General features: G+C 58.2%; 51 protein-coding genes (1 of these 51 running past the window's edge). 23 read left to right on the forward strand and 28 right to left on the reverse strand.

Annotated elements, in window-relative coordinates:
• Positions 1 to 107: 107 nt before the first annotated feature.
• The 3 genes from AC07R0_RS06485 to AC07R0_RS06495 are packed head-to-tail and all read right to left on the reverse strand — an operon-like array spanning position 108 to position 2,141.
• Positions 108 to 611 carry a 3-hydroxyacyl-ACP dehydratase FabZ family protein gene (locus AC07R0_RS06485; RefSeq protein ID WP_495104252.1) on the reverse strand — a complete coding sequence of 168 codons (504 nt, stop codon included), beginning with the start codon at positions 609 to 611 and terminating at the stop codon, positions 108 to 110.
• The gene (locus AC07R0_RS06490) at positions 608 to 1,870 is read right to left on the reverse strand and encodes a beta-ketoacyl-[acyl-carrier-protein] synthase family protein (RefSeq protein WP_495104253.1); all 1,263 of its coding nucleotides are present in this window, start codon (positions 1,868 to 1,870) and stop codon (positions 608 to 610) included. The genes AC07R0_RS06485 and AC07R0_RS06490 overlap by 4 nt, the downstream gene beginning before the upstream one ends.
• 10 nt (positions 1,871 to 1,880) lie before the next feature.
• A complete protein-coding gene (locus tag AC07R0_RS06495; protein WP_495098695.1) occupies positions 1,881 to 2,141 on the reverse strand; it encodes an acyl carrier protein in 261 nt (86 codons plus the stop codon).
• A gap of 263 nt (positions 2,142 to 2,404) precedes the next feature.
• On the opposite strand from AC07R0_RS06495, the gene AC07R0_RS06500 reads away from it, so the two are divergent.
• The 4 genes from AC07R0_RS06500 to AC07R0_RS06515 all read left to right on the forward strand — a co-directional run bounded on the left by AC07R0_RS06500 (position 2,405) and on the right by AC07R0_RS06515 (position 6,107).
• The gene (locus tag AC07R0_RS06500; protein WP_495104254.1) at positions 2,405 to 3,658 is read left to right on the forward strand and encodes a beta-ketoacyl-[acyl-carrier-protein] synthase family protein; all 1,254 of its coding nucleotides are present in this window, start codon (positions 2,405 to 2,407) and stop codon (positions 3,656 to 3,658) included.
• Between the two features lie 16 nt (positions 3,659 to 3,674).
• Positions 3,675 to 4,439: a lysophospholipid acyltransferase family protein gene (locus AC07R0_RS06505; RefSeq protein WP_495104255.1), complete on the forward strand. Its 765-nt coding sequence runs from the start codon at positions 3,675 to 3,677 to the stop codon at positions 4,437 to 4,439.
• Positions 4,440 to 4,442: 3 nt separating this feature from the next.
• The gene (locus tag AC07R0_RS06510; RefSeq protein ID WP_495104256.1) at positions 4,443 to 5,213 is read left to right on the forward strand and encodes a glycosyltransferase family 2 protein; all 771 of its coding nucleotides are present in this window, start codon (positions 4,443 to 4,445) and stop codon (positions 5,211 to 5,213) included.
• Between the two features lie 87 nt (positions 5,214 to 5,300).
• A complete protein-coding gene (locus AC07R0_RS06515) occupies positions 5,301 to 6,107 on the forward strand; it encodes a class I SAM-dependent methyltransferase (RefSeq protein WP_495104257.1) in 807 nt (268 codons plus the stop codon).
• Here the strand turns inward: AC07R0_RS06515 and AC07R0_RS06520 are convergent.
• The 14 genes from AC07R0_RS06520 to AC07R0_RS06585 all read right to left on the reverse strand — a co-directional run bounded on the left by AC07R0_RS06520 (position 6,080) and on the right by AC07R0_RS06585 (position 18,791).
• Complete coding sequence (locus tag AC07R0_RS06520; RefSeq protein WP_495104258.1) at positions 6,080 to 7,255, reverse strand: 1-acyl-sn-glycerol-3-phosphate acyltransferase; 1,176 nt, start codon at positions 7,253 to 7,255, stop codon at positions 6,080 to 6,082. The genes AC07R0_RS06515 and AC07R0_RS06520 overlap by 28 nt on opposite strands.
• 13 nt (positions 7,256 to 7,268) lie before the next feature.
• On the reverse strand, positions 7,269 to 7,988 hold the full coding sequence (fabG, locus tag AC07R0_RS06525; protein WP_495104259.1) for a 3-oxoacyl-ACP reductase FabG: 720 nt from the start codon (positions 7,986 to 7,988) through the stop codon (positions 7,269 to 7,271).
• The gene (locus AC07R0_RS06530) at positions 7,985 to 8,809 is read right to left on the reverse strand and encodes a beta-ketoacyl synthase chain length factor (protein ID WP_495104260.1); all 825 of its coding nucleotides are present in this window, start codon (positions 8,807 to 8,809) and stop codon (positions 7,985 to 7,987) included. Before AC07R0_RS06530 ends, fabG begins: the two co-directional genes overlap by 4 nt.
• Before the next feature lie 109 nt (positions 8,810 to 8,918).
• Entirely contained in the window at positions 8,919 to 11,276 is a 2,358-nt protein-coding gene (locus AC07R0_RS06535) for an MMPL family transporter (RefSeq protein ID WP_495104261.1), read from the reverse strand.
• The gene (locus AC07R0_RS06540) at positions 11,273 to 12,205 is read right to left on the reverse strand and encodes a lysophospholipid acyltransferase family protein (protein ID WP_495104262.1); all 933 of its coding nucleotides are present in this window, start codon (positions 12,203 to 12,205) and stop codon (positions 11,273 to 11,275) included. The genes AC07R0_RS06535 and AC07R0_RS06540 overlap by 4 nt, the downstream gene beginning before the upstream one ends.
• Positions 12,202 to 12,501, reverse strand: coding sequence for a 3-hydroxyacyl-ACP dehydratase FabZ family protein (locus AC07R0_RS06545; RefSeq protein WP_495104263.1), 300 nt, complete (start codon positions 12,499 to 12,501; stop codon positions 12,202 to 12,204). Before AC07R0_RS06545 ends, AC07R0_RS06540 begins: the two co-directional genes overlap by 4 nt.
• Position 12,502: 1 nt before the next feature.
• On the reverse strand, positions 12,503 to 13,861 hold the full coding sequence (locus AC07R0_RS06550; RefSeq protein WP_495104264.1) for an AMP-binding protein: 1,359 nt from the start codon (positions 13,859 to 13,861) through the stop codon (positions 12,503 to 12,505).
• Positions 13,858 to 14,322: a hotdog family protein gene (locus AC07R0_RS06555; protein ID WP_495104265.1), complete on the reverse strand. Its 465-nt coding sequence runs from the start codon at positions 14,320 to 14,322 to the stop codon at positions 13,858 to 13,860. The genes AC07R0_RS06550 and AC07R0_RS06555 overlap by 4 nt, the downstream gene beginning before the upstream one ends.
• Positions 14,319 to 15,113, reverse strand: a complete 795-nt coding sequence (locus AC07R0_RS06560) for a beta-ketoacyl synthase chain length factor (protein WP_495104266.1) — start codon at positions 15,111 to 15,113, stop codon at positions 14,319 to 14,321. Before AC07R0_RS06560 ends, AC07R0_RS06555 begins: the two co-directional genes overlap by 4 nt.
• On the reverse strand, positions 15,110 to 16,303 hold the full coding sequence (locus tag AC07R0_RS06565; protein WP_495104267.1) for a beta-ketoacyl-[acyl-carrier-protein] synthase family protein: 1,194 nt from the start codon (positions 16,301 to 16,303) through the stop codon (positions 15,110 to 15,112). Before AC07R0_RS06565 ends, AC07R0_RS06560 begins: the two co-directional genes overlap by 4 nt.
• 120 nt (positions 16,304 to 16,423) lie before the next feature.
• A complete protein-coding gene (locus AC07R0_RS06570) occupies positions 16,424 to 17,098 on the reverse strand; it encodes a polysaccharide deacetylase family protein (protein WP_495104268.1) in 675 nt (224 codons plus the stop codon).
• Positions 17,099 to 17,273: 175 nt separating this feature from the next.
• Positions 17,274 to 17,861, reverse strand: a complete 588-nt coding sequence (locus tag AC07R0_RS06575; RefSeq protein WP_495104269.1) for a LolA-related protein — start codon at positions 17,859 to 17,861, stop codon at positions 17,274 to 17,276.
• Between the two features lies 1 nt (position 17,862).
• Entirely contained in the window at positions 17,863 to 18,507 is a 645-nt protein-coding gene (locus tag AC07R0_RS06580; RefSeq protein WP_495098712.1) for a COG4648 family protein, read from the reverse strand.
• Positions 18,504 to 18,791, reverse strand: a complete 288-nt coding sequence (locus AC07R0_RS06585; protein WP_495098713.1) for a phosphopantetheine-binding protein — start codon at positions 18,789 to 18,791, stop codon at positions 18,504 to 18,506. The genes AC07R0_RS06580 and AC07R0_RS06585 overlap by 4 nt, the downstream gene beginning before the upstream one ends.
• Positions 18,792 to 18,953: 162 nt before the next feature.
• On the opposite strand from AC07R0_RS06585, the gene AC07R0_RS06590 reads away from it, so the two are divergent.
• The 10 genes from AC07R0_RS06590 (at position 18,954) to AC07R0_RS06635 (ending at position 27,420) form a co-directional block, all read left to right on the forward strand.
• Complete coding sequence (locus tag AC07R0_RS06590) at positions 18,954 to 19,649, forward strand: phosphatase PAP2 family protein (RefSeq protein ID WP_495104270.1); 696 nt, start codon at positions 18,954 to 18,956, stop codon at positions 19,647 to 19,649.
• A 104-nt stretch (positions 19,650 to 19,753) separates the two neighbouring features.
• Positions 19,754 to 20,026 (forward strand): acyl carrier protein, encoded by a 273-nt coding sequence (locus tag AC07R0_RS06595; RefSeq protein WP_495098715.1) that lies wholly within the window; start codon positions 19,754 to 19,756, stop codon positions 20,024 to 20,026.
• Positions 20,023 to 21,090 (forward strand): beta-ketoacyl synthase N-terminal-like domain-containing protein, encoded by a 1,068-nt coding sequence (locus AC07R0_RS06600; RefSeq protein ID WP_495104271.1) that lies wholly within the window; start codon positions 20,023 to 20,025, stop codon positions 21,088 to 21,090. Before AC07R0_RS06595 ends, AC07R0_RS06600 begins: the two co-directional genes overlap by 4 nt.
• Positions 21,087 to 21,656 carry a hypothetical protein gene (locus AC07R0_RS06605; protein ID WP_495104272.1) on the forward strand — a complete coding sequence of 190 codons (570 nt, stop codon included), beginning with the start codon at positions 21,087 to 21,089 and terminating at the stop codon, positions 21,654 to 21,656. Before AC07R0_RS06600 ends, AC07R0_RS06605 begins: the two co-directional genes overlap by 4 nt.
• 94 nt (positions 21,657 to 21,750) lie before the next feature.
• Positions 21,751 to 22,740, forward strand: a complete 990-nt coding sequence (locus AC07R0_RS06610; protein WP_495104273.1) for a dialkylresorcinol condensing enzyme — start codon at positions 21,751 to 21,753, stop codon at positions 22,738 to 22,740.
• On the forward strand, positions 22,730 to 23,863 hold the full coding sequence (locus tag AC07R0_RS06615; RefSeq protein WP_495104274.1) for a beta-ketoacyl-ACP synthase III: 1,134 nt from the start codon (positions 22,730 to 22,732) through the stop codon (positions 23,861 to 23,863). The genes AC07R0_RS06610 and AC07R0_RS06615 overlap by 11 nt, the downstream gene beginning before the upstream one ends.
• The gene (locus tag AC07R0_RS06620) at positions 23,863 to 24,258 is read left to right on the forward strand and encodes a DarG family dialkylresorcinol biosynthesis protein (protein WP_495104275.1); all 396 of its coding nucleotides are present in this window, start codon (positions 23,863 to 23,865) and stop codon (positions 24,256 to 24,258) included. Before AC07R0_RS06615 ends, AC07R0_RS06620 begins: the two co-directional genes overlap by 1 nt.
• Positions 24,255 to 25,256: a BtrH-related acyltransferase DarH gene (darH, locus tag AC07R0_RS06625; RefSeq protein WP_495104276.1), complete on the forward strand. Its 1,002-nt coding sequence runs from the start codon at positions 24,255 to 24,257 to the stop codon at positions 25,254 to 25,256. The genes AC07R0_RS06620 and darH overlap by 4 nt, the downstream gene beginning before the upstream one ends.
• The gene (locus tag AC07R0_RS06630; protein WP_495104277.1) at positions 25,256 to 26,176 is read left to right on the forward strand and encodes an ABC transporter ATP-binding protein; all 921 of its coding nucleotides are present in this window, start codon (positions 25,256 to 25,258) and stop codon (positions 26,174 to 26,176) included. Before darH ends, AC07R0_RS06630 begins: the two co-directional genes overlap by 1 nt.
• 86 nt (positions 26,177 to 26,262) lie before the next feature.
• Entirely contained in the window at positions 26,263 to 27,420 is a 1,158-nt protein-coding gene (locus AC07R0_RS06635) for an ABC transporter permease (RefSeq protein WP_495104278.1), read from the forward strand.
• 135 nt (positions 27,421 to 27,555) lie between these two features.
• Here AC07R0_RS06635 and AC07R0_RS06640 read toward each other — a convergent pair whose 3' ends face one another.
• The 4 genes from AC07R0_RS06640 to AC07R0_RS06655 are packed head-to-tail and all read right to left on the reverse strand — an operon-like array spanning position 27,556 to position 32,079.
• A complete protein-coding gene (locus AC07R0_RS06640) occupies positions 27,556 to 28,485 on the reverse strand; it encodes an ABC transporter permease (protein WP_495098724.1) in 930 nt (309 codons plus the stop codon).
• 56 nt (positions 28,486 to 28,541) lie between these two features.
• Positions 28,542 to 30,041 carry a sugar ABC transporter ATP-binding protein gene (locus AC07R0_RS06645; protein WP_495104279.1) on the reverse strand — a complete coding sequence of 500 codons (1,500 nt, stop codon included), beginning with the start codon at positions 30,039 to 30,041 and terminating at the stop codon, positions 28,542 to 28,544.
• Between the two features lie 8 nt (positions 30,042 to 30,049).
• The gene (locus AC07R0_RS06650) at positions 30,050 to 31,033 is read right to left on the reverse strand and encodes an ABC transporter permease (RefSeq protein ID WP_495104280.1); all 984 of its coding nucleotides are present in this window, start codon (positions 31,031 to 31,033) and stop codon (positions 30,050 to 30,052) included.
• Positions 31,003 to 32,079: a sugar ABC transporter substrate-binding protein gene (locus AC07R0_RS06655; RefSeq protein WP_495104281.1), complete on the reverse strand. Its 1,077-nt coding sequence runs from the start codon at positions 32,077 to 32,079 to the stop codon at positions 31,003 to 31,005. Before AC07R0_RS06655 ends, AC07R0_RS06650 begins: the two co-directional genes overlap by 31 nt.
• A gap of 208 nt (positions 32,080 to 32,287) precedes the next feature.
• Here AC07R0_RS06655 and AC07R0_RS06660 point away from each other — a divergent pair, with 208 nt between their 5' ends.
• The 7 genes from AC07R0_RS06660 (at position 32,288) to tlpB (ending at position 47,557) form a co-directional block, all read left to right on the forward strand.
• Positions 32,288 to 38,554: an AAA family ATPase gene (locus tag AC07R0_RS06660; protein ID WP_495104282.1), complete on the forward strand. Its 6,267-nt coding sequence runs from the start codon at positions 32,288 to 32,290 to the stop codon at positions 38,552 to 38,554.
• The gene (locus AC07R0_RS06665; protein ID WP_495104283.1) at positions 38,551 to 39,300 is read left to right on the forward strand and encodes a substrate-binding periplasmic protein; all 750 of its coding nucleotides are present in this window, start codon (positions 38,551 to 38,553) and stop codon (positions 39,298 to 39,300) included. The genes AC07R0_RS06660 and AC07R0_RS06665 overlap by 4 nt, the downstream gene beginning before the upstream one ends.
• A gap of 6 nt (positions 39,301 to 39,306) precedes the next feature.
• Positions 39,307 to 41,865, forward strand: a complete 2,559-nt coding sequence (locus tag AC07R0_RS06670; protein WP_495104284.1) for a PAS domain-containing hybrid sensor histidine kinase/response regulator — start codon at positions 39,307 to 39,309, stop codon at positions 41,863 to 41,865.
• A gap of 73 nt (positions 41,866 to 41,938) precedes the next feature.
• Positions 41,939 to 43,138, forward strand: coding sequence for an ATP-binding protein (locus AC07R0_RS06675; protein ID WP_495104285.1), 1,200 nt, complete (start codon positions 41,939 to 41,941; stop codon positions 43,136 to 43,138).
• Complete coding sequence (locus AC07R0_RS06680; RefSeq protein ID WP_495098732.1) at positions 43,135 to 43,581, forward strand: response regulator; 447 nt, start codon at positions 43,135 to 43,137, stop codon at positions 43,579 to 43,581. The genes AC07R0_RS06675 and AC07R0_RS06680 overlap by 4 nt, the downstream gene beginning before the upstream one ends.
• Before the next feature lie 4 nt (positions 43,582 to 43,585).
• Positions 43,586 to 45,394: a two-component system response regulator gene (locus tag AC07R0_RS06685; protein ID WP_495104286.1), complete on the forward strand. Its 1,809-nt coding sequence runs from the start codon at positions 43,586 to 43,588 to the stop codon at positions 45,392 to 45,394.
• A 186-nt stretch (positions 45,395 to 45,580) separates the two neighbouring features.
• Positions 45,581 to 47,557 carry a transporter-like protein TlpB gene (gene tlpB / locus AC07R0_RS06690; protein ID WP_495104287.1) on the forward strand — a complete coding sequence of 659 codons (1,977 nt, stop codon included), beginning with the start codon at positions 45,581 to 45,583 and terminating at the stop codon, positions 47,555 to 47,557.
• Positions 47,558 to 47,606: 49 nt separating this feature from the next.
• On the opposite strand, the gene rsmI is transcribed toward tlpB, so the two are convergent.
• Positions 47,607 to 48,521, reverse strand: a complete 915-nt coding sequence (rsmI, locus tag AC07R0_RS06695; RefSeq protein WP_495104288.1) for a 16S rRNA (cytidine(1402)-2'-O)-methyltransferase — start codon at positions 48,519 to 48,521, stop codon at positions 47,607 to 47,609.
• Between rsmI and AC07R0_RS06700 the strand changes: the two genes are divergently transcribed.
• A complete protein-coding gene (locus AC07R0_RS06700; RefSeq protein ID WP_495098736.1) occupies positions 48,521 to 48,922 on the forward strand; it encodes a YraN family protein in 402 nt (133 codons plus the stop codon). The two genes, rsmI and AC07R0_RS06700, sit on opposite strands and share 1 nt — an antisense overlap.
• 395 nt (positions 48,923 to 49,317) lie before the next feature.
• On the opposite strand, the gene AC07R0_RS06705 is transcribed toward AC07R0_RS06700, so the two are convergent.
• From AC07R0_RS06705 to AC07R0_RS06730, 6 genes are all read right to left on the reverse strand, one after another.
• On the reverse strand, positions 49,318 to 50,319 hold the full coding sequence (locus tag AC07R0_RS06705) for a GSU2403 family nucleotidyltransferase fold protein (protein WP_495098737.1): 1,002 nt from the start codon (positions 50,317 to 50,319) through the stop codon (positions 49,318 to 49,320).
• A 283-nt stretch (positions 50,320 to 50,602) separates the two neighbouring features.
• Positions 50,603 to 51,883 (reverse strand): TniQ family protein, encoded by a 1,281-nt coding sequence (locus AC07R0_RS06710; protein WP_495098738.1) that lies wholly within the window; start codon positions 51,881 to 51,883, stop codon positions 50,603 to 50,605.
• A 10-nt stretch (positions 51,884 to 51,893) separates the two neighbouring features.
• Positions 51,894 to 52,889, reverse strand: a complete 996-nt coding sequence (locus AC07R0_RS06715; RefSeq protein ID WP_495104289.1) for an ATP-binding protein — start codon at positions 52,887 to 52,889, stop codon at positions 51,894 to 51,896.
• A 245-nt stretch (positions 52,890 to 53,134) separates the two neighbouring features.
• Complete coding sequence (locus AC07R0_RS06720; RefSeq protein ID WP_495098740.1) at positions 53,135 to 55,375, reverse strand: TnsB C-terminal domain-containing protein; 2,241 nt, start codon at positions 55,373 to 55,375, stop codon at positions 53,135 to 53,137.
• Positions 55,368 to 56,267, reverse strand: a complete 900-nt coding sequence (locus tag AC07R0_RS06725; RefSeq protein ID WP_495098741.1) for a PDDEXK family nuclease — start codon at positions 56,265 to 56,267, stop codon at positions 55,368 to 55,370. Before AC07R0_RS06725 ends, AC07R0_RS06720 begins: the two co-directional genes overlap by 8 nt.
• Positions 56,268 to 56,553: 286 nt before the next feature.
• Positions 56,554 to 56,901 carry a hypothetical protein gene (locus tag AC07R0_RS06730; protein WP_495098742.1) on the reverse strand — a complete coding sequence of 116 codons (348 nt, stop codon included), beginning with the start codon at positions 56,899 to 56,901 and terminating at the stop codon, positions 56,554 to 56,556.
• Between the two features lie 624 nt (positions 56,902 to 57,525).
• Between AC07R0_RS06730 and AC07R0_RS06735 the strand changes: the two genes are divergently transcribed.
• Positions 57,526 to 57,671: the beginning of a winged helix DNA-binding protein gene (locus tag AC07R0_RS06735; RefSeq protein WP_495098743.1), read on the forward strand. The gene runs 382 nt beyond the window's last position; the window shows 146 of its 528 coding nt (coding positions 1-146); its start codon is at positions 57,526 to 57,528; its stop codon lies off the right edge, out of view.

Here is a 57,671-nt window from a genome sequence, read left to right on the forward strand (position 1 = left end):
GCTTGACGGCTCGAATTCGCTCTTCGTATGAATACATGAACTACCTCCAAGTAGTCCAAGTTATTGTCCGCACCCCCAGCTGGTCAAGATTGGATCGACTCTAACACTCAGGTAGACCAGCCTATGGAGGCCGAGAGCTGCGTCTTGTCGGCGTAGACCATCAGGGTTTCCAGTTGAGCCACTTCGATACCCTGGACCAAGGCCTGAGCCACGATCTGCACTGCATCAGCACCGATCTGGCGGCAGGTGATCTCGAAGGTGACATCCTGTTCTGGCAGCACCGGACGTTTGAAGGCACAGCGCCGCACCGATGCCAACACGCCGATGCGTTCGCTGGGCAATGACTGCACGTAAGGATCGGCGCTCAGCAATCCAGCACCCGCAAGTTGGGTCACGGATTCAATCAGCATGACTCCGGGTACCAGAGGATAGCCGGGGAAATGTCCCCGGATCATCGCGTTGTCCAGTGACCAGTTGGCGATTGCCGTGTAGACGCGTGGGCCCCGTGCGATCAACTGCTTGCATGCGAATATGGGGCCGCGATGGGGAAGCAGTTTTTCAATCGCCGTATGGTCCAGGGTGAATGGAAACTCGGGAATGGGTTGCGTCATGGTGCGGTAAACCGACGTGCCACCAGGGACACATTGCTGCCGCCGAAGGCAAAGGAATTGGACATCACCGCTTCGACGTGACAGTCGTGGCGGGCCCGAAGCGGGATGTAGTCCAGATCACATTGCGGATCGGGGTTGTCGAGGTACGCAGTGGGTGGCAGGGAGCCACTGTTCAGTGCCTCGATGCTCAGCGCCAGCTCCAGGGCACCGGCCGCGCCGATAAGATGCCCGTGCATGGATTTGGTCGAACTTACTGCCACCTGCCGAGCGGCACTGCCAAAGGCTTTGTGGATGGATTGGGTTTCAATGACGTCACCGGCGACGGTTGCGGTGCCATGGGCATTGACATACTGAATTTGTTCTGGGGCTAGGCCGGCTTCCTGCAGTGCTTGCTGCATGGCATGGACTTGGCCGTCGATGCTGGGCGCTGTCAGGTGCTGTGCGTCGCTGCTGCAGCCGTAGCCGGCCAACTCTGCGAGTACTTGGGCTCCGCGCTCGGTACTGCGGGAGGCGCTTTCGAGGACCAGGGCTGCAGCGCCTTCGCCAATGGCAAAGCCGTTTCGATCCTTGGCAAACGGGCGGCAGCTGCGAGAGGGGTCGTTGGCGTCAGGCCTGGCCATGACGCGCAACGCGTTCCAGCCCAGCATGGCGCCAGGATTGAGCATGGCTTCGGTGCCGACCACCACCGCTGCGTCCAGATAGCCATGGCGAATGGCCCGATAGGCCTCGCCGATGGCTATAGCCGAGGATGCGCAGGCTACCGAATAGGTGTTGCTGGGGCCGTGCAGTCCGTAACGCATGGAAATGGCTGCAGCGGCGGCATTGGCCATGATCCGTGGCACCGTGAGCGGATGCATGACGGTGGGGTCTTTGTGTTTCAGGCTGGGGTCGGACAGCGTCTTGTAAAAACGTGCATACAGGCTGTCACTGGTTTGCGAACCGCCAAAGCCGATGCCGACGAAGACGCCAATGCGTCGTGAATCGGTCGGCGGATAGGCAAACCCGGCCTCTCTGATGGCCTGTGCGGTGGCTACGAGTGCAAATTGGGTGGCACGGTCGAGTCCCTGGTCAGCTTGTTCCAGCAGGGTTTCCGGGGAGACGCTGGCCTGCGCCACAACGATGTGGGGGAGCCTGGCGGCGATATCTACGGGGCAGGCTCCAATGCCGCTACGTGCATCCAATGCGGCGGCAAATGCACTGGCCTTGTCGGCACCTAGAGGGCAAATGATGCCGGAGCCAGTGACAACTACTTTATTCACTGCGCGTTGATTAGTTTTTGGTAGCCTGGAGCTTGCTGTGTTCCTGGACCATGGTGTTGATGGCCGCAACCATTTCGGCAAAGGTCATGGGCAGAAAGACCATGGGGTCCGGAATCTGGAAACCGTATTTGTCTTCGACTTCAAACAGCATTTCGACCAAACCCAGGGAGTCCAGTTCGAGATCGGCAACTTTCAATATCGGATCTTCAAATTTCTTGGGATCAACACCCGCCGTCTCCACTAAATAATTCTTGATTTGATCAAATAACATGCTGGCTACTAGTGTGACATTGTGGTGATGAATTGTATCGGAGCCGGGCTCAGCGAAGGGAGGCCTGAAAACCGGGCCGCTGCATCGATCCGCTCGCGCGCCCAGCCGTCGTCGGATGATTTTCCTGGATTATTCCGACGGTTTCAGGAATTTCACGTGCTTTAGAATCAAACGCTTCTGCACACCGCTGTGTGCGGCCCAGGTGATTTGTTGAGGAGGATCACACTGGAAACAATAACCAACTGATTTCACTCGCAGCATTCATGAGCAAGGGGCCTGGTCGTAGAGTTGCTGTCACAGGCGTCGGAATGGTGAGTCCCTTTGGTGGAGACACCGATGACTTCTTCGCCAGTATGTTGCGCGGCGATTCCGCTATCCGTCTTTACGAGCATCCCACCTCGCCATCCCGGTTGGTGCAGCCTGCGGTGACCTGCGCCCAGTTTGACGCTAAAGCGTCGATTGGCCATTTGATTGCCCATGTGGCTGATCGCTATAGCCAGTTGGGTGTGGCGGCGGCGTTTTCTGCCTGGGATGACGCCGGTTTGGCGCGCGAAGGGGCAGGCTCTGACGAATACGGTGTGTCTTGGGGCACAGGCACAGGTGGCATGCTGACGTACGAGAAGGGCTACGGAGACATGTACCTGCGTGGCAAGCAGCGGGTCTCCCCCTTGTCTGTGCCCATGGCGATGAACAATGCGGCCGCCTCTCATATCGCCATGGCTTTGGGCTTGGGCGGTGCCTGCCTCACCTATTCAGTGGCCTGCGCTTCTTCAACCGTTTCCATTGGCGAGGCGTTTCGGCGCATTCAACGCGGTGAATCATCCCTGGTCGTCGCCGGTGGCTCCGAGTCGCCGCTGGCCTTTACTATCATGCGCGCCTGGGAGGCCATGCGCGTGGTGGCAACAGGTGATGAACAAACCGCGTACCGTGCCTGCCGCCCCTTTCAAAAAGGGCGCAAGGGCCTGGTGCTGGGCGAGGGGGCTGCCGCGCTGGTGCTCGAAGACTGGGAGCATGCGCAGCAGCGTGGCGCCCGCATCTACTGCGAGCTGGCCGGGTTTGGGCAAAGTTGTGACCATACACACCTGGTGCGCCCCGATGCCCAGGGGCAAGCCAGGGCCATCGGGGCGGCGCTGCGTGAAGCTGAACTCATACCGTCACAAGTCGGCTATGTGAATGCCCATGGCACGGCCACCGTGGAAGGCGATCCGGTTGAAATCAATGCACTCCGGCTGGTCTTCGGTGCCCATGCAGAGCAGTTGGCGGTGAGTGCCACCAAGTCGATGCATGGACACTCGCTGGGTGCGGTCGGTGCGATCGAAGCGCTGATCACCGTGCTGGCATTGGCCCGGCAGGCGATCCCGCCCACCGCGCATCTGGAGCAGGTTGCCGAGGACTGCCAGGGGGTTCGCCATGTGATGGGCGGCGCCCTGCTGGATGTACCGCTGCAGGCGGCCATCAGCAACGCCTTTGCATTTGGGGGCAGCAACGCCGTCCTGGCATTTCGTGCGGTCGGTTGATGATGTTTAACGCTTGTTGGATACTGCTTTTTTGATGCTGTTTTTTCGCTATCTGTATGCTGCTGCTCGCCTGCGTTTCGCACTTGCGATACTGGGTGTGGGGTGTTTGACCTGGACCGCTCTGGCTTTGCCCTTGAGCCTGGTCTTGCCAAGCCGTTGGGGCATGTGGGCGGGGCGCCGCATGGCCACACTTGGGTTTCGGGCCTACCTTTGGCTGTTGGAAGTCATTGATCTAGCGCATTTCGATATTGTTGCGCTGGACGCCCTACGCGGCGCCGGTCCTTTGATCCTGGCTGTCAATCACCCGGGCCTGCTGGATGCGCTGATGGTGTTGTCCCGGCTGCCGAATGTGACCTGTATTCTCAAGGCCTCGCTGATGCGCAATCCCTTGTGGGGGGCTGGTGCCCGTCTGGCGGGATACATTCGCAACGATCTGTTTCTCGGCTCGGTCAATCTGGCGGTGGACGAATTGCACCACGGCAGTCAATTGCTGTTGTTTCCCGAAGGGACGCGCAGCGATCCAATGCCGCTGGGAGAGTTTCATATCGGTGCGGCCTATGTGTCCTATCGCTCCGGTATTCCGATTCAGACCATCATCATCGAGCAGGACAGCCGGTTTTTGGGCAAGGGCTGGCCATGGTTGAAGCGACCCGACATGCCGATGCACTTTCGCATCCGTCTGGGCCGGCGCTTTGATCCACCAAGCAATCCCAAGGCATTCACGGTGACCCTGCATGATTATTTTCGCAGTGAAATCACGCCTCTCTCCGGAGGAGCCTGATCGATGCACACCGAGCGCATATTGCCGTCCACCAGCCACCTGGTGCTGATCCCCAGCTACAACTCCGGCGTCCGAGTCTACGAGACTGTGGCGCAGGCCCGCGCGCACTGGAATCCGGTGTGGGTGGTGGTCGACGGCAGTACCGATGGCACCGCCGTCGTCCTGCTGGAAATGGCCGACCTGGACGACGGCCTGCGGGTCTTTGTGCTGCCGCAAAACCAGGGCAAAGGGGCGGCTGTGTTGCATGGACTGGAACAGGCCGCGCAACAGGGTTTCACCCATGCCTTATGCATGGACTCCGACGGGCAGCACCCGGCGAATCTCATCGAAGCCTTCATGCATTGCTCCCAGGCGACACCCGCGGCCATGGTGTTAGGTGTGCCGGTATTCGATGCTAGCGCGCCGGCGTTGCGCGTCCAGGGGCGCAAGATATCCAACTGGTGGGCAAATTTGGAAACCTTGTGGGCGGGAATTGGCGACTCGTTGTACGGCTTTCGTGTTTATCCGGTGGATCCGTTGCGCGCCGTGATGCGGGGCCAGCGTTGGATGCGCCGTTTTGATTTTGATCCCGAGGCCGCCGTGCGCTTGTGCTGGCGCGGTGTGGTGCCGGTCAATCTGCCCGCGCCGGTGAAGTATTTGCAGGCGCATGAGGGTGGGGTTTCCCATTTCAACTACCGTCGCGACAACCTGCTGCTGACCTGGATGCATATCCGTTTGATGATCGGGTTCGCGCTGCGCCTGCCGGCGCTGATCATCAGAAAACTGAGTGCTTGAATCGGCCAGAATCTGCAGAGGCATATGTCCATAACAGTCTTGGCCCATCTTCTTCGCGAACGAATTTCCTGGCGTAAGCCGCCCAGGGTGCCGGAACCTGACCTGGTCATGGAAAGTGTGGCGCAGACCTCGTCTTTTGCCCAGGCCGGCGAACAAGACGGGGCATTGGCGTTTCTCTATTTGTACAACGCCTTGCAGATTAGCGCGGTCCTGCAGCCGGGCGATCGGGTGTTGGATCTGGCGTGCGGCCCGGCCCAGCAGCTGATGCAGATTGCGCGCCTGAATCCTGGCGCGCGTTTTGTCGGCCTGGACGCGTCGCCCACCATGCTGCAGTGTGCGCAGGGCGCGCTGGCGAATGCGGGTGTCAGCAATGTCGAACTGGTGCACGGCGACATGATCCGCCTGACCAAGCTGGAAGATGCCAGCATGGACTGCGTGATTTGCACCATGTCCCTGCACCATTTGCCAGACCAGGCGGCGCTGCACGCCACGGTGCTTGAGATTCGCCGCGTGTTGAAGCCGCAAGGGCGCTTCTACTTGACGGACTTCGGGCGACTCAAGCTGATCCGCACCCAGCGCTTCTTTGCCGATGACCTGCGGCAGTCGGTGCAATTCACCGAGGACTACTTCAACTCCCTACGGGCCGCATTCAGTGTGGAAGAGTTGTCGGCTGCCGTGGCACCGTTGGGTTTGGACATGAAACGCCATGTGACGGTGCTGGCGCCGTTCATGGTGGTGTTCAAAAGCGCATTCCAACGCCCGATAGATGCGCAGACGCTGCAACGTGCCAAGGAGACGTTTGCCAAGCTGTCGGCTGCGCAGCAGGACAATTTTCGTAGCCTGGTCACATGGTTCCAGCGCAGCGGCTACGCCTTACCCTGCGACCTTGAATAGGAGTGGGAGGCAGCGGCGCCTAGCGCGTTGAACACCGGTTGGGCATACAGCTGCAAGAGCGCTTCGCGTGCTGCAGTGCTCGGCAATCCCATGTTGGTCAACTCCGCCACCTGGCTGGCAATCAGGTCCATGAATGTTTGCGCGTAGGGGGTGTCCAGGTCCCAGTTGCCCCGGGTCAGCAGGGAATGGGCGATCTGGTTGCTGTCCCAGACGCGATAAATGTTCCAGATTTGTGCATCGATCCGGTCCGTGACTTCCTGTACTACGTCGGCGCCAGGGGCGTCGTCCAGGCGGATTTCTTCGCCAAACGCCAGGTGGACGTGGCCCTTGTCTGCGACCAGGCTGTCACGGATTTGCGCAACGTCTTCGCCTGCGGACTTGTTGTACTCACCGCATGTGCGTCGCAGCAGTGTTTCGCGCACCTTCTGGATGGCACACGGCTCGAATTCGTAGGAGGCGGCAACCGGCACGATGTGTAGTTTTTCGAAATCCGTGTAGGTCCGTGCACCGGCTAGACCCAGCATCTTGATGATGGCAGGGTCGGTGTGGTCGTTGCCGTCCTTGGTGCGTCCGGGGCTTTGCGACAACCAGATCGAATAACGCTGTTCATCGATTTGCCGAGCCAGGTAGGCCGCCACCTGCCGGGCGTTGGCATAAACATCACGGCGTGCGCCATTGCGCTTGATGACCACACCATTGAGCAGCAGCATCAGCTCGGAAACACCGGGTGTGGTCATCAGATTGTCGCCAACACAGACCTTGCAGGTGCCACGTCCGCTGGCCAATAGGTTCAGCGAGACCAGCGCGGCATCCATGACGATACAGCGGTGGTTGGAGATGAACAGAAACTTGCGATCGATCGGGAGCCGGTCCAACCCAGAAATACTCAGGCCTTGCGAGGTTTCGCGCAGGATGCGCTGCAGCATCGGATTGACATAGGCGAACTGGAAGTCCTCTGTGCCGCGGAAGGCATTGGTCTGCTCGATGACGGCCTGTCGGGAAAGACCAGGAAAACACCAGCGCAAGATGGTGTTGGCAAGCGGGCTTGCAAAAAAACGTTCTCGGCTGTCCGCAAATTCGACGGGACTGTCCACTGTGCGCTGGGTTGTTGCGTTCAGGTTTGCAGCGTTCAGGTGACGGGCTTGCATCCTGTGGGGTAGGTTAAACCATACCGCCGTTGACCGAGATGATCTGGCCGGTGATGTAGGCCGCACTGTCCGAGGCAAGAAACCGCACCAGCGCCGCAACTTCTTCCGGTTTGCCCGCACGCTTCATCGGCACCAGGTTGGCAATGGCGGTGCTGTCAAAGACGTCTTTGGTCATGTCCGAGCTGATGATGCCGGGGGCGACGGCATTGACCGTGATGCCGCGTGTGGCCAACTCCAGCGCGAGTGACTTGCTCGCTGCGTGCAGCGCGCCTTTGGCGGCGGCGTAGTTGGTCTGGCCACGGTTTCCGGTAATGCCGGCAATCGAAGAAACACTGATGATGCGGCCCCAGCGGCTGCGGATCATGGGCATCGACAGCGGTTGCGTGACGTTGAAGAAGCCATGCAGCGAAACGTCGATCACGCTGTGCCACTGCTGGCGCTGCATGCCGGGAAATACCGCATCGTCGTGGATGCCCGCGTTGTTCACCAGTACCTGGATCGGTCCGTCCTCCAGCAGGGCTTCCAGTGCGGCCTGGGTGGCGCTGCCATCGGTCACGTCAAACTGAACGGCCTGCGCCGAGCCGCCGCTGCTTTTCAGTTCGTCGCACAGGCTTTGGGCGCTGGCGAGGTTGCGGTTGGCATGGACGATCACATGCAGGCCATCGGCTGCGAGGCTGCGGCAGATCGCCGCTCCGATGGCGCCACTGCCACCGGTGACCAGGGCGCACTTCATGGATGTTGACTCCGCGTAGTGGGGTTGATGTCGCAGACCTCTACGCCGAGTCGCAGCGTGTCCAGGTATTCCAGCGTCACCGATCCGCTGCGAGCCTGCGCCAGCAGGGCCAGCAAGGGCAGGCTGCGTGCCACCGGAATGCGCAGGCGCAGCTGCTCTAGGTCGTCTTCGGGCATGCGCGTCGCGGTGGTATCGCCAAATGTCAGCTTCAGTAGTGCGCGGGCGGTCGGCGTCTGGCGGGGGTTGAGAACCAGGGCCACACCCATGGCAGCGGGGATCGGCCGCAGACGCTGCAGGGGCTCGGGATATGCCGTGTCATAGGCCAGCAGCAGGCAAGGTTTGCCACTGCTGATGGCTTGGGTGGCGGCTTCCAGCAGGCCGGCGGCGAAGGTGGCATCAAAGGCGCTCAGGCTGGTGCTGGGCTCCATGCTGCCGGTGGCGATGCCCCAGTAGCCGGACGCTGCGTTGTGCACCGAATTGTGGAAGCGGGTCGGGGACAGGGCGCGGTCGGGGGAGGCCAGGGTTTCCAGGATGGCATGGGCGTTGTCGCAGTCGGCTTCCGTCGAGGAAAACACCGTGGCCAGTTGGGCCAGATCAGCTCCGGCATGGTTTGCCGCCGCCAATCCGATGGCCATGGACAGCTTGACGGGCGTGCCGACCCGCCGGCGTTCGGCGGGAGGCAGCTTTTCTACCGCGGGCAATGCCGTAGGCGCCGCGACATAGGCTTGTCGTCCGGTCAACACGTCGCAGGCTTGTTCCCAGCTCGTCAGGCCAGGCCCGAGAAGTCCTACACCGTCGAGGTAGATGTTGTGCGTGGTCATCTGTGATCAATCGCGCTTTGCATCTGTGGTCTTCTCTCCGTCTACCGTGGTTAGCCAATGATTGTAGGTGCTGGCACCTGCAATCAATCCGAGAAGGAGGCGTGTGGTCTCAGGGTGTGTGCTGCGCATCTACGCGTTCCCGCGTCAGAATGGCGGCAAAGACCAGGGCCAGAAAAGCGCCCGGCGCCACGGTGCTGCCGATGGCTGCGAGTACCGGTACCTTGGACAGGCCCAGCAAACCAAAACTACCCACCGACGTCAGGTTGGCGACGAGCAGGGCGACTTGTGTTTGCTGCCGATAGGAGGCGCTGCCGGTCTGTGCGCCGCGGTCGAAGAACAGGGCGTAATTGGAGCCGACGGCAACCACCAGCAGCAAGCCAACCAGATGCAGGATGGTCAACTGGGTGCCTTGTAGCAGCAGGACCGCGGTGACGCACACCACGGCACAAGCCAGCGGAGCGGCCACCCGCAGTGTGCGAACCCAGGAGCGCAGCGAAGCCATCAGCAGCGCGAGGACGAAGAGGCAGCCCAGGCCCGCCAGCCACAGGGCCTCGTGGCGATAGCCATCAAACAGGCTGCTGGACTCTTCCAGCATGTCGATTACGACGGCGTCGTTCAACCCCTTGGCGCGCAGCGCAGCATGCACCTGGTCCAGCGGGATGTTGTCCGCCAATGGGCCTTCGTCCATGGGTCGCACGGGCATCAAGACCAGGTAGTCCGACGCGCGCGGCACCAGCATCGAGTCCACCATCAGTGCCGCCGAGGTGCCATCCAGATCCACGCGCTGCAAGGGCGGGTGTTGCTTTGCGGTTTGCAGGTCGACCAGGAACGCGCCCAGACGCTCGGCCCGCACCGGCAAGCCTTGCAGCGCTTGCTGCAACCGGGCCTGTGCCTGTGCCTCGTCGGGTAGTGCAGTTTGCCTGGCACGCTGCATGGCCAGGCTGGGCAGTACCGTGGCGGGGGAGTTGAAGCCGGCGATTACCTGCTCTTTCGCCAGGCCTTGCAGCACGGCGCCAGCCGTTTCGGCCTGTTGCAGCGCGGTTTCCTGGTTCTTGGCTGTCAGCGCCATGATGTAGCGTGTATTGGTTCCGCCCAGGTCGCCGCGCAGTTGTTCGTCCGCCCGCTGTTCGGACTTTGGCAGCGGATTGAGGCCGGAGAGTTGGCGGTTCCAGATGCTGCCGTGGTGCAGCAGCACGGCGCTGGTGGCTGCCAGCGCCAACACGGCCACCGGCCAGCGCAGCGCGGCGGCGCGCCCGATGGCGTGATCGAGCCTGGCGGCAAGCTGGCTGAGGTCGCGCAAGGCCAATTGCTGTGGTGTCAGCACCGGCAGCACATAACGCGTGACCAGCACGGCAGCTACCAGGCCGCTGATGGAATACAGGCCCAGCTGGGCGAGGCCGGGGAAGCTGGAGCACAGCAGGGCGGCAAAACCGGCGATCGAGGTCAGCACGCCAAGCCAGATGGTGCGCCAGAAACTGCCCGAGATCTGGCTGCTGCCGCGTTGCAGGAAGAAGTAGATCGCGTAGTCCACTGCTTCGCCGATCAGGGTGGTGCCGAAGCCCAGCGTCAGGCCGTGCACCTGGCCAAAGCCCAGGCTCACCGCGGCAATGCCGACCGCCACCCCGGACAGCACGGGCAGCAGGCTCAATACCAGCAGCATTGGTGAGCGGTACACTGCCAGCAGCAGGCAAACCACCAGCACAAAACTGGCGGTGGCCAGGCGCCCGACCTCTTCTTCAATGGTGTTGCGCGAGGCCGCCGATGACACACCGGCACCGCTCATCACCAGGCGGGCGTCCGCACTGCGTCCAGGCAGCGCGCTAAACAGGCTGCGGGCCGTGCTCACCGCCTGGGACTGCGCTTCGGTGTCGGACCCGGCGGCCTGGGTAAAGGCCAGCAGCAAGGCGCGTTTTCCGTCGCGCGAGGCCCAGGCGCCGTTGATGTTCTGTGGTTGGCTGAGGCCGGAAAACTGCTCCAGCAGTTGCAGGGTTTCACCCGTGGGGTCGCGCGCGAACAGGCGCTTGATGGCCATCCCCGCATCGCCGGACAACGCGTCGATGGAGCTGCTGATCGCTGCGTGCAAGCCGTCGACCTCGAAGCGCGCGGGAGTGACTGCCGGGCTGAGCAGATAGCGGTTGTCGAAGAAGTAGGCGCGGTCATGCTCCTGGGTTTCTTCTTGCCCGTTTTGCACTGCGACAAACAGGCCGGTCTGCTGCAGCTCCTTGGCAAGGGCGCGTGACAGGCGGGCGCGTTCAGCGGCATCCCCACCCTCGATGCCCATCATGATCAGCCGCGCCACCGCGCCATGGCGCAATTGGTCGATCAAGAGTTGCTGGCGCGCGTTGGGCGTGCGGGGCATGAATGCCGATAGATCCGCCACGAAGTGGGTTTGCACGATCACCAGCAGGCAGGCCAGCATTCCGGCCAGCCAGAGGACGAGCGGCAGCACATGCTGCTTGTTTTTCATGGTGCTGGCTCCCAGAATTCGAAGAAATTGAACCAGTTGTAGGGCGCTGCCTTGCAGTGCCGCTCCAGCGCCGTGGCGTATTTTTGCAAACTGTCGCGGACCGCCTCATCGCGCTGCTTGCGTGTGACGTTGGCAAAGTCGGCCAGCGGCTCGAAGTGCACCTCATAACGATTTCCGCCGCAGTACAGTCCGGTCATGAAGTAGACCGGGCGCCCCAGCATGGCCGCCATGCGAAAGGGGCCGGTGGGGAAGCGTGCCGGTGCTCCCAAGAATGGCAGTGTGAGGTATTGGTCCGGGCCGGTCGCACGGTCGGCCAGGACGCCGACCAGGGCACCGGTTTCCAGCTTGTGGTGGACGGTCAGCATGGAGTCGATTTGGCCCAACGCAATGATGCCGGTGATTGCATCTGGATTGATAGCCGCCAGCGCGCGATTGAGCTGCCGGGCATTTTCTGGGTACATCGCAACGCAGGAGTCGAGATGGTTGCTGCGGCTATGGGCCAGCAAGACTTCGAAGCTGCCCATATGCGCGCCGAACAGCAGCATGCCGTGGTCCTTGCCCCTGCCCTGGTGGTCGATGATCGGCTCTGCACCAAACACCTGGATGTCAAACAGATTGACTTGGCCGTTGAGCAGGTAGAACCGGTCATGGATGGTGCTTGCAAACGCCAGGATGTGTCGGTACAGATCGACCCATGTAGCGGGGCGCTGCAGGGCTCGAGTGAGGTAGCTGCGTGAAGCCTTACGGGCGGTTGGTGCGGCCAGCAGAAAGTACAGGGCAATGCCATAGATTACGACGCGCGAGAGACGGCGTCCAAAAATCAAGGAAATGCGACTCATCAGCTGGAGCAGGAAAAAGCTGCCGCGCTCCTTACGCTGCATCCACGCCGGCTTGTCGTCAAGCTGTTTGGAAGTGTTTGGTTCGCTCATGCGGCGGAACTTGGCGGCAAGGGAAAGCGGCCGCTGGCAATCTTGCGGGCTGCGCTGCGGATTTCGAAGCGCACTGTGGAGACGCCGACTTCAAAGTCGAGTTCGAGTGCATCCGCGGGGGTAGCAGGGCTGTGGAATTTGGCTTCGGCCAGGGCCTGGACCTGATGGCCAAGTCGGGCTTCAATTGCTGTTTGCGCCCAATCCAACAGCAGCACGCCGGGCACGATCGGGCGCCCCGGAAAATGGCCCGGGAACGCCGGGTGGTCCGCGGCAAATGGCAGGGGTACGACGGGCATCTCAGGTTTTCGTGGCAAGGTGTTTGGCACGCAGTTCGGTCAGGGTCGATGCGGTAAGTTTTCCATTGGCGTCGCGCGACAGGGTCGCAAGAAAGACCAGGGGCCGAGGTAGAAATACCGGGTCCACATGCTGGCGCAAGCTGGCCATGATGGTTGTGCTTGTCAGCGAGGGGGCCACGACAAAGGCGATCAGCCGCGGTGTTTCGTCGGCCGATGCGCTTTCGTGCATGCAGAAAACGCCGTCCTCCACGCCGGGCAGACTGAGCAGGAGCTGGTTGAGAAACGCCAGAGAATTGCGTTTGCCGACGATGTTGATCATGTCCGAGTTGCGACCCAGCAGGCGGAAGCGGTGTGGACTCAGCAGCTCCACCACATCGTTGAGTGTTTGTGGTGCGTCGAAGTGCTCGGCATGGGCGCAGGTCTGGTCTTGTCCCTGATCCTGTCGCAGCGTAATGCCGGAATAGGTTTCCCATTCGGTTCCCTGGGTCGGACGCCGGGTCGCCAGCGCACCGGTTTCGGTGGAGCCGTAAATTTCCACCATGGGCGCGTTCAATTGGGCTTCGACCTCCTTGGCCAGTTCCAGTGACAGCGGTGCCGTGGCCGACAGCACGGCGCTGACGCGTGGCAATGGGATCTGCGCGTCCATCAGCTTGCGCAAGTGAAAGGGAGTGGAAACCAGCAGGCGTGGCTCGGGCAGTTCGGCCAGAGCGCTGGCTACGTCGGCCGGAAAGAATGGTTGCCGCGCGCTGAACTGACCACCTCCAAAGATGGGCAGCAGCACCGTCGCTTCTAGTCCAAACATGTGCTGGGGTGACACGGTGCCTAGCACCGAGCAGGGGCCGCCGGCGGTCTCCCACATGCGCTCGGCCTCGGCAATGGCGCACTTGTGCATGCGCCAGAAGGTCAAGGTATGGGCCTGCGGCTTGCCGGTCGAACCCGAGGTGAAGATGCGGGCGATCTGCTGGGTACGCGGTATCAGTGGCATTTCCAGGGGGGCGTCGTATGCCGACGTGGCCGCCTGCGGAACCACCACATTGGGCATCTGCGCCAACACCGGTGTGACCTGCTCGTCTAGGCAGATGGCGTCGGGGAAGTCGGAGTACAGCGTAGCCATGTTTTCGGGGGCCGTGGAGTTCTGCAGCAGGCTCACCATGCCGCGGCTGATGGCTGCAAACAGGGCGACCGAGAACCAGTAGCGGTCCTTGCACAGGTTGAACGCATGTCCGGTCTGCGGCAGTTGCGCAGCCAGGGCCAGGACGTCACGCAGGAACTCGGCCTGGCTGACCGGGCGCTGGTTGCGGTAGGCGATGGTGCGGGTGGCCAGTGATTCGGGTAGGGGTAGTAGGGGCAGCGTATTCATGGCAGGGGAGCAAGGGGATTCTGGTGGGCTGCCGGGGGCTTGAGCATCACGCCAGCACGGCCACGCAGCAGCAGGCGGTCACCGCAGAGGATGCTGAAGTCATACAGCAGGCTCACCTCGTTTCCCGATATGCGGCTGGCCTGGACCGTGAGCTTAGGGCCCGCATCGTCCAGCCTGGGTGCCCACCATTCCACGTTGCGCACACTGGTGAGGTAGCCGACTTCCGGGAGTTGGTCCACCGGAGCCAACAGGGCGCCATGCACCGCCATGGCCTGCGCCGCATATTCGATGCCGGCGCTGATGGGCAGTCCGTGCGCATTGCGCAGCGGGTTGCCGGGTGCCACGTGGCTGTGAGCGCAACACTGGATCTCGGAGTCGTTCCAGTGTCTGACCGCTTCCAGCAGGCACATGCTGCCCTGGTGTGGAATGTGATGCTGAATCCAGGTCCGGTCGATCTTCATGGTTGCAGCGTGACGGCAAGGTTGAGCCCCTGCAGGTATTCGATCATCAGATTTTGCGGTTGCTGCATGGCCAGGGCCGACAACAGCGGCAGTGCGCGCGCGGCGGGCACGTTGCGGCGCATGGCTTCGAGGTCCGGGGTGGGCATGGTGTGGGCGGCTTCCTGGGTCAGCGACAGCGTCAGGCGGCACTGGGTGGTGGCGCTACGTTCCGGTGTCAGTAGCAGGGCCATGCCGAAAGGGTGTGCGACGCCGCTCAGAGCATGCAGGGGTTGCGGATAGGGCGTGTCGAACGCCACCAGCAGACCGGGCTGGGCGTTGCTTCGGATCTGGCTGGCGGTTTCCAGCAGCGCGGCACCAAAGCCGGCATCATGCGCGCTCAGGCTGGTGGAGGGCTGCCGGCTGCCGGTGGCAATGCTCCAGTACCCGGCTGCCGCGTTGTGCACCGAATTGTGAAAGCGGGTGGGTGAAATGGCCCGGTCACTTGATGCCAGGGCTTCGAGGATCTGGTGGCAGTTGTCGCAATCGCCGGCACTCGATACGAACACCGAGCTCAAATGCTGCAGATCGATCGGCGACTGCAGGGCCGCGTCATAAGCAACCGCCATGGCCAGCTTGACTGTGATGCCCAGGCGACGGCGTTCCGCCGCCGGCAGGGAGTCGACGCTGGGCAACTGCAAAGGCCTCGCATGGTAGGTTTGCGGCGCGGCGAGCACGGCACGGGCGTGTGCCCATCCATCGAGCCCAGGTGCATATAAACCGACGCCGTCAACAAAGACCTGCAGGGCTGTCATGCCCTTTTCCTGGAGAACAGCAGACTGCAATTACTGCCGCCAAAGCCAAAGGAGTTGCTCAGCGCGTGGGTAATTGCCAGTTCCTGGTTCGCCAAAAGGTAATTGCAATGCAGGCGTGGATCGAGGGTACTGGTGCCGGTGCCACCAGGCAAAAAGTTATGACGCAGTGCCATCGCGCAGATCACGGCTTCCACGCCGCCGGCGGCTCCCAGGGTATGACCGGTATGGCCCTTGGTGGAGCTGCATGGGGTGGTCGTGCCGAACACCGCGGTTACGCCCAAATCTTCGGCGGCGTCGTTGCTGGGTGTAGCGGTGCCATGCAGGTTGATATAGCCAATCTCCTGTGGCTGCAGGCCAGCCATGTCTAAGGCGGCCTGCATGGCCAGGCGCGCCCCGAGTCCCTCGGGGTGGGGTGACGACATGTGGTGCGCGTCGCTGGATTCGCCGACTCCACTGAGCAGGATGTCGTCCGCCTGGGCCTGGTCGGCACGCTCGAGCAAGATGAAGGCGGCGCCTTCGCCAATCGAGATGCCGTTGCGCTCGGCGTCAAAGGGCATGCAGGGGCGGCTGGATATCAGCTGCAACGAATTGAAGCCATAGAGGGTTGTCAGGCACAGGGAATCGACGCCACCTACAACCGCTGCATCGATCAGGCCGCAGCCGATCATGCGTTGGGCAATGCCAAATACCTTGGCACTCGACGAGCAGGCTGTAGAGACCACGTAGGCAGGGCCCTGAATATCGGTGTAGTGGCGCACGAAATCCGCCACGGAAAACATGTTGTGGGTATGCCGGTAACTGTGGCTGGCGGGCAGGGCGCCACTGACAGGGTCGCGCTGGCGATAGGCCTGCTCCGAACTCAGAATGCCCGAAGTGCTGCTGCCCAGGAACACACCGATGCGTTTTCGGCCGTAGCGTTCGGCAGCGGCTTGCACACTCTGCATGAAATCGTCCTGCTCCAGGGCGAGCTGGGCCAGGCGGTTGTTGCGGCAGTCGAAGTCTTGCATGTCGGCGCGCATGGCCATCGCATCCAGGCCGTCGACCTCGCCCACACAGGTGGGCAGGTTCACCGTTTCCCAGGAACGCGCCTGCAGGCCACTGCGCTGTGCGCGCAACGCACTCAGGGTGTCGGCAATGCCGCGCCCCAATGCGGTGGTGGTCGTGAATGTTTTTACTAATAATGGCTGCACGGCAAATTCACATGATGGAACGCTGAAATTTTACTTGACCAGGGTAGGCGTTTGGCCCGCAAGGCGTTGTCAGGCGGGGTGCCTGCGCTCAGTGGCAGCCCACATCCAGAAGTTTCAGTTTCAGGGCAGCTTACAGGCTTGGGCTAGCGTGACAGGCGATAGTCCGCGCGCCCGGATGGCGTCCAGCAACCTGGGGAGCACGCTCACGATCAGGGGCTCGCCCGCAGGCGTGCGTGCGGCATTGCCGTCGTGCAGCAGCAAGATATCGCCGGCGGCGAGTTGGTGGGTCAGTCGCTGCAATACTTTGTCAGGATCTCGCTCCCGTGTATCGAAACCACGGCGCGTCCAACTGGCCAGCTGCAGGTCCAAGCCATGCATTACCGGGTCCAGAAAGGGGTTGCGCAGGCCGGCAACTGCGCGATAGAAGCGCGGCGTTTGGCCGGTGATGCTCTGCAGGATATGTTGACCGTCCAGAATTTCGCGGCGCCAGCCTGTGGGGCCTGAAAGCGACAGGAGTGTCGGGTGGCGTGCCCCGTGGTTTTCAATGCGGTGCCCGGCAGCCAGCATGCTTCGGCACAGTTCTGGATGTGCAGCGGCGCGCTCGCCAATGCAGAAAAACGTGGCGTGGACGCCGTGCCGCGCCAGGATGGATAGGACCTGCGGGGTCACCTGGGGATCGGGGCCGTCATCGATGGTGATGGCCACTTCGGCCAGCTGCACCGCGGCGTTGGGGAGACGCACCAGGTTGGCACCCAGGCAGGTGCTGCGTGGCCACAGGCCGGCAGCGGTCAACATCAGTTGACTCAGTAAGATGGTGGCTGCAGCCCAACGCCATTCCTGTGGGTGGATTACCAGTAGCAACAGTGCTGCGCCATGCAGCGCTAGCTGGATCAGTAGAAACGGCCCGGGGCGCCAGGTGCGTGGCCTCGTGGGGTCGGTCTGCGCTGGCCTTGTGCTGTTCAAGGTGCGATCACTTATTGGAGATCGTCATTTCGAGGCGGTCACCATCGACCTGGTCAAAGGCGATGGTCTTGATGTTCGCGTCGGCACCGCCAATACGGACTTGGCGCACGACCTTGCCTACTGATTTTTGCGCCGGCGTCAGTGCCAGCTGCCATTTGTCTTGCGTGCCGGTGAAGTCGACGGTGTAGTTCTTTTCAAGGGCGGTCTGGTCGCCGCTGAGCGTGCCCCGGATGCTCTCGACCAAAGCGGCAACTTCGGGGTGCTCTTGCAGACGCAGGTTGAGGGGGCGCTTTTCATGCATGGTGACGGTCAGCTTGTCGCCGTCCAGCAGCATGGTTTCCGGGCGTGGCTTGAGGGTGCGTTTTTCCAGGCGGTCGGGTGCATCGAAGGACAGTTCACCGGAAGATTCCAGTGGTTTGTCGAGAATGCCAATGTACTTTTTCTCGATGAAGCTGGCTTTGCTGGAATTCTTTTGGGCCAGCAAATGCATCAGATCGGATAGTGCCCAGTCTCCGGCATGGCTGCTGGCGCACAAGGCCATGCCGGCGAAGGCGGCGAACAGTTGCAGTCGGAGAAGGAATGTCGGCAATGGCATGTCAGCGCTGCTCATAGGATCGATAGGCTTTGATAGTCTGTGCGATGCTGAAGTGGGGGCGGTCAGGCAGCACCCGCACACGAACCAGGTATTCGATGACAAATATCAGCCCGACGATCACAGGGGTGAGCAGGTTGGCGAAGTAGGACCAGGCGGTAATAGGCCCGTAGAAGAACAGGCCCACCGACACCACCCCGCTGGCAACAAAGTACACGGTCCAGATCAGCGTGACTTTCCATGTGTAGCGCATGTAGACCGGATCGGCCGGTCCCTGCAGCATCAGGCGTGTGACGCGTGAGCACAGTGCGTCGGCGTCGCCACCTCCCAGGGTGCTGCCAAAGGTGGTGGCCAGCAGAACCATGGTGCCGGCATGCTGCACGAAATACAGCCAGTTGATGTGGTTGCGCAACTCATCGAGATGCAGCAGCACGGTAAGCGCCAGTGCGGCAAGCAGGGCCAGTGCCAACCAGCGAATGCGGGAATGCCAGGCGGCCAGCAAGGCCATGACCGTCAGCGGTGTGACGCCCAGCGCAAGCATCAGCAAGCTGGGGCGTTCGTCGATGGTCAGCAGGTGGCTGAAAACCAGATATGCAGCGCCTGCGATGGCGATCGTCGCGATCACCAACAACCGCGTGAGCCGGTTCACTTGGTGCGCTTGTCCGCAATATAGGCACTCAGGCTACGCAGCGATTTGAAGATCTTGAAGTTGTCGTCACCTTCGGTCTTCATCTGAATGCCATATTGTTTGGACACCACCAGCGCAATTTCCAGGATATCGATGGAGTCCAGGCCTAAACCATCGCCGTACAAATCGGAGTCTGCTTCGATACTCTCTGGTGCGACCTCAAGATTCAGCGCCGAGACTATGAGTTGTGCAACCTCGTGCTCAAGTTCTGCAATGGTCTTGGCGGCACTGGATGGGTTAGTCATTGTGCAAAAAGGTTTCGTGGAATAATCGGTTCGCGGCGCGACATGGCCTGATACCGGTGGCAGCGCTTCTAGTTAAAGATTCTTGCTGCCGAGTTTGTTGCAATTTGTAGCAATGCGCGATTTGGTCGCTATCACAAATAGCTTTAATTCTAACCCACCAGCATGCCGACCAATTCCCATGCCCAACCTGCTGTTGATTGGCGCAAAAATTTTTTGAATGACTTCTGGTTCAAATTCATTGGCACCAGTGCATTCATGTCGCTTTTCTTTTGGGCTTACTTCTTTTTGCTGAAGAACCCGGCGTTCCCGGTAACCATCATGCCGCTGACGGTGGTGGACCACTGGATCGGTTTTGCACCACTGGCCCTGATTCCTTATTTGTCACTTTGGATTTATTGTTCGCTGCCGGTGACCTTGATGCCAACGCGCACCCGACTGCTTAACTTCGGGTTCTGGATTGGTGCCATGTGCTTGCTCGCCTTGTCTTTTTTTTATTGGTTTCCGACTGCAGTGCCACCGGCCGATATCGATTGGGCGCAGTATCCCCAAGTAGCTTTTCTCAAAGGGGTGGATGCGGCCGGTAACGCCTGTCCATCGCTGCATGTGGCGGCGGCGGTGTATGCGAGTTTCTGGTTGTACTGGTTGGCGTGCGAGGCGCGCCTGGGGTGGCGTACGCAGTCGATTCAGATATTGTGGGGCATCGCCATTTTGTATTCCACCATGGCCACCAAGCAGCATGTGTCGCTGGATGTGCTGGCCGGTGCTGTGCTGGGTATGGTGTTTGCCTTGGGCTCGCGGTGGTTCGATCGCAAGCTGCAGTCAGTACGGCAGACTAGGGGCATGGGCGGCCAAGTTTAAAATTGAAATGTGGCGTTCATGGCGTGCGATGATTGATATTTATCCCATATGGCCTAGCAAGGTGATGAACCCCATGCACATGAGTGGCGGGCTTTCTTTAAACCATGAATGATCACGACATCGCATTTCGCGCTGAACTTAAAGCGCACATTCTTGCCGCTGTCGACAAGGCGGAACCTGTCGGAGGATTGCACGACGACGAGCCGTGGTTCGGCCCTGAGTCAAGACTGGATCTGGATTCGCTCGATGCCTTGCAAATCTCCATGGCGATTCAAAAAAAATACCGTGTGCGCATGCCCGACAGCAAAGACACGCGCCGCGCTTTGGTCTCGCTGAAGACGTTGGCCGAATATCTACGTAGCCACCAACCTGCATGAAGCCGGTGTATCTCCCGGGTCGCGGACTGGCCTGTGCGCTGGGACTGGAGCTGGGGGAGGCGCTGGTGGCGCTGCGCCAAGGCGGCTTCGCTACGGCAAACTATTCATTGAACGGGGAGGGCGCTGCCAGCTATCCTTATTGCGCCATTTCTTGCGTTGGCAATGATTGGAGCGAGCGAGCGCGCGCGCTCGTGCAGCGCGTGGGGGCCGAGGCGGGCGCGCAACAGGCTCGCGGTGGTGCTTTGTTCATCGCCACTTCCTCGTTCGACATCGGGGCCGTGGAACATGGCGCCGCACAACTGGACTACAGCGCGTTCTCCGACAGGATCGCGGCCTGGTTGGACTGGACGGGGCCGGTGTACCTGGTCAACACGGCCTGCACCTCTAGCCTGAATGCCCTGCTCGCTGCCCATGCACTGCTGAGCGTAGGTGAGGAAGAGGAGGCGCTGGTTCTGGGCCTGGAGCTGGACAACCAGCTGACCTTGGGCGGCTTTGCTGCCATGCAATTGCTTTCCTCCAGCCGCAGTCAACCCTTTGGTGCGCATCGCGATGGCCTGGTATTGGGTGAGGCGGTCGCAGCATTGAGGCTTTCTACACGCGAGTCGTCGCGCTGGCAAATGTTGGGCGGTGCGAATGTGGTGGATGGCAAGCAACCGACCGGGGCTTCGGCCGCGGTCGTGGCGAGCATGACCCAACGCGCACTGGCGCAATGCGGCTTGACCACGGACGCAATTGACCTCATCAAGGTACAGGCCGCGGGTAGCCCGGCCAACGATGCGGCCGAGGCGCAAGGGCTGCATGAAGCGTTTCAAGTCATGCCCGCCTTGGTCTCGCTCAAGGCTGCGATCGGACACACCATGGGCGCGTCCGGCGCGGCGGAGATCGCGCTGCTCACCGCCTGCCTGGATCACGGTCACGGTGCATGGCCCACCTATCTGGATACGGTGGATACGACCTTAGGCGTCGATCTGGTCGCGCATCAGCCGGATTCTGTGCGCCGTGTTATGGCGACCATACTCGGATTCGGTGGCAGCCATGCCGCAGTCGTGCTGGAGCGCGCATGAAAGGCCTCTTCATCAGTGGCCGCTGCATCGCCGCGCCGCCCCCCGCAGACTGGCGCGAACAACTGGCACAAAAGCTGGGCGCGAAGCCCCGTCGCATTGGTACTTGGGCGGAGTTGGGGCTGTATGGCGCCTTGTGCTGCATGGCGGATGCGGGTGAAACGACCCTGCCACAGGATGCACTTCTGCTGCTCACCAGCCGGAGCGGCACCCATGCCGCGACCGGCATCGCCCTGGAGCAGATGCGTGAAGGTCTGCCGATGCCGCTGACGTTCTTGCAGACACAGCCGAGCCAGTTGCTGGCCATGGTGTCGGCGCAGTTGAACTGGGAAGGCCATGCCTGCTTTTTCGCGGGAGCGCGGGCACAGGCCTTGCTACGCCTGGCGGAAGCCCAGGCCGGTGATGGCGGCGCGCTGATCGGCTGGGTGGATGATGTGGGCGACGTAAGTAATGGGGACGATGCGAATCGTGGCTCGACGAACTGGGTGCGTCTTCGCCGTGGCGGGCCGCAAACACAGGGTCTTGTTCCTGCATTTTCAGATGCAATGTTCTTGCCTGGTGGGGCGTGATGGGGGGTAAGAATGCCCAAGGGAGCAAGGGGGCAAATGATAAAATTTGTGCCATTTTTCAATCTCCATCAACCAGAGATGACATAACCGTTGCATGGCGCCATTGAACACAATCGAATCCCTCTTCCATGCCCCGGTCAAGCGCATCCTGGTGCTGTCCTACTCGCAGACCGGGCAGCTCGCCGAGATTACGCAGCGTATCGTCGAACCATTGCAACAGGACAGCAGCATCGCCGTCCATATCGAGATCCTGCATCCGGTTGCGCCTTATCCTTTTCCGTGGAGTTTTTTCAGCTTCTTCGATGCCTTTCCCGAAACTGCCCACATGGTTGCACCAGCCTTGCTGCCTCTGTCCCTGAGTGGGGATGAGGATTTCGATCTGGTGATTCTGCCGTACCAAGTCTGGTTTCTCGCGCCATCGTTGCCGGTCACCGCTTTCCTTAAACACCCGCTGGCCAAGAAACTGCTGGCAGGCAAGCCGGTGGTCACCGTCATTGCCTGCCGCAATATGTGGCTGCTGGCGCAGAGCAAGATGAAGGGGCTGCTGGAAGCCTGTGGTGCGCGTTTGCTTGACAACGTCGCGCTAGTCGATCCCAGCCCCACCATGACCACCTTGTTCACCACACCATTGTGGCTTTTCAGTGGCAAGCGCGACTTCCTGCCGGGGCTGCCGGCAGCAGGTGTGGATGCCGACAGCATCAAGGCGACAAGCCGCTTTGGTTTTGCGCTGCGCGACGCTTTGAAAAACGATCAGGAGTGTGGCACTGCGCCCCTTCTCACCGGCTTGAAAGCGGTGGATGCCGATCCGCATCTGCTGTTCAGCGAGAAGGCCGGAACGCGTAGCTTCTACCTATGGGGCAAGTTGCTGCGCGCCGTGGGTGAACCCGGGCAGTTGCGTCGTCGTCCCTTCCTTGTTTTGTATGTCGTTTTTTTGGTCACCTTGATTTTGACCGTTGTGCCTCTGAGCTTGCTGATACAGACTCTCCTGCGGCCTTTCTTGCTACGGCGCTTCGCCGTGCTCAAGCAAACGTTTGACGCGCCGTCGGGTTCCGGTAATGAGAGGATGTCTGTGTATGAGCAATGAGGTTTTTTTGACGCGCACGTCGGCTTACCTGCCACTGGAGCCCGTGGCCAACGACGACATGGAAGCGGTGCTTGGCATGATCGGTGGACGTGCCTCACGGGCTCGGCGTATCGTGTTGCGCAACAACGGTATCCAGAGTCGCCACTATGCGCTTGACCGTGTTACGGGCGAGCCGGTGATGTCAAACGCTGAGTTAGCCGCCAGAGCGGTGCGGGCCCTGGGCGATGTGGGCGCCGTAGACTGCCTGGCGGCCTCCACCTCGCGTCCCGATCAATTGATGCCGGCGCATGGTGTGATGGTGCACGGTGCCTTGGGCTGGCCACGGCTGGAAGTGGTGTCGTTGGCAGGTATCTGCCTGGCCGGTGGGGCGGCCTTCAAGTACGCCTGGCTGGCGGTGCGTGCGGGTGATGCGCAGCGTGCCGTGGCGGTGGCCTCCGAGATGGCGTCGCTTGCTTTGCGCGCTCGCAACTTCGATGCCGAAGCTGAGCACAAAGTCCATGCGTTGGAAGAGCGACCCGAGATCGCCTTTGAGAAAGACTTCTTGCGCTGGATGTTGTCCGACGGCGCGGGCGCCGTGTTGCTGGAGAACAAGCCAAGCGGGCCGCTCAGCTTGAAAGTGTTGTGGGTGGAGTTGTCCTCCGCCGCGCATGAACTTCCCGCCTGCATGTATTCCGGCGCAGAGAAGAACGACGATGACTCCCTGACCGGATGGCAGCTGTTCTCGAACCAGGAGTTGGCGGCACGTTCTGTGTTCACGGTGAAGCAGGATGTGAAGCTGCTCAACGAACATGTGGTGCGCGCCACGCTCACCGAGCCGCTGCGCGAGCTGGTGAAGAAGTACGGGCTGGCCGACCGGCCCATCGACTGGTTCCTGCCGCACTACTCTTCTCTATATTTCGCCGAGCCGCTGGCCGCGGGGGTGGCCGAAGCCGGCTTGAACATTCCCGCGGAGAATTGGTTCACCAACCTGGCCGAAAAGGGCAACACCGGCTCTGCGTCAGCCTTCATCATGCTCGATGAGCTGTTCCGTTCCGGACGTATCCAGAAGGGCCATACCATCTTGATGTTTATCCCGGAAAGCGGCCGATTCTCTAGTGGCTTCATCTTTATGGAGGCTGTTTGATGGACGTGAATGACGTGCCGCAAGAAGGCAACCGTACGCTGGGCAGCCATCGCAAGGCGCTGTATGCCAAGGATGCCTCTGGAAAAATGGTGATTGTTTCCTCGCGCGGCTCGGAGGTGGATGAAACCGTGACTCTGCAGGCCGTCCACAGAATGACCGCGTTGACCGACGACGCCAAACAGCGAGTGCTTGCGGGTCATAGTTCACCGCTGGAGTACTGGATGTGCGCGCGGCGCATGGATGTGCCGCTGCTGTCGCAAATCAGCGGCCTCTGGCAATGGCGTATTCGCCGACACTTCAACCCACAACGTTTCAAGCGGCTATCGCCCAGCGTGTTGGCCCGTTACGCCGAAGCGCTCGGTCTGAGCGTCGCACAGTTACAGGTATTGCCATGAGCACCATCAGTACCGTCGCCAAGAATTTCCAGCATCGGCATGCTGCGCATTGCGAGAGCGGCGCCGCCGCGAACCTGATGACGCACCACGGCGTGAAGCTCTCTGAAGCCATGGCTTTCGGCTTGTCTTCGGCCTTGTCATTTGCCTATCTGCCCTTTGTCAAGCTCACCGGTTTTCCGCTCATTGCGTACCGCATGCCGCCCAAGTTCATCCTCAAGGGCATGCGCAAACCGTTTCAGGCGCATTTCAATTTCGAAACCTTCAGTACCCCCGACGCGGGTATGCGCAGACTCGATGCCTTGCTGGCGCAGGGCAAGGTGGTCGGCCTGCAAACCTCGGTGTTCTGGCTGCCGTATTTTCCTGAAGACATGCGCTTTCACTTCAACGCGCACAACTTGCTGGTGTATGGCAAAGAGGGCGACGACTATCTGATCAGCGATCCGGTAGCGGATCTGCCGCAACGCTGTGCCAGCGCTGACCTGCAGCGCGCCCGTTTTGCCAAAGGTGCGCTTGCGCCCAAGGGCATGCTGTATTGCCTGGAGCGTATCGGCCGCACCGAAGTCAGCGAGGAAGCGGTCAAGAGCGCGATTAAGAAAACGGTGCGCATCATGTTGGGCCCCATTCCCATTATCGGCGTGCGGGGCATGCGCATGCTGGCGAACAAGGTCGCCCGGCTTGACACTTCGGAGCACAGCCTCAACTACGTCGGCAACATCGTGCGCATGCAGGAAGAGATCGGCACTGGCGGTGCGGGTTTCCGCTTTATCTATGCCGCCTTCTTGCAGGAAGCGGCCCAGATCACCGGCCTTGCCGAGCTTGCAGGCTTGTCGGAACGCCTGAACGAAATCGGCGATGGCTGGCGTGAATTTGCCCTGAAGGCGGCGCGCATGATCAAGGGCCGCGAGATCTTCGAGCCGAAGCGGCTGGCCGAGATGCTGCGTACCCAGGCCGAGCACGAGACCGAATTTTTCCGAACCTTGAAGCGCGCAGTGGCCTGATGCTCGCTATCCGCAAGCTGAGCTTTCGTTATCCCTCCGCGGACGTGGCTGCGCTGGAGGACGTGTCGTTCGAGGCCCGGCGCGGTGAAGTGCTGGGCTTGCTGGGCCCCAATGGCGCCGGCAAAACCACGCTGATTGCGCATCTCACCGGGCTGCTACCGATCCAGCAAGGCGACATCACCCTCGATCAACAACCCTTGGACGCGGAGCGCGCCCGCCAGCCGACACGCATCGCCGTGGCGCCGCAGGAATACGCTTTTTATCCCAGCTTGAGCGTGGCTGAGAATCTGGCTTGTTTCGCCGGCGCCGGCAGTTTGTCGGGGCGCGCAAAAAAATTGCGCATCGCCGAGTGCTTGGCGTTCGCCCAGTTGGAGCGCTACGCCACGGTGCGCGCGGATCGATTATCAGGCGGTCTCAAGCGGCGGCTCAATCTAGCCATTGCCTTGCTGCACCGTCCCGAATTGCTGCTGTTCGACGAGCCCACCGTCGGGGTCGATCCGCAATCGCGGGCCTTTTTGCTCGAAGCGATCAAGCAGCTGGCGCAGGATGGCTGCGCGGTGATTTATACCTCGCACTACATGGAAGAGGTGGAGGCCATTGCCGATCGCGTCGTCATCCTCGACCAGGGGAGGGTGCTGAGGCAAGGTGTCTTGAGCGAACTGCTCGCCACCGGTGCTACGCAATTGCAGCTGGTGGTGGAAGGTGATGCACTTGAACGCTTGCAAACCCTGTTGTCTGCATTTGGTGACGTCAGCCCCCAGGGTGCGGGCATGCAGCTCACGCTGGCTTCGCGACGCGATTTCGCCGCGGTGATTGCGGCTCTGGATGCCGCGGGCCTGGTGGTGAGCCATGCACGTTTTGGGCATGCCGATCTGGAACAACTGTTCATGTCGCTGACCCACCATTCTTTGCGGGACTAGGATGAAACCCTCATGCTCATCGCTACGCGTATCGCCGCCCCCCAAGGGGGCGGGTCAGTGCCTACGGGCGGCCGGGCGGTACTGACATGCTGCTGGCCTTGATGAAGAAAGAGCTGCTGGCCCTATCGCGCGACATCCATGGTATGGGTGCGCTGTTCATCATGCCGATGGTGTTCATCATCGTCATGTCGATGGCGCTGAAGGACGTCTACACCCCGTCCACCAAGAGCCTGACCTATGCCGTCGTGAACCAGGACCAGGGCAAAACCGCCACCCAACTGGTCGAGCGCTGGGCCAAGGAAGCCGGTGCCGCGCAGCCTTTACCCGAGAAATGGCAAGACGAAGTGCACGCCGGCCGCCTGAAATATGTGCTGCTGATTGAAGCAGGTTTCTCCAAGGTGATGGACGACCTCGGTAGCCAAGGTCAAGCCAAGGTGCGCCTGCTTGCCGAGCCGGGTCTGGACAACAGCGTGTTCGAAACCAGGCGCATGAACCTGCTCACCATCGCCGCGCAACTGCGAGTGGAAGGTCTGGTAGCCAGGCTGCCCCGCAAACTGAATGTGAATGCCTCTGCTCTGACCGGCGATGCACCAGTGGCGGCCGAGCGCATGGCGCAGGGGCCACGCCCGACCGCGGTGCAGCAGAACGTGCCGGCCTGGCTGGTGTTCGGCATGTTTTTTGTGGTCGCCTCCATCGCCGGCTTGTTCGTGGAAGAGCGTGCCTGCGGCGCACTGGCGCGCTTGCGCAGCCTGGGGGGCCGGCCGTGGCAGTTGATCGTGAGCAAGATTTGCCCCTATTTGGCGGTCAACGGTGTGCAGGCGGCGCTGATGCTGGCGGTCGGCGTCTGGCTCATGCCCTGGATCGGCGGCGAAGGCCTGTCGCTGCAGGGCGTTCATTGGGGGGCGTTGCTGCTGATGCTGCTGGCCATCAGTCTGGCGGCTGTCAGCCTAGCGCTGGCCGTGGCCTGCCTGGTCAGTACCCATGCGCAAGCGGCCACCTTGGGCCCTATTCTCAATGTGCTGATGGCGGCTTTGGGCGGCGTGATGGTGCCGCTGTTTGTCATGCCGCCTGTCATGCAAAAAATTGCGGCCTACTCCCCCATGAACTGGGGTCTGGAAGGCCTGCTCAATGTGCTGTTGCGCAGTGGCGATGTTGCCAGCGTGTTGCCTCAGGTCGGTCGGCTGGCTGGTTTTGCCATGCTGATGTTGATGATCGCCTTTGGCCTGTTCAGACGTCGAGTCTGACGCAGAAATCCTGTCCACTCCAAAAAATGGATAAACCCGTTTATTTTTAACGGCCTTTTCCTTTTGTGTCACGCAACAGGTGCCTCATTTCTTGGGAAACCAGCCTTGAAGCGTGCTTCACATCTTGTGATCTCGCTACTTCACTACAAAAATGGTCGAGCGATCGGCGCTGAGTGCCACGGCCGCGACGGCCAACACGCCGTAGACGATCGGCTCATATGCGGGATCGATGCCGATGGCAGCGATACCGATCCGCAGAACCGTGACCGTCAGCACGCCGACCAAGGTGCGAGCGAAGCCACCCACTCCGCCGGTCATGGCCGTACCGCCGATCAGCACCGCAGTGATACTGGGCAACAGCAGGCTGTCAACGATCGACGGGTTGCCGCTATAGGTGCGTGCCGCCATCGCCATGCCCGCCAGCCCAGAAAACAGTCCACTTACCGCGAAGGCCAGGATCTTCACCCGTCCGACACGAAGGCCGGAGAGTACGGCGACCTTCGGGTTCAAGCCGATCGCATAGACCATACGCCCAAGTGGCATCCAGTGCATTAATGCGGCCAGTACGCCAAGCGCCGCTGCCGCGAACGCGAATGCATGGGGGACACCAAAGCTGCTGCCTTCAAGCCAGCCGATGGCGAAGTAACCGGCGCTGATCGGAATGGTGCTATGGGCGATCGCCAGTGCAATACCTGACCACAGGCCGAGTCCGGCAAGCGTAACGATGACCGAGGGCAGTTGCGCGCGCGCGTGGAGAACGCCTTGTACGGCTCCGACCAGGGTACTGAGGGTCAGTGCGCCTACCACCGCGCCGGCGCCCATTGTCGGCAGCGCGAGTGCGATCAACACCGACACTAACGCAGCCAGTGCGGCCATCGACAGATCGATCCCGCCAAGCAGGAGCACCAGGGTCTGGCCAGTGGCCAGCAGCAGGATCACGCTGGACTCACCCGCCAGCAGGCTGAAGTTGTCAAGGGAGAGAAAAGAAGGCTCCACAGCCCCCATGGTGGCCAAAAGCGCGAGCAGAACACTCAGCGGCAGGAACGGCCCGATGGCGCGTCGCATACCGCCTTTGGCTCGTTGAACAGCAATCCATCTTGCATCCATAGTGTGAACAGGCCCTAGACCATGCACTCCAGTATCTGAAGTTCGGATGGCTTCGTTTCGCCTTCCGGGAAATGACCAGAAACAACACCGTCCTTCATCACGATGATGCGGTCGCTGAGCGCCGTCAACTCGTCGTAGGTGTCGGCAATCAGCAAGATGCCGATCCCGCTTTGTGCCAGTTCGCGGATCAGGCGCGTGATGTCCATCTTGGCGCCCACATCAAGACCGCGCAATGGATGGTCAAGGATCAGAATTTTGGGGCTGCCTGCAACCAGCCATTTGGCGAGCACGATTTTTTGCTGGTTGCCGCCACTGATATGCTGTGCCTGGGTCTGAGCCGCACCGGGGACGATGCGCAGTTGCGCGATCCAGCCCTCCACCAGGGCCTTTTCGCGGGCACGGTCGAGGAACAGACCACGGCACAGCCCGTCGAGATGGGCCAGCGTCATGTTCTCCTGGATGCTCAGACCGGCGACGATGCCCTCGGCGTCGCGGTCGGCCGGTACATAGCCGATGCCGAGCCGTACCGCATCGGCAGGCTCGCCAAGTTGAACCGGCTGTCCGTCGAGCAAGATCTCGCCGCTATCGGGTTGTTCGATGCCGAATAGTGCACGGCATAGGCTCTCGCGCCCGGATCCCGCCACGCCGGCAATGCCGAGTATTTCTCCGCCCGAAAGATCGAAACTGATGCCGCGGTAACTGTTGCCGCAGCAGAGCGCACGTACGCTCAGGCGGGACTCCGTTTGACGTGCGGGCCGGGCCTGCGCGGGGCAGGATACACCGAGCTCGCGGCCAAGCATCTGCTGCTGCAGGTCGGCGATGCTGAAGTCCTTTCGATCTCGTTGCGCCACGCAGCGACCATCATTCAGTACGTAGATGCGGTCACAGACGCGCAAGGCTTCATCGAGCCGGTGGGTGACAAACAACACTGAGGAACGTTCACGCAGGTTTTCGATCTGCGCCAGGACGGCCCCGATGTGCGAGGCGTCCAGCATCGACGTCGGTTCATCGAGCAAGATAACCGGCTCGTTCTGCACGCGTTCCTCGATCGCCAGAACTTTCGCCAACTCGACTATTTGCCGTTCGGCGAAAGACAAGCTGCCGGTTCGTGCCGACGGCGATATGTTGGAGCCGAGTTTGCGGAGTTGCATGGCAGCCAGCGCGCGCAGCGCCTTCCAATCATAGAAGCCGCAGCGTAGCGCAGCGCCTTCATGGCCCAGCAGGATGTTTTCCGCGACGCTCAGGTTGGGCAACAGAGACAGTTCCTGGAATACCATGCCGATGCCCACATTGGCTGCGTCGGCAATCCCTTTCAGCCCAAGCACCTTGTCGCGTAATACGATGCGCCCGGAGTCGGGTTGGCATAGGCCGCACAGTGTTTTGAGCAGCGTTGACTTGCCGGCTCCGTTGGCGCCGACAAGGCCAACCACTTCGCGTGCGCGGATTTCGATGGAGACGTCATCAAGCGCGCGGGTGCCACCGAAGCTCTTGCTCATCCGCTCGACGCGCAGCACCGTTTGCCTCATCGGACGATCCGCAGCCGGCTACGCAGGCGCCATGTCGCGGTCAGGGACGCTGACAGAATAATCGCTCCTTCGACCGCCTTTTGAAGGTCGGGGGTGACGCCGATGAAGATCATTCCGTTCGCAAGTACGGCCAGTATCAGTGTGCCTAACGCCGACTGCACCACGCCGCCGCGACCGCCGCTCAGCGAAGTTCCGCCGATCACCACGGCGGTGATCGTAGCCAACATCTGCCCGAGGCCGATATCGACATGCCCGAGGCCGATCCGTGTCGACCCCAGCACGCCTGCCAGCCCAGCCAGCAGCCCGGAAACGGCAAATGCCGCCACCTTGTAGCGATCGACCGGGAGACCAGAAAGGCGGGCCTGATCTTCACCATCGCCGATCGCCAGGCTATAGCGGCCAAAGCGCGTGTAATTTTGCAGCACATAACCCAATGCAAGCACTAGGCAGGCGACCAGCGCCAGGTTCGATACCGCCCAAGTCCTGCCGAGGCCGAATGCGCGCAGCGACTGGTCCTGGATCAGCGGCGGCTGGCCGCCCGACACCAGCATCGCCAGGCCCATGGCGACCGACGAGGCACCCAGCGTGGCAATGAAGGAAGGCACGCGCAGTCGCGTGACCAGCAGTCCATTCAAAAAGCCGATCGCCAGGCCGGGCAGCAACGCCAGCACGACGCCAAGCCAGCCAAGATCGAGACCGCTGCGGCTGTTGAGGATCAGCATTGCGACCGTCAATGAGCAAGCCGCCATGACACCTTCGATCGACAAGTCGATGGATCCCTGCAACACCACGAATGTCATTCCGACGGCCAGGATCAATGGAATGGCCGAGCGGTCTGCAATCACCTGGAGGTTTTCCACCGAGGCGAAGCGCGGTTCGACCAAGCCAAAGCCGAGGCACAGGACGATCAGCGCAAGGCCGGGGCCCCAGAGCTGCCAATTGGCGAACCTCAAAATGCCTTGCCGGTATTGCGGCTCCATAGATTGGCGCAGTCCCATTCCGGTACATAGGCCGACGCTTGCGGGTCGCCACGAAACTGCCCTGCATTGTCCTTGGTGATGACCTGCAGCTTCAGATAGAACTCACGCCGCTCATTCGGCCAGGCGTTCGGCAGCGGCACTTGTCCGGTGAGCACGCACACCCCCATCGCCAAGCCGATGCTGCCTTGGTAGTAGGCGTCGCTCGATACCGTGGCGTTCATCTCGCCTTTGACGATGGCGTCGATTGCCTCCGGAATGCCATCGACACCGACCACCGGAATCTTGCCGGCCAGGCCTGCTGCGCGCAAGGCTTCCAGTGCGCCCAAGGCCATGTCGTCATTGGCCGCCCACACAGCCTTGATCTGGGAGCCGTATTTCGCCAGCCAGGTCTGCATGACCGGAAAGGCAGCGGTACGGTCCCAATTGGCGGTCTGCTGGTCCAGAAGCTGGATACCCGGTTGGTCTTTCAGCACCTGCTGTAAGCCGGCAAAGCGCTTGCGCGCGGGATCGGTATCAAGCCGCCCTTGCAGGGCCACGATGCCGCCCTTGCCTCCAATTGCATCGACCAGGATTTTCGAAATCGCCACACCGGCATCGAGACTGTTGACCGCCACATGCGCTACCCATTGCGGGTTGCCATCAAACGGATGTAGGCCCTCGCCATGTGCCCAGTGGGTGACGACCCAGGCGCCGGACCGATTGGCTGTGTCGACCATCGGCTTGATGACCGGGTCGGAATTCGGCTCGACATTGAAGATCGTGCATTTGGGATTGGTGCTCAGTAAGCCCCGCATCAACGATACCTGTTTGTCGGAATCACCCTGGTTGAGTTGCAGCACGTAGCGCTGTTCGAGCCCCGCCCAGCGGGCAAACAGGCGGCCGCCTTTGTCCAGGTTGGCATGATAGGGTTGAGCGATCTCTCGCATCGAATTGACCAGCCGGATCTGCGATTTTTCGCAAAGTGGCGCCGCCACGGCAATTTGTGCGTCAAGCGCAGGCAGCACGCATATCGCCAACGTTGAAATTATCCTTATGCCGTGCTTCATATTGCTTGTTCTCATCTATGTGTCGATTCGAAGGAAAGATCGTCGTTGCTTACGTTCGATGGTGCGGATTGCCCGCCGATGCGTTAATCCAGACGTCCAATTCTTGGGAGACATCCATGATTGCGACACCGAGCTGAAACTGACATACTAGCTTCGTCAAATACGCTCTTGAAGGCGCATTTTCGCTGCGCCCGTCATTCCGGACAAGATGCCGGTTGATTGGGATGACGCTTTTGTATTTCGGACCAATATGGCAATGGCTCTCCCTAGCACACCGTCAGACTGGAAAACCGAGATCGTACGATGCGATGCAGAGTTCGTGCTTTATAGAGTGCAACAGCCGGATATCGACGTAGCTAGGCTAGCGTTGACGCCGGCCAGTGATTCTCCGGCATTGGTGAGCATTGGCCGTCTTGCCAATGAGTATGCGTTGAGAGAAGCGCTTGATCCGCAGTGGGCGGTTTGTCCTCTGGAGTTGATTCGCCGAGATGGGCATTCCTTTCTCATGTTGGAGGACCCTGGCGGGGAGCCGCTTGACGGCCTGCTTGGGCAAGCGATGCAGCCGGGCCTGTTCCTGCGGGTTGCGAGCGGGCTGGCAACGGCGTTGGCGCGCTTGCATGCACGGGGAATTATTCATAAGGACATTAAGCCGGCCAATGTTCTAGTCGATGTGCGCGGTGGCGCGGTCCATCTGATGGGGTTTGGCATTGCTAGCCGTTTGCCTCGTGAGCGCCAGGTGTTGGCGTCCCCCGAGGATTTTGCCGGTACGCTGGCCTATATGGCGCCCGAACAGACTGGTCGTATGAACCGCTCTATCGATTCTCGTAGCGACCTTTATGCGCTGGGGGTCTCGTTCTATCAAATGCTGACCGGGGTGCTGCCGTTTAACGCTTCCGACCCGATGGCATGGTTTCATTGCCATCTCGCTCAGCAGGCAACGCCACCCGCCGAACGTGTGCACGGCATTCCCGAATTGTTGTCGGCCATAGTCATGAAACTGCTGGCCAAAACGGCCGAGGAGCGTTACCAGACCGCCGCCGGCCTGGAGGCCGATTTGCGTCGCTGTCTGGCGCAATGGGAGTCCTCGCCAGGGCTGGCCATCTTCCCGCTCGGCGCGCATGACGCCTCAGCCCCATTGCTGATCCCCGAGCAGTTGTACGGACGAGAGACCGAGATCGCGCTCCTGGCGGCAAGCTTCGAGCGGGTCGCCGCTAAAGGCGTACCTGAATTGGTGCTGGTGTCCGGCTATGCCGGCAGCGGCAAGTCCGCACTAGTTGGCGAGTTGCATCAGGTGCTGGTGCCACGGCACGTCCTGTTCGCCACGGGCAAGTTTGAGCAATACCAGCGTGACGTCCCCTATGCGACGCTGGGCCAGGCTTGCAGCGTGCTGGTGCGGCAGATTCTCGGCCAGAACGAAGCGCAGGTGAGCCGGTGGCGTGACGCGCTGCAAAGCGCACTCGGCGCGAATGGGCAATTGCTCACGATGCTGATTCCCGAACTTGAATTTCTGGTCGGAAAGCAGCCCGTAGCGAAAGAGCTTCCTCCGCAGGAGGCACTCAATCGTTTTCAAACTCTGCTGCGGCGCTTCCTCGGCGTGTTCGCGCAAGCCGAACATCCGCTGGTGTTGTTCCTGGACGATTTGCAGTGGATAGATGCGTCGACGCTGGAGTTACTGGAACACCTGCTCGCCGAGCCCGAAGTGCGCCACCTGCTGCTGATCGGCGCCTATCGGGACAGCGAAGTCGACGCCCTGCATCCGCTGATGCGCATGCGGGATGCGATGCGCCGCTCCAGAGCGGTGGTCTTGCAGGAGATCGTGCTCGAGCCGCTTACCTTGGGCGACGTGGCGCAGCTGCTGGCCGACACCCTGCGCTGCGCGTCGGAGCATGTTCTGGGCCTTGCGGAACTGTTGCAAGAGAAGACCGGCGGCAATCCATTCTTCACGATCCAGTTCATTTCCGCGCTGGCCGAAGAGGGTTTGCTCGCATTTGAGCCGGACGCGGCCGCCTGGACCTGGAACGTGGCGAGCATTCGAGCCAAGGACTTCACCGACAACGTCGTTGAGCTGATGGTCGGCAAGCTGTGCCGCCTGCCCGCCGTTGCCCAGGAAGCACTGAAACCCTTCGGCTGCCTAGGCAGCAGCGCCACGACCACCCACCTGAGCCTGATTAGCGGGATGTCGGAGGCGGAACTCAATGCCGCGCTGTGGGAAGCGGTTTGCGTCGGACTCGTGTTCCGCTCGGAAGGCGGCTATACCTTCCTCCATGACCGTATCCAGGAGGCTGCTTATTCACTAATTCCAGCGGGTGAGCGCGCGGCGCAACACCTGCGGATCGGCAGGCTGCTCGTGTCACACATGGCGCCGAGGGATATTGAAGAGAAAATCTTCGAGATCGTGAACCAGTTCAACCGTGGCAGCGAGCTGATGACATTGCCAGGTGAGCGCGAGCAGCTCGCCGAACTCAACCTCGTCGCCGGCCAACGCGCCCAGGAAGCCACCGCGTATGCCGCCGCGCTGAAATACTTTGCGATGGGCCGCGCGCTATTAGCATCGGATAGCTGGGAGCAGCGCTACGTACTGAGCTTCGGGCTCGAATTCCATCGGGCCGAATGCGAATACCTGACCGGCGATCTGGCCGCTGCGGAAGTACGCCTGTCGATGCTGATAGGGTATGCCGCAAACCATGCCGACCTGGCTGCAGTCACCTGCGCCCTCGTGAACCTCTTCACCACCGTCGATCGCAGCGACCGCGCCGTCGAGGCTGGTCTCGACTACCTGCAGCGCGTCGGCGTGCAATGGCCGCCCCACCCCACACGCGACGAAGTGCAACGGGAGTTCGAGCGCATCCAGCAGCGGCTTGGTCAGCGCGAGATCGAGGACTTGATCGACTTGCCCCTGATGGGCGACCCCGATTCGCGAGCAACCATGGACGTGCTTACGACTCTGTTGCCGCCTGCCTTGTTCACTGACGAGAACCTGCCTGGCATGGTCGTGGGTCGTATGGCTAACCTCAGCCTGGAGCATGGTCATAGCGATGGTTCGTGCCTGGGTTATGCCTGGCTTGGCATGTTCCTTGGACCACGCTTCGGCGATTACGAAGGTGGATTCCGCTTTGGAAAATTGGGGCTGGATCTGGTGGACAAGGGCGGGCTGGACCGTTTCAAGGCTCGCGTGTATGTGCATTTCGGAAATATCGTCAATCCGTGGACACGACCGTTCCAGACCGGCGGCGCGTGGGTACGGCGCGCCTTCGATGTCGCCAACGAAAATGGTGACCTGACCTTTGCGTTGTATAGCTGCAACCACTTGGTGACCAACTTGCTTGCCACTGGTGAGCCCTTGGACAACATACAGCGCGAGGCCGAGAATGGGCTGGATTTTGCACGCAAGGCGCGCTTCGGACTGGTGGCCGATATCCTGACCGGGCAGCTGCAGTTGATTCGAACTTTGCGCGGCGTGACGCCCGGCTTCACCTCCTGGGAGGATGCTGGACTCGACGAGCAAGCATTTGAACGACGTCTGGAGCAGGACCCGCACCTGGCTATCGCCGCATGCTGGTATTGGATCCGCAAATTGCAGGCGCGGTTTTTTGCCGGCGACCATGCCAGTGCCATGACCGCGGCAGCGAAGGCGCAGCGCCTGCTATGGACCTCGCCCTCGCATATCGAGATGGCCGAATACCATTTTTACTGCGCACTCGCGCATGCGGTGCAGTACGACCAGGCAAGCGCCGAGCAGCGCATCCAGCACCGCTCGGCATTGGCCAGTCATCTCCGGCAGCTGGAGGAATGGGCGCAAAACTGCCCGGAGAATTTCAGCAACCGTGCGGCACTGGTCGCTGCCGAGATCGCCCGTATCGAAGGCCGCGAACTCGATGCGATGCGCCTGTACGAGAAGGCCATCCAATCGGCCCGCGAGAACGGCTTCACACACAATGAAGGGCTGGCTTTCGAGCTCGCGTCCGAGTTTTACCGAGCGCACGGGTTTGCGCCCTTTGCCACGACCTATCTACGGCAGGCACGTGACTGCTATAGCCGCTGGGGTGCCGATGGCAAGGTGCGGCAGCTCGACGAACGCTATCCGCAACTGCGCGCCCAGGCGGAGAGCGTGTCCGGCATGCCGCTCGATGGCCTTACCCAACTGGATCTGCTGTCGGTCACCAAGGCATCGCAAGCCATCTCCGGCCAGATCGTGCTCGACGAATTGGTCGAGACCCTCATGCGCATCCTGCTCGAAAATGCCGGTGCCCAGACTGGTTGCCTGCTGCTCTTGCGCGATGACGAGCTGACCCTTGCCGCCAATGCCAGCGTCGACCGGCAGACGGTGGTGGTGCATCTGCATGACGCGGGGGGGCAAGTGCATCCCCCTCTGCCCTCGAGCGTCCTGAACTACGTCCGCCGCAGTCGGGAACAGGTGCTTCTCATGGATGCGGCTGAACCGCATCCTTATGCGACGGACCCCTATTTTTTGCAGGGGTGCCACAAGTCCGTGCTGTGCCTGCCCATCCTGCGCCAGTTCGCGCTGGTCGGCCTGCTGTACCTGGAGAACAACCTTGCCACCCACGCCTTCCCCCCTGGCAGGGTCAAGGTACTGGAACTGTTGGCGAGCCAGGCCGCCATTTCACTCGAAAACGCCCTTCTCTTCACCGCCTTGCAAAAGGAGAACAGCGAGCGCAAGCGAGCGGAGGCAGCGCTGCGCGAGAGAAATTCGCGCATCCGGCGCCTGGTCGAATCCAACATCATTGGTGTCTTCTTTTTTGATATGCAGGGCGGTATCGCCGAGGCGAACGACGCTTTCCTGCATATCGTGGGATACGACCGCGACGAGCTGCTGTCCGGGTCAATGCAGTGGACTACCCTCACGCCACCGGCATACCGCGCACTCGATGCGCAGAAGGCGGCGGAGCTGCGCAGAACCGGCGCTTGCTCACCGTATGAAAAGGAATATCTGCATAAGGACGGGCGCCTCATTCCGGTGCTGATCGGCGCCACTCTCTTCGAAGACTCACAAGAACACGGTGTCGCCTTCGTGCTCAACCTGACCGAGCGCAAGCAAGCCGAGGTGGAACGCACCGCCCGCAAGAACGCCGAGGCCGCCAACGCCGCCAAGGGCATTTTCCTGGCCAACATGAGCCATGAACTGCGCACACCGCTCAATGGCATTCTGGGCTATGCACAGATACTGCAGCGGGACAAGACGCTGGACGCATCACATATCTCGGCACTGAACGTGATTCAGCAAAGCGGCGACCACCTGTTGACCCTCATTAACGACATCCTGGATTTCTCCAAAGTCGAAGCCGGCAAGCTGGACCTCAATCTGACCGAGATGTCTCTCATCCGGTTTTTGCGCGTGATCGCGGAGATGATCTCGGTAAGGGCGGCGCAGAAGAACCTGAACTTCCGTTGCGATCTGGCCCCTGGCTTGCCTGCGTGGGTCAGGGCCGACGAAAAGCGGCTGCGCCAGATCCTGCTCAATCTTCTATCGAATGCGGTCAAGTTCACCGATAGCGGGGTAGTCAGCTTGTACGTAAGCCTGACGACAGCGGGCCAGATCCGTTTCGAGACACGCGACAGCGGTATCGGGATCGATAGCGCGCAACTGGACACGATCTTCGTGCCGTTCGAGCAAACCGGCGACATGGGGCGCCGGACCAGCGGCACCGGCCTCGGTCTGGCCATCAGTCGTCAATTGGTGCGCTTGATGGGGGGCGAGATCCAGGTCGAGAGCCGGGTCGGCGCAGGCAGTGTATTTTGGTTCGAACTGGACTTGCCGGCGGTCGAGTCAAAAGCAGAAGTCGCCGATCAGCCGGAGATCGCCGGCTACCTGGGGCAGCGCAAAAAAATACTGGTGGTGGATGATATTGTTGAGAATCGGACTTTGGTGGTCGACATGCTGGGCCAGTTTGACTTCGAGACCGCAGAGGCCGCGAACGGTGCGGACGGACTGGAAAAAGCGCATGCGCTAAAGCCCGACCTGATCCTGATGGACCTCGTCATGCCTGGCATGGGCGGACTGGAGGCAATGCGCCGGCTGCGTGAACAACCAGAATTCAAGGATGTGCCGATCATCGCGCTTTCAGCCAGCGCTTCCCCCAGTGATCAGCAGGACAGTTTGGCGGCTGGTGCGAACGCATTTTTATCGAAGCCGATTGACTATCGACGCCTGCTGGCGGAAATCGCCGCTCTGTTGGACCTGAGCCTGGTCTACGAGGTGAAACAGCCTGCTCCGGCATTGAACAATACAAACCTCGATCTGCTGATCGCACCGCCAGCGGACAAGATCGAAGACCTGTATCGCCTGGCTCGGCAGGGAAACATGCAACATATTCTGCAATGGGCAAACCGTTTGGATGCTCTTGACGAGCGGTATAGGCCGTTCGCCAATCAATTGCGGATATTGGCCAATGGATACCAGTCCAAGGCGATCCTGAGTTTTGTAAAGAAACATCGGAAAGGCATGGTGGGCATATGAACCTGAAGGCCGTACCCGTGGCAGGGATCATTTTTTTCCTATTTGGAATATGTTCGACTGCATTCGCGCAGTTGCCTCTTCGAATTGCCCGGATTGAAAACATCCCGGATCAATTCGTGGGCGGAGAAATACTAAAAGTCGTGTACAGCCGCCTGAATATGCCAATCGAGCTGGTTGACCTGCCGGCGAAAAGAGCGTTGATGGAGTCCAGCGCAGGGCGACTGGATGGTGAAGTTCAAAGAAACATCATGGTTCAAACGCAATACCCGACCCTGGTAATGGTACGGCCGGCACTCAACTATATTGAGCCATCCGTATTCTCTAAGAATGAGCGGTTTGAGGTGAAAGGATGGGACTCTATAAAACCCTTCAATATCGGAATCGTGCGTGGCGTCGGCACCTCTGAAGACGGCACCCAAGGGATGAAGTCCGTGCAAGCTGTCAACACCCTTGATCAACTGATGTTGATGCTGGCACAGGATAGGGTGGACGTTGCGGTTTCCGATTCATTCAGCGGGCTGGCGGCCGTGAAAAGGTTGGGGCTAAAGGATCGGATCAGGCTACTGACACCGCCCTTGCAGAAGAACGAGATCTATCATTTTTTGCACGAAAAGCATCGCGACCTGATTCCCAGAGTCGAACAGGTTCTCAGCGAGATGCAGTCCAGCGGCGAGCTGGAGCGGCTGCGCAAGCAAATTGTCGAAAGCTATCTTGCGAAACTGGATGGTTCCATCCCGGGAAAGTGATCAGCCATGGAGCACTTGCCGGACAAGGCAATTGAAAACCGTTCCATAACACGGCGCTTGGCGGCGACGCTTGTCGCAACCGTTCTCATCGTGTCGGCAGTGGCCGTCGCCGCCATGCACTATGTCGTATCGCAGGCCGCGGCAAGAGCCCTGGAGCAAAGGGCGGACGAAACACTTGCCTATCTTGTGGGCACTCTTTCCGTACCGCTGTGGACGGTTGATGACGATGGAATAAAGACCATCGGCTTGGCAATCTCGCGTGATGAGTCGATTGTTCGGCTGATCATCCGGAATCGATCGGGCGCAGAAATTTACAGTGTCGACAAACAAGAAGGTGGCGGCCGGATAAACAGGTCTGCCCCAATATTTCACAAGCAAGGAAACCAGGAAATCCAGGCCGGTGAAGTCGCTGTTTCTCTGACACAAACAATCAACAAGGAAAGCAATCGCCAACTGCTTTTTTTCTCGACGGGCATCATTTTCCTGATTCTGATTTCGGTTGTGCTCGTTGCGGTTATTTTTATCCGCATATCGTTGCGTAAGCCCTTGAATAGCCTCAATGAGATTGCGAACCGTTTTGCCGCTGGTGCATACGACCCGTCAGGCCATGTCGTTCCATATGTGGAATTCCAACCCTTTGGTACGGCATTGGATCAAATGGCAAGCAAGATAAAGGGGCAAATCGGGATGATTCGGGAGGCTGAGGTCCGGTATCGGAATATCTTTGAAAACGCCCTGGAGGGTATCTATCAAACTTCGCTTGAAGGGCGTTTCTTGCATGCCAATCCGGCAATGGCAAAAATCCTGGGATATGACTCGCTCGGTGAATTGGAGGCGAGCACGCTAAACATTCCCCATCAGATTTACCTGCATTCCGAGGATCGCGACAAGGTACTTGCGCTGCTTCTTGAGCAAGGTGCCGTCACCAGATATGAAATTCAATTTCACCGCCGCGACGGGCAGATTATTTGGGTTTCTACCAACGCCCGCATGGTGCGTGACGAAGCGAATGTTCCGCTTTTCATTGAGGGATTTCTCACTGATATCAGCGAACACAAAAGGGCCGAGGAAGAAATTCACAAACTCAATCAGGAACTCGAACAACGCGTCTCGGACCGCACCGCACAACTGGAACTGGCGAACAAGGAGTTGGAGGCTTTTGCCTATGCAGCGGAAGCCGCCAATCAGGCCAAGAGCGCCTTTCTGGCCAACATGAGCCACGAATTGCGTACGCCCCTGAATGGCATTTTGGGCTATGCGCAGATACTGCTGCGGGACAAGACCCTGAGCGAGCGCGAGTCCTCCGGACTGAACTTGATCCAGAAGAGTGGCGAACATTTGTTGACGCTGATCAACGACATCCTGGATTTTGCCAAGATTGAAGCCGGTAAGCTCGAACTCTACGTGACGGACATCCAGTTCCACACCTTCTTGCGCGTCATCACCGGGATGATCGAAGTCAAGGCCGCGCAGAAGGACCTGGACTTCGGTTGCGACCTGGCACCGGACTTGCCCGCCTGGGTGCGGGCCGACGAAAAGCGTTTGCGTCAGGTTTTGCTGAATTTGTTGTCCAATGCCGTCAAGTTCACCGACCGTGGCTCCGTGCGCCTGGCCGTGAGCAGCCCGGTCCCTGGGCGCTTCCGGTTCGACGTGCAGGACAGCGGGGTGGGCATCGGCGCCGATCAATTGGAGGCGATCTTCAAACCGTTCGAGCAGGCAGGCGACCTGCAGCACCGCATCGGCGGCACCGGCCTGGGCTTGGCGATCAGCCGCCAATTCCTCAAGTTGATGGGTAGCGACGTGCAGGTCCAGAGCCGGGTCGGCGAGGGCAGTACGTTCTGGTTCGAGGTGGACTTGCAGGTCATCGCGTCGAAAGGCGGTGTGACCCACGAGCCGGGGCCTATGGGTTACGCAGGCATGCGCAAAAGAATACTGGTGGTGGACGATGTGGCCGACAACCGGGCAGTGGCGATCGACATGTTGAGCCAGCTCGGCTTCGAGACTGGCTCGGCGGTCAGCGGCATGGACGCACTGGAGAAAGCACAGGCCTTACGGCCGGACCTGATACTGATGGACCTGGTCATGCCCGGCATGGACGGGTTGGAAACGACGCGCCGCCTGCGCCAGCTACCGGACTTCGAGGTTGCGCCCATCATCATGCTCTCGGCCAGCGCTTCGGTCAGCGACCAGGAGCAAAGCCGCCAGGCCGGCGCCAATGCATTTTTGGTGAAGCCGATCGAGTATGAACGCCTAATGGTACAGATCGGCCGTCTCCTGCGCCTGGATCTGACCTACGAACCAACACAGGGGCCATCAGTTTCGGGCGATGGGGGGGCAGGTGCGTTCACCCTGCCGCCGCAGCAGGAGATCGATGACCTGTATCAGCTGGCGCGCCTGGGGAACATGCAGGACATCTTGCACTGGGCAGACCATCTGGACGACCTGGACGAGCGCTATCGCCCCTTTACCAATCAACTGCGCCTGCTCGCCAAGGGCTACCAGTCCAAGGCTATCCTGAACCTGGCAAAGTACTGCCTTAACAGCAGTGAATCCATTTTCAAGTAACTGCGCTTATTGCAAATGAAGGGCATAAGCCTATACTTTTTCCGTCGATATTTATTTTTATAACGGATCCGTTATGAACACCAGCACGGGTTCCAGGGGGCCAAGCCCCAACATCCTCATCGTGGATGACACACCGGTTAACGTGGCCGTGCTGGCGGAACACCTCGTCAGCCATGGTTTTTCGGTAATGGTCGCCCAGGATGGTGAAGAAGGGATCGAGCGCGCGCAGTTCGCACCGCCGGACTTGATTTTGCTGGATGTGATGATGCCGGGCATCGGCGGTTTCGAAACCTGCCGCAAGCTGAAATCACTTACCGTCACGAAAGATATCCCTGTCATTTTCATGACTGCCCTGTCCGACATCGGGGACAAGATCGGTGCCTACAAGCTCGGGGGCGTCGACTACGTGACCAAGCCGTTTCATGCGGAGGAGGTGCTGGCGCGCATCAACACGCACTTGAGCTTGCAGGCCATGCAGCGGCAGCTGCTGGCACAGAACCAGCAATTGCAGCAGGAAATAGCGGTACGCCAAAAAGCCGAAATGGTGTTGGCACAGCGCTCGCAGGAGTTGGCGCGCTCGAACGCGGAACTCGAACAGTTGGCCTACGTGGCGTCGCATGATCTGCAGGAGCCGCTGCGCATGGTGACGAGCTATGTGCAACTGCTGGAACAGCGCTATGGAGGCAAGCTGGATGCCGAAGCGCATGAATTCATTGGGTTCTCCGTTGACGGGGTCAAGCGCATGCAGGCCTTGATTGACGATTTGCTGACCTATTCGCGGGTTGGTACTAAGGCTAAACCCTTGCAGGCGACCGATTGCGATGCGGTGCTGAAAACAGTCCTGCAGTCCCTTCGCATAGCCATCGAGGAGAGCGGTGCGCAGATCCAGTGTGCCGTAATGCCGGTGGTACAGGGAGACCCCGCGCAACTGACGCAGTTGTTTCAGAATCTACTTGCCAACGCGATTAAGTTTCGCGGCTCGCAAGCGCCGCAGATAGAGATCCGGGTTGAACCGGAGAATGATTTCTGGCGCTTCGAGGTGAAGGACAATGGCATCGGCATTGCGCCGGAATATTTCGCTCGGATCTTCGTGATGTTCCAGCGCCTGCACAATCGCAGCCGTTACCCGGGCACCGGCATCGGGTTGGCGATCTGCAAGAAGATTGTAGAGAGGCACGGTGGACGCATCTGGGTCGATTCGGAGCCCGGACAGGGTGCAACATTCAAATTCACTTTGTCACAGGTGCCACAGACAACAGGAGAGGCATCATGAATGGAATACTACAGGTGCGCCCGATCGAAATCCTGATGGTGGAGGACAACCCGGGCGATGTCCGCCTGACCCAGGAAGCACTGAAAGATGCGAAGGTATCGAACACGCTGCGAGTGGTCGAGGACGGAGCGGCCGCGCTCGACTACCTGCATCAACGTGGTGAGCATATCAATGCCCCTCGTCCCGACCTGATTTTGTTGGACTTGAACCTGCCAAAGAAAAATGGCCGGGAAGTGCTGGAAGAAATCAAGGAGGATGAAAGTCTGAAGACGATACCGGTAGTCATCCTGACCACCTCGCAGGCTGAAGAGGACGTAGTGCGTGCGTACAGCCTGCATGCGAACTGCTATATCACCAAGCCGGTCGACTTCACGCAGTTCGCCAAGATCGTGCGAACTATTGAGGATTTCTGGCTTAGCATCGTGACACTACCGCCAAGGTAACGCGATGAGCACTAGTCCCACCAAAATTTTATTGATCGAGGACAACGCCGGCGATGCGCGGTTGATCGAGTGCATGCTCGAGCAGCTGCAAGAGCCAGCGTATATATTGACCTGGGTTGACAATCTGACCGATGGAATAACGCATCTGCAGACCCAGCCGTCGGATGTTCTGCTGTTGGACCTGGGCTTACCAGAAAGCAGTGGATTGGCCACGTTGCGAGCAGTGTTGGAGCGCTTTCCGGCCGTTCCCGCCTTGATCGTACTGAGCGGCTTGAGCGATGAGGATATTGCCGTTCAGGCAGTGCAGTCCGGTGCGCAGGACTATCTGGTAAAGGGGCATGTCGACTCCGCATTGTTGGTGCGCGCCATACGTTATTCCATGGAACGCAGCCAGGCCAAGCAGGCACTGCGCCAGGCCAATGATGATCTGGAGCGTCGGGTGCTGGAACGCACCGCCGAATTGGCCGCCACGATTGACGCCCTTCATACCGAGATATCGGAGCGTCAGCAAGCCGAAGAGCGCATCCGATATATGGCGCACCACGATGCATTAACTGGGTTGCCCAACCGCGAGCTGTTGGAGGATCGCCTCACGCAGGCGATCGCCTATGCGCACCGAAATCGCTCGCAGGTGGCGGTTCTCTTTGTTGGGCTGAACTATTTCAAATACATCAACGATTCACTAGGACATAAGAGCGGTGACTATTTCCTGCAGTTGGTCGCAGCTCGCTTGAAAGAATGCTTGCGCGAAGGCGACAGTTTGGCGCGCGCTGGCGGCGCTGAGTATGCGTTATGTCTTCCTTTGTTAACGGGGGCAGGCGATGCCGCATCCGCGGCACAAAGGGTGCTGGATGTCTTGGGTCAAACTGTCTTTGTGGATGGCAATGAATTGCATGCGAGTGCCAGTATCGGCATCAGTTTGTATCCGGGTGATGGCATGGATGTTCATAATTTGATGCGTGCCGCCGACACTGCCATGAACCATGCCAAGGTGCGAGGTCGAGGGAACTACGAGTTTTTCACACCCGCGCTCAACCAAGCCGCACAGCAGCGTTTGGCGCTGGAACACCAATTGCGGCAGGCCTTGACGAAAGGCGAGTTTGTGATGCACTACCAGCCTCAGGTAGACATGGTCAGCGGTGCCATCCTTTCGTGTGAGGCTTTGTTGCGCTGGCACCGCCCGGGAACTGAGCCGGTTTCGTGTCCAGATTTCATTTGGATTGCCGAAGAAACAGACTTGATCCTGCCTCTTGGCGAATGGATATTGCGCGAGGCCTGCCGCCAGCTCAAGCAATGGCAGGATGCCGGTCATCCGCAACTGCGCGTGGCTGTCAATTTGTCCGCACGCCAGTTTTACCAGCCACGCTTCTGCGAACGGATTGCGGCGATTCTTGAAGAAACCGGCCTGAGCGCTTCCAGCCTTGAATTGGAGATTACCGAGAGTCTTTTGCTGCAGCGCAGCGATGACGTTCTCGATATTCTCAATCGGCTCTGTCAAATGGACATACAACTGACGTTGGACGACTTTGGAACCGGCTATTCCAGCCTGGCGTATCTGCAGCGCTTTCCAATTCAGGTGTTGAAAATTGACCAATCCTTTGTGCGCGGGATCGGCCAGGACCGCAACGCCACTGCGCTGGTTTCCGCGATCATTGCCATGGCCGATGGCCTGGATCTGAAGGTCGTGGCGGAGGGCGTCGAAATGATGCAGCAGATCGATTTCCTGCTATCCCGAGGCTGCACCGATGCGCAAGGTTTTTATTTCAGCAAAGCGGTAGCGGCAGATGCGTTTATTGGGCTGTTGAACCGATGACATGGTTGACATCCGCGTCAGGATGGGGCTGGGGCCAATCGAGACCGGCAGCAACACCAGGTGGTACAGTTATGCTTCATCTAACGGCACGCTTATGATTCAAGCGACAGTTGTTGGTATCGCCCTGTTTGCGCTTCCCCTCTCGGCAGGTTTATGCCTGCAGCGACACCTCTTCCGAACGCACTATTGACACAATCTGACCTTCCCTTTTTGCTCGACACGCTGGACGCCAACGCTCCCTTGGCGCAGCGCCATCTGTGGCTGATTGGCTTGCTGGATTGGATACGCGGCGACGGCAGTTCTGCCGACGCATCGGTGCGCCGGATGCAGTTTTTCCTGGAGGCGCTGCAGACACGGCCGCAGCTGCAGGAGGGCCTGCGTGCCTGGTGGCTGGTATTGCTGCAGACCGTAGACAGCACCACCGTGTTGGCCGACTATGGCTTTTCGCATAGCTCGGCATTTCTGAGCGAGCTGGCTGGCCGCCTGGGCCGCAAGATTCTGCCCGCTACCCCTGAAACTACCGATGCCGCGGAGCTGTTCAGCCTGGTGCTGAGCGACAAGGCCGATGCGGAGTGGTTGGCGGCGCTGGACAGTGGCAGCTTGCAGTGCCTGGCTGGGCTGCTGACGGCGCCTTCCCGCACGCCGTGCGTTACTCTGTGGCAAGACGCTTTGCTGCAGGCGATTGTTTTTTGCACCAGCCAGATCCGCGCCACGGGCTTTGCCTCTGAGCTGCGCCTGCGCATGAGTGACGGTGCGCGCCAGGCCCAGCCGTTTAGCGATCTGTCGGCTGATGTGGATGCATTCCGTCTGGCCTTTATCGCCACGCCACGCGAGCCTCAGGAGCTGGAGGCTGCGGCGCAGCGCCTGCGTGAGCGCCTGGAGCTGTGTCGCCAGGCGGCGGCCAGCGTGTATCCGCATTTGAACGAGCACGGCATTTCGATCAACCTGGTGTTCATGTTGCGCCAGCTGCGCGAGCGGGTATTGCGGGTGCGCGACCTGATGGATGGCCTGGTCTCGCCCACACCCGAGGCCAGTGCTGCGCGCCTGGTATCCAAGCTGACCGAAGCCGGGCAGGAGCGGCGCAGCGTGCGCGCCCTGGTGCGTGTGAATGCCTCCATGCTGGCGGCTAAGGTGACCGAGCGCAGTGCCGAAACCGGCGCGCACTACATCACCCGCGACCATGCCGAATACCGTGGCATGCTGGCCAAGGCGGCGGGCGGCGGGGCGGCCACCTCGTTGACCACCTTGTTGAAGTTCGCGATTGGCGCCCTGGGCCTGACGGCGTTCTGGTCCGGCATGGTGTCTGGCCTGATGTATGCCGCCAGCTTTGTGTTGATTCAGCTGCTGCACTGGACGCTGGCCACCAAGCAGCCGGCCATGACGGCACCTGCCATGGCGGCCAAGCTCAAGGACCTGAGTGGCGGCAGTGCCGTGGACGAATTTGTGGACGAGGTGACCCACCTAGTGCGCTCCCAGGTGGCGGCCGTGCTGGGCAATGTGGGCATGGTCGTGCCCTGCGTCTGCCTGATCAGTTTTGGCATGCTGTGGCTGGGCGGCAAGCCCATGATCAGCAAGACCGAGGCCGCACATGTGTTTCAAACCTTGCATCTGCTCACGCCCAGTACCTTGCTGTTCGCGGCCTTCACCGGCGTGCTGCTGTTCCTGGCCAGCCTGATTGCTGGCGCGACGGAAAACTGGTTTGTGCTGCACCGCCTGGATTCGGCCCTGCGCTACAACCCGCGCATCACCTCCGTGCTGGGCGTGGCGCGCGCCGACCGCTGGGCGCATTTCATGCGCGAGCATATTTCGGGCTTTGCGTCGAATATTTCGCTGGGCTTCATGCTGGGCCTGTTGCCGCCGGTGTTGGCTTTTGTGGGCCTGGGGCTGGAGGCGCGCCACGTCACTTTGTCGTCCGGGCAACTGGCGGCAGCGGCTTCGGCGTTTGGCGCCCATGTGTGGACTATGTCGGCGTTTTGGTGGTGCGTCGCGGCGATCCCGCTGATTGGCGCGCTGAACCTGACGGTGAGCTTCTTCTTGGCCCTGCAGCTGGCGCTGGGCGCCCATAGCGTCAGCGGCCTGGACCGCCTGCGCCTGCGTTCGGCTGTGTGGCAGCGGGTGCGCCAGCAGCCGCTGAGCTTTCTCTGGCCGCGCCGCAAGTCTTAAAGAAAATATGCCTCCAGCGCAGGTGCTACCTGCGCTGGAAGCTATTATTTTAGGAGTCTTCCTCGGGCGCAGGCTTCAACGCCAGGGCGGCGCTGTACAAGAGTTTGCGCGGCTGGCCGGTGATGTCGGTACACAGCTGCACCGCGGTTTTCAGCGGTAGCTCGGCCAGCAGCAGCTTGAGTATGCGCAAGTCTTGTTCTGGCGTCTCGGCGGGTGGGGCAGGGTGTACCACCACCACAAATTCTCCGCGTGTGCGCGATGCCTGGGCTGCCAGCCAGCCGGGCAGTTCCTGCGCCGGCACGGTGGCAATTTCCTCAAACTGCTTGGTGAGCTCGCGCGCCATGGTGATCGAGCGTGCGCCCAGGCATGCCAGGCTGCGGGCCAGCGCCTCGATGCGGTGGGGGGCTTCCAGCAGCACCACGGCGCGTGGTTCGGCCAGCAGGCCTTGGGCTGCGGTATCGCGTTCGGCCGCCTTGCTGGACAGAAAACCAATGAACACAAAACCCGTGTCCTGCACGATGCCAGCTGCGCTGAGCGCGGTGGTGATGCTGCTGGCGCCAGGCAGCGGTACCACCGGCAGGCCCACTGCCCGTGCCGCAGCGGCCACGCGGGCGCCGGGGTCGCTGATGGCGGGCGTGCCCGCGTCGCTCACATAGGCGATGCGCTCGCCCTGCTGCAGGCGCCGCACCACGTTCTGGGCGGCCTCGGATTCGTTGTGCTGATGCACTGCCAGCAGCTGCGACGATGGCTTGTCGATACCGTAGGCGCGCAGCAGAGACTGGGTGTGGCGTGTGTCCTCGCAGGCAATCGCATCCACCAGACCCAGCACATGCAGGGCGCGCAGGCTGATGTCACACAGATTGCCAATCGGCGTGGCCACGATATAGAGCGTGCCCGCCGGATAATGCTGCGAAGACGCGGCCTCGTGGGCGGCGTTCAAGGCGGAAGCAAAAGAAGCGCTCAATGGGTTTCCTCAAAAAATTAGCTCTGACACGCATGGGCACGGCGCCGACCACCAAGCAAGCCGGTGATGCGGCCGAAGACCAGGCGCTGGCGCATTTGCAGGCCCAGGGCCTGCGTCTGCTGGAGCGCAATTATCGGACGCCCGGCCGGGGCGGCGGTGAAATCGACCTGGTGATGCGTGCGCCGGACGGCACGCTGGTGTTTGTCGAGGTGCGCAAGCGCGCAAATGCGGCCTTTGGCGGTGCCGCAGCCAGTGTCAGCACCACCAAGCAAAAGCGCATTGTGCTGGCGGCGCGCCACTACCTGCTGGGCCTGGCCACGCCACCGCCGTGCCGCTTTGACGTGGTGGTGCTGGAGGCGCAGGGCCTGCAATGGCTGCGCGCCGCATTCGACGCCGCTTGAAACGCCGCTTACCCCGTGGCTACACCCTGGCTACATATGGTGTCCCTGACAATTGAACGTGAGTTAGTCGTCGTTAAGAATCAAAGAGTTACGGTGATGAATATTGTTCAATTGCAATGATTGAGGTGCAATTTGACAAATCAAATTCAATTATTTCTGCTGATTTGGAGAAGTACGTACGCTGAAAATCACCCACCTCTACGAAAATCCGCATACGCAGTCGCTAGTGACTATTACGGCGGCGCTGCTTAACGCCCGATTTCTCATAGTAGATCTCAATTGGTGGGTACTTCGTGCGCTGCCGGAATTGGCGCTAGATGCGCCTGGTAGAAGTCCTAGCGCTGTTTGTATGTCCTCAACGCACCCCAGCAGGCTTTCAACTCACCAGCTGTATTTCATCCAGGCGCAGGATGTTCATGCGATTGCTCGTCTTCGGTAAGCTTTCTGGAGTCCTTCGAGCTCAATGAAGGCATATAGGTAGCCACCAGTTCTTCGACTAACTGTGCTTGCAGCAAGTCCTTGCCGGCTTTGCGAGGGTCTCTATCGGGAAAAGCGGCAAGCTGTCGTTTGATATGTGCAAAACTGACGGGGTCAACAGCGGTCATCATCGCCATTTCGCCGCTCGTGGCCACCACCATCTGGCTGAACCGGGCCGCGCCAAGAAGCCGATCACCGGTCGGAGCTTGAACTGCCCAAACATCGTCTTCGTCATCACTCAAGCGAAACGGATGCGGGTCACCATCCTTGGCTACGCGTCGGATGACATCGATCTCAAAACCGGTCGAGTTGATGACTGTTTCCTTTCTATCCTCAACTCTCTCGAATGTCCTATCCGCCTTCTTGAGAATTCCCAGGAACGACGCCTGCGCTTCCTTCATCTTTGACACGAAAGCCAAATGCTTACGTGTGTCCAGGAGGAGATCAATATCTCGGGTAGCCATGGCCTGTGGCATGAACCGAACGCCGCAAGCACTTTCATAGGCATAAAGAGAATGCGTGCCGACCACCGTGAAATGTTCGCTTAGCCCTGCAGCTTCGATGGCGTTGAGAACATCGACGACCAGCGTCGGAACGCGTCCGACTCGCAATGCCCTGTTGAGCCTTTTTTGCTCGTCGTAGGTCTGCCTGAGGGATGCCAGCCGTTCTGCGACATCAGCTTTGCGAGACGAAAAGCTGTCAAAAATCTTAACGGTCTCTTCGGTTTCAGGACCGAGGGATTTTTGGGCGCCCTTGGTCGACGTGCGGATGAGGTATTTCTTGCCGCCCATCTCACGCCAGATCATCCCGCCTCGGGTCTGCTGCGCTGCTTTCTGCACTCGCAGCAACTCCCGGTAGACGGTCTCGGCATCTATGTACTGCCGGTTCTGGCTTTCACTGTTTTCAAGAAAATTGGTCATTTTTCAATGTGAATCTGGATTTCTCCAACTTACATTGAAATATCATAAAAATCAATAGCTTAGTCTTCTAGATTGTCCGATCACGTCGATCTTGTACCCAAGATGCGATCATGACTCGACACATTTAGCATCAAGCCGTCTTTGGACTTTTACAGGTACAGTTTTCTCAGTTAGTGAAAATTTTTAGCTTTACTCTCAATCCGTAGAAGTTCTACCACTTGGCCCAGTGCCATGACGAAAGCTGGGGAGAAGAGGTTGCCTGAGGAACCGTACCTTAGTGACCTTAAACAAATAGCGGTCGTTGTACCCAGCGGCCAGAATCGACGTGTGGAAGCTGGGCCGTTAGCCACTCAAAATCGTGAAGTTCAAGCCAGCGAACATATTTCGAACCATGGCGAAACAGCTCTTTTCTTCCCCAGGAAGGATTGGCCGCCAACTTGGAACGAACCCAAGATCGTCTCTCGTGCAAATTGGATGCGTCTATCAAGGTTTTACGTGCATTTTTCACTTCTGGATTTGATCTTAACGCGTGGTTTAGCGAGGTTACGCTAAATCCGGTAGTTAAACTAATTCTGCTTAAACTAATTCCCTCGTTGAGAGCGGCCCATACCTGAACTGGAAGTAGTTCCTCTGCCGCATATTCCCGGCACAAATACGGCAGTTCAAATTTGGCTTGAAAGGGTGGTTGATTTTTAAGTTGTAACTTAATTTCATCCCAGCACGCAGTAGCCGCAATATAGGTTGCCCAGCGCAGCATTAGTTGGCTATTTTCAGATGGAAGAGGAAATTTCTGGATTGCGCGGAACTGGCTTCCTATAAAAGGAAGTCCTTTGGATCGGTACCAACGATTAATATAATGCGCAGTAAAGTGACTTGGGCTTGGAATTTCACCGGTATTAGCCAGATGATTGGCCAGTGCAATCCTCAGACTTGATGGTGTGGCATTTTCATATTGATTAAAACCCCATAGCACCTGAGCCAGGTGTTGAAGCCAGTGAATTTTTTTATCATTTTTACCCTCTTCTATTGTTGGGTGGTCATTAATCAACTCATCTACCCTAATCCAGCGCTTATCCTTTGATTTTGGTGAAAAGGATGTTGATTTGAGTTCAATCCCATGACGCGGACACACAACTACCCCAGAAAACTGATGCTCTAGTCTCCAAGCGCCTCGGCCTATTTTTTCCCGATCTTCGACTACGCAATGTACGCAATACCTTAGAGATAGATCCGTTTCTTTCGGTAAACGAGGGCGTTTGTCTGAATTGGGTGATTTGTAGAGATCGTTAATTGTCTTCGTTGGGTTGAATCGCCTGTACAACCCGATAACGGTTCTATTGTTTAAAATATCTTCGGAGTTGCCCGCGCGATTTTCCGTAAAGTTGCAAAAGTGATTTAAATTGGCTGGGCTAAGATGACGCCCGACGGCTGAATGATCGCCAAAAAATAAATGTGAACTTTCACGATGGCTTAGGTGACCCAGTAAGTGATGCAACGAGCTGCAAATGGAGTAAATTGTCTCAGATGCTCCGATTGGTGGAAAAAAATTGGTTTTACTGATCATTTAAAATGACCTATGCGTCATCGTCTAGCGACTTCTTTTTGACACTGCGGCTTAATTTTTTATCTGTATCTGGATCCCAGTAATCTGGATTTTTTGCCCGACCTTTACGCAGATTTTCTATAGGGTCCGTAAGCATGGAAAAGCTTTCCTGCATTACTACTTTGAATAAATTGACTGAAAGCGGCTGCCTTGATAAGAGTGCTTCCTCAATAACTGCCACATAAAGACTGGTTATTACGCCAGGAATGCCTGCGGTCAATTGGAATATGGTTTTTCTAAAATCCTCATTGACAGCCACCCAAGGAGTAGAAAGTTGAAAGGAGAATAAATAATTAATCAAACTTTCAAAAAAAGGATCTTCGTAGTTGGTCGGAGTCTTTATAACGATATGCGGTCGCCTATTTGCTCTTCTGCTACTTTCAAAGCTCGTTTTAAGGACCTCGACTGCAGCAGGTGTTCCACTAAGAAGTAGCGAGCAACCAATCGTATTCGCCAATCCTATTAACATTGACATGGACAAAAGTCTGGCCTTTCTATCACCCTCTCCCCAGCGCTGAATATCGTCGACGTGGAGTAGACCGACGCAATGAGTGCGCAGAGCTCTTGCTAAATGAACTTTCATAGTTTCTGCGGAACTACTTTCCATTTGGTTGAAGTAAGACTGCTTTCCTCTGAGTTGCAAAACTTTGTCGAGCGCACGAGCAATATTATTCAAAAATCCTTTTGGACTGCCGTTCAGTGGAGCATCAACACTTAGCCAAACTACTTGAAGTAACGTAAGCGGCCTATTTTTGTATTCTGAGTGCTTGGTTAGTTGCGGGAAAAATTTGAGTATTGATCTTATGAGTGTGGATTTTCCAACTCCACTCCAACCGAGAATTGTCATTGCATCGCTTTGCAAATCTAGCGTTTCTTTTTCTGAAAATAAATCTGAATCTATGGAATTGATGTCACCAATAAATTGGCTCGTCATCGGATTCGATTTGGAGTATGCATTGTGGATCATGCTATAAATCCTCCTCATCAAAATAGGGGTCTCCAGTCGTGGTAGATTTATTTCCAGAAGAGTTGATGCCTCGTAAAAACTATTTGGATCATTCGTCCGTGCAATAGAGAAATCACCCTTGGGTGCAATAAGAAGTTCCTCAAATAAGGCTTTGTCATTGGGTAGTTCTGGGAGTGCTTCACTCAGAGGATTCCCCTTGCAAAAGCTAGGTACAGTCGATGCAGAGTATTGGGCCGGTCGTGCAATCATGATTTATTTTTATTGGATATTTTTCTTAGTGCTGCCATGAAATCATTGCTGGCGAAAGATGAAGCCGACCAATTTGCTAAGACATCTTCTTCATGCGTTTTGCTGTCGTCAGCAGGTTTAGCTGTGAATTTTTGACCATTTATCTCGTTGTTTCGATTTTGGCGAATACTTTTTGTCTTTTCTGATTTTGATATTGGTAATTCTTTGTTGGCGATAGCCGTCTTGGACCTTGCACTTGCGATGAGACTATTCATTTCATGCGTTATTGAAGTCTGAAGCCCCTCGTTCTGCATTTTGTGAATTGAATGTTTTGTTTGTTCGACGACGAAGTATTCCTCCAGATCAAAAATACTACCCGCACAAGGCATCTCAAGCAGAGTTGACTCGCGGAGTTGGCTTTCTCCTTTAAGATGAATATAAGATTGTTTGGAGTGGACGGGGTTTCTATAGAGATGAACCGGGCTACTCAAAAGTCCGGCAACTCTTAACTGAGGGTCATTCATCCACGGTGCGCCCCATCTGTTGTTATCAATATGGATGCCTTCAGAACCTATTTCACAAATACTTCCAGGTAATAGTTTTGTTACGAGTTCGTCGTTAGTGAAGTATGCCGGCGAGCCGTGTAGATTTTCTAACCCCCAATTAAAGTAACCACTGGGCCCTGGCTCCGTAGCAGTTTCGTCTTTTAACATTGATGGTAAAAGTTTCTGTGTTGAACGTCCTAACGCATTCCATTGAAGAACGGAAAGAAGAATAATTCGGGTGAATTCCTCCATCGTCAAAATTGCATCCAACCGCACATCCGGTTGTCCTCGTTCTCGAACTCGTCCCCGCGTGCTGCCTGGAATCCAATGGATGGAAAAGTTATTAATAGTCTTAAAAATTCGTTCTACTGCAGCTTTCCACTGAGGTGTATAAGCTGAAGGCATTCCCATCGCACAGTTTAATGCGCTTGCTGCTTCTCTTCCTATTGAAGACAGTAATTCCGCCCTGTCAGGCAAGAATTCATATGGTATTGGTGCACGTGGGAAAAAATGAGAGTAAGCATTCAGACTATATTTGGTGAGCAACTCCGTTTTATTACTCAAAGCAGAGAAAAGAGCCATTTTTGCTTCAACTCCGCTAGGGGCTCGGAGTGAGATGTGAATTCCCAAAACAACCGATGTGAGAGCATCGACCACAAAATATAATAATGGTCGGCCAATAATTCGTGTTCTATCCCAAGAGCAGACTAGGTAAACATCGGCCAACGTACTGTCAATCAGTATCGAATGGCCAGGGCAAGGGATATGAGATCTTGAACTTCCCGTGTAGACACGGAAGCCTCTTCTTGTTATCTCGATCAGTTTTTTTGTAGAAAATGTGTAAGCGAGAGCTTTGTGGATCTTCTCGGAGTTGTAAACAAACTGACTTCTAGTTATGAATTGATCTTCGGGCAACGTCTCCGGCACAACCTTTCCGTTGGCTAGTTTATGCACTTGCTTTACATTGAATATTGCCTTGAAGTTTTCATAGTTCCACTGAAGACTATTGTCATGTTTATAGCCGCCACTATTTATATATGCAGTTAAATTTTTGTGGTCATCTTCGTTAAAATTTCTTCCATTGCGTTCGGGGTTGCTGCCATTGCGCACATGCTTATATTGTCTTCCTAGCTTTTTCTCTACTTTGCGTGGTGTTTTCCTTTCAGCGGTTTTCCGGCGATCTATTACCGCAGTATCGATGTCATAGGCAGCATCCAAGAGACGAAAAAATAATCGCTTTGCATGTTGATTTGCGAATTCTTTCGCTGCTGCCAGTTGAAATATTGGTTTATAAGAACGCTCTACAATAACCTCATGCAAAAGGTCAGGATTGCACAGTGCTGTAAGGAAATCGCGTGTTTTATCTAACTTCGCAATTGCCTTTTCCCTTTCTTTTTCTTTTCTCTTTTTCGGTAGTTGCGGCACTACGAGGTTTTGCTGGCGCTCAATTTTCACCGCAAACTTCTGGTTAAGAAGATTTTCTAGATCCTTGCAGGCTATTGAATTTATTGCGCGATGTCTTGGAGCGGTCGCTGTTGGAGAGTTACCGTCCTTGGTTTGTTTTTGCCTTTTTAAAAAAACCACCTTTCGAACGGGATCCAAGTAGATATAAATATAAATTCCGCGGGGTAGTCGATCGCTTAGATTGATCAGATAAATATCCCCAATTGTCATGGGTAATTGGGGAGGGTCTTGATTATGAATATTAGGCACGATATGGCTCAATTTTTGAGAAAAATCTAGATAGCCGTGTATTTATATTCTTCTCATTTAAAACCGCAAATTTCCATGGTTCATTCAATGGGTGGAGATTGCCGGACTCTTCGTTCAGTGTCACAGTCACTTGACCGCTGAATATGGCAGCTTTAAATTGATTAACTGCATCCCCAACAAAATCTGAACCTCGCCATTCTTTTAGTTGATCTTTTAGGGGCCGGTATGTGTTGCAGTCACTTAGGAAGACTAGGAATTCCTTATCCGCTCCTGTTGGGTAGCTTCGTCTGCTCGTATATGACCATATGAGTAGATCGATTAGTTGATAGTCCAAATGGCGCTCTGTTAGAACATATAAATGTCTGTTGCGTTCTTTCCAATATGCCGCTTGTAGCCGGAGTAGTTCAAGGCCTCGGCCATCTTTGGGTACCAAATCGTGAGGACGGACATAGATTGCGCATTGCTCGTTCCTAGGGGACTCAATGATCAAATCCGTGGTGAGAATTCGTGGAACTTCGTCGTTCACTTTTGGATGCTTAATTTCGAGCAATTCGGCAATCGACAGCGTTCCTCTTCCTTTCATTTGTTGCACTAGAAAACTCATATCATCATCTGCTGCCGAGAGTGGGAATTGCTCACATGTTACTTTTGCACCCAAATGCAGAAGTAACAGCCAAATAAATGTCTCTAGCCAAGATAAAAAGTGATGCTCTCTTTCCGATACTGGATCGTTCATTATTTGAGAGCGCCCATGTGAAGAGAATTCGTTTCGACCGATTTTTATGTAGGCGGAGTAGTCCTTGCCCGGCAGTCGGCCCCTCACTTGTTTTTTCGCACGTTTTTGAAAGGCTTCTTCCTTGCTTATTTTCTTTCGAGGTTTTATTGAAAACACTTATTAACTCCACAGATTGCGCCCCAAGATTGGGCTTGATTGCGTGGTCGTATGAGAAATAGCTCCGCCTAGCCGCCATCCACGTGTCGCATCGTGGCAACGTGTTTATGGCAACTTGGAGAGCGGTTTGGGCAACTAAATACAGCGGCAGCGCTGATTCAACTCACGCGGCTTGACGCGTAAGAGACGGCTGCCTAAGATGATGCTGTCCCCCCTAGGGATACAGCACTCCAAGGCTCTGACGTGGGCTGTCACCCGCGTCAGAGCCTGCTGTTTTAACTGCCACTCATCGTGACCACTCCTTTTTTCTTGGGCTGACGCGTTCTTCGTCCGCCTGTAATAATCCTGATCGTTCATCGGCTTGCACCAGATATTGCGCAACCCGCTGTGCAAGTGCAAAGCGGCCCTTGCGATTCGACATTTTTAAGAACTCCATCTTTAGTTGTCCCCGCTCCACGGCCCGGTCAAATGCGTCCCCACTCGGGAAACGAAGGGTCTCTACGATCGCCTTTCTATCTAGGACAGGTCCGTATCGCTGCATCAGAAACGTGCAAATGCGCTCTTCCAACAAAACGGTGGGCTGGTGTGGGTTCGCCACAGAAATTGGGGCGTGCGGATGAGAGCCTTCATGCATTCTGAAATGATGGCTCCAGCGGGCGTTCGCTGCAACGCCCTTCTTACGGGCCTTCTTGCGTGCAACGCCCTCTTTGTTAGGGAAATTCCGATGCCGTAGTCTTGCGCGCAGACAGTTCTAATCCCTTTGTTATTTTGTTTCGCATAGTTGGGTATCGGCGGAAGTCTTTATTCCGAGGGTGATTCCCATGGTTTGAAATATCTAGGGACACAATTGCGCTTTCCGCCATTCGATGGCCAATTAATTGGAGCTAGAAATATCCTTTGAGCAGCGCGATTACTCAAAGAATAGATGTGCCGTTGCAAAAGGACTGAGGCTGATGTGGGAGAGCATCGATGACCGTGAAATAGGCTGTTCCGAAAGCGCTTGGACGAGGTGTTTTTCCGTGTGTGTGGGTGCTCTCGAATGCCGATGGATCGTTCTGATGTTCTCCACTTGTAGTTCATAAAGTGAAGTACTTCTATTGGATTGGCGCAAGCGCGAGAATTTTCTATTCCATCGAAATGCGTGATACAGACTACAAAGAAGCTCCTGTTTGAGTCCCGGCTAGCGTCTAGAATTTTTATTTTTGATGTGGCGGCGTTGCCACACATTAGGCAACCTGGCCCAACCAAACGGATTCCTATGGCAACGGTACATCAGCCTCGTCTTGAGGATTTGAAGCTCCTTGGTCGCATAGCTGACACTCTGCTCGCCCATGCTTATGCGATGTCAAACTTGAGCTCGATCGAGGCGAGCATATGCTTGTTTATTTGTAATGCAGGCGTGAA

This window comes from Rhodoferax sp. GW821-FHT07F03, assembly GCF_059418745.1.

Bases quoted from the DNA above. Each gene is read 5' to 3' on its own strand.
- AC07R0_RS06530 (WP_495104260.1), bottom strand. From the start codon at position 8,809: ATGACCACGCACAACATCTACCTCGACGGTGTAGGACTTCTCGGGCCT.
- AC07R0_RS06585 (WP_495098713.1), bottom strand. From the start codon at position 18,791: ATGACTAACCCATCCAGTGCCGCCAAGACCATTGCAGAACTTGAGCAC.
- AC07R0_RS06640 (WP_495098724.1), bottom strand. From the start codon at position 28,485: ATGCGACGCGCCATCGGGCCGTTCCTGCCGCTGAGTGTTCTGCTCGCG.
- AC07R0_RS06560 (WP_495104266.1), bottom strand. From the start codon at position 15,113: ATGACAGCCCTGCAGGTCTTTGTTGACGGCGTCGGTTTATATGCACCT.
- AC07R0_RS06600 (WP_495104271.1), top strand. From the start codon at position 20,023: ATGAAGCCGGTGTATCTCCCGGGTCGCGGACTGGCCTGTGCGCTGGGA.
- AC07R0_RS06710 (WP_495098738.1), bottom strand. From the start codon at position 51,883: ATGATCAGTAAAACCAATTTTTTTCCACCAATCGGAGCATCTGAGACA.
- AC07R0_RS06650 (WP_495104280.1), bottom strand. From the start codon at position 31,033: ATGGAGCCGCAATACCGGCAAGGCATTTTGAGGTTCGCCAATTGGCAG.
- AC07R0_RS06495 (WP_495098695.1), bottom strand. From the start codon at position 2,141: ATGTTATTTGATCAAATCAAGAATTATTTAGTGGAGACGGCGGGTGTT.
- AC07R0_RS06655 (WP_495104281.1), bottom strand. From the start codon at position 32,079: ATGAAGCACGGCATAAGGATAATTTCAACGTTGGCGATATGCGTGCTG.
- AC07R0_RS06550 (WP_495104264.1), bottom strand. From the start codon at position 13,861: ATGAATACGCTGCCCCTACTACCCCTACCCGAATCACTGGCCACCCGC.
- AC07R0_RS06555 (WP_495104265.1), bottom strand. From the start codon at position 14,322: ATGAAGATCGACCGGACCTGGATTCAGCATCACATTCCACACCAGGGC.
- AC07R0_RS06635 (WP_495104278.1), top strand. From the start codon at position 26,263: ATGCTGCTGGCCTTGATGAAGAAAGAGCTGCTGGCCCTATCGCGCGAC.
- AC07R0_RS06545 (WP_495104263.1), bottom strand. From the start codon at position 12,501: ATGCCCGTCGTACCCCTGCCATTTGCCGCGGACCACCCGGCGTTCCCG.
- AC07R0_RS06590 (WP_495104270.1), top strand. From the start codon at position 18,954: ATGCCGACCAATTCCCATGCCCAACCTGCTGTTGATTGGCGCAAAAAT.
- AC07R0_RS06660 (WP_495104282.1), top strand. From the start codon at position 32,288: ATGCCGGTTGATTGGGATGACGCTTTTGTATTTCGGACCAATATGGCA.
- AC07R0_RS06620 (WP_495104275.1), top strand. From the start codon at position 23,863: ATGGACGTGAATGACGTGCCGCAAGAAGGCAACCGTACGCTGGGCAGC.
- AC07R0_RS06665 (WP_495104283.1), top strand. From the start codon at position 38,551: ATGAACCTGAAGGCCGTACCCGTGGCAGGGATCATTTTTTTCCTATTT.
- AC07R0_RS06675 (WP_495104285.1), top strand. From the start codon at position 41,939: ATGAACACCAGCACGGGTTCCAGGGGGCCAAGCCCCAACATCCTCATC.
- AC07R0_RS06705 (WP_495098737.1), bottom strand. From the start codon at position 50,319: ATGACCAATTTTCTTGAAAACAGTGAAAGCCAGAACCGGCAGTACATA.
- AC07R0_RS06520 (WP_495104258.1), bottom strand. From the start codon at position 7,255: ATGCAAGCCCGTCACCTGAACGCTGCAAACCTGAACGCAACAACCCAG.
- AC07R0_RS06610 (WP_495104273.1), top strand. From the start codon at position 21,751: ATGGCGCCATTGAACACAATCGAATCCCTCTTCCATGCCCCGGTCAAG.
- AC07R0_RS06485 (WP_495104252.1), bottom strand. From the start codon at position 611: ATGACGCAACCCATTCCCGAGTTTCCATTCACCCTGGACCATACGGCG.
- AC07R0_RS06715 (WP_495104289.1), bottom strand. From the start codon at position 52,889: ATGATCCACAATGCATACTCCAAATCGAATCCGATGACGAGCCAATTT.
- AC07R0_RS06670 (WP_495104284.1), top strand. From the start codon at position 39,307: ATGGAGCACTTGCCGGACAAGGCAATTGAAAACCGTTCCATAACACGG.
- AC07R0_RS06605 (WP_495104272.1), top strand. From the start codon at position 21,087: ATGAAAGGCCTCTTCATCAGTGGCCGCTGCATCGCCGCGCCGCCCCCC.
- AC07R0_RS06510 (WP_495104256.1), top strand. From the start codon at position 4,443: ATGCACACCGAGCGCATATTGCCGTCCACCAGCCACCTGGTGCTGATC.
- AC07R0_RS06630 (WP_495104277.1), top strand. From the start codon at position 25,256: ATGCTCGCTATCCGCAAGCTGAGCTTTCGTTATCCCTCCGCGGACGTG.
- AC07R0_RS06680 (WP_495098732.1), top strand. From the start codon at position 43,135: ATGAATGGAATACTACAGGTGCGCCCGATCGAAATCCTGATGGTGGAG.
- AC07R0_RS06700 (WP_495098736.1), top strand. From the start codon at position 48,521: ATGGGTTTCCTCAAAAAATTAGCTCTGACACGCATGGGCACGGCGCCG.
- AC07R0_RS06730 (WP_495098742.1), bottom strand. From the start codon at position 56,901: ATGCATGAAGGCTCTCATCCGCACGCCCCAATTTCTGTGGCGAACCCA.
- AC07R0_RS06615 (WP_495104274.1), top strand. From the start codon at position 22,730: ATGAGCAATGAGGTTTTTTTGACGCGCACGTCGGCTTACCTGCCACTG.
- darH (WP_495104276.1), top strand. From the start codon at position 24,255: ATGAGCACCATCAGTACCGTCGCCAAGAATTTCCAGCATCGGCATGCT.
- AC07R0_RS06685 (WP_495104286.1), top strand. From the start codon at position 43,586: ATGAGCACTAGTCCCACCAAAATTTTATTGATCGAGGACAACGCCGGC.
- AC07R0_RS06575 (WP_495104269.1), bottom strand. From the start codon at position 17,861: ATGCCATTGCCGACATTCCTTCTCCGACTGCAACTGTTCGCCGCCTTC.
- AC07R0_RS06595 (WP_495098715.1), top strand. From the start codon at position 19,754: ATGAATGATCACGACATCGCATTTCGCGCTGAACTTAAAGCGCACATT.
- fabG (WP_495104259.1), bottom strand. From the start codon at position 7,988: ATGAAGTGCGCCCTGGTCACCGGTGGCAGTGGCGCCATCGGAGCGGCG.
- AC07R0_RS06540 (WP_495104262.1), bottom strand. From the start codon at position 12,205: ATGAGCGAACCAAACACTTCCAAACAGCTTGACGACAAGCCGGCGTGG.
- AC07R0_RS06500 (WP_495104254.1), top strand. From the start codon at position 2,405: ATGAGCAAGGGGCCTGGTCGTAGAGTTGCTGTCACAGGCGTCGGAATG.
- AC07R0_RS06570 (WP_495104268.1), bottom strand. From the start codon at position 17,098: ATGTTGACCGCTGCCGGCCTGTGGCCACGCAGCACCTGCCTGGGTGCC.
- AC07R0_RS06535 (WP_495104261.1), bottom strand. From the start codon at position 11,276: ATGAAAAACAAGCAGCATGTGCTGCCGCTCGTCCTCTGGCTGGCCGGA.